This window comes from Tritonibacter scottomollicae (assembly GCF_003003215.1).
Lineage (GTDB): Bacteria > Pseudomonadota > Alphaproteobacteria > Rhodobacterales > Rhodobacteraceae > Epibacterium > Epibacterium scottomollicae.
The window spans coordinates 1-57,671 of the sequence record NZ_PVUF01000013.1 but is presented as its reverse complement, the minus strand read 5'-3'; the positions used below and the strand labels follow the sequence as shown (position 1 = coordinate 57,671).

Here is a 57,671-nt window from a genome sequence, read left to right as displayed (position 1 = left end):
TTCATCGCGCTTTGAAACACCATGGAAACTTCTGACCAACGCCAGGCCCGCAGCTGCGTATCGGTAAAGGACAGCACGTCGCGCCCCTCGAACCGGATATGCCCCTTGCGCACCAGCGCGGGCGGCTTGTGCAGGCGCATCAGCGCGTAGGCCACCGTGCTTTTGCCGCAGCCGGACTCGCCTGCAAGGCCCAGGATTTCGTTCTGGCGGATCTCGAAGGAGATATCGCGCACAGCGGTAAAGGGCTCACCAGCGGTCAGGTAATCCACCCGCAGCCCGTCGACGGTCAACAGATCGCTCATTGGTTTGCCTCCTGCATCCGCTGGCGCAACAGGCGCTTTTCGATCCGCAGCGCCTTGGCGACGTTGCCAAGGGTGCGCATGCGCGGGTTTGCGATCTCGTCCACGCCGAAGTTCATCAGCGACAGGCCGATGCCAATCAGAACGATGGCACCGCAGGGGGCCAGAACCTCCCACCAGGCGCCGACCATGATCGCCGAAGCGGTCTGCGCATTGTAGAGCATGGTGCCCCAGGACAGTGCCAAGGGGCTGCCAAGGCCGAGGAATTCGAGCGTCGCCTCGGTGATGATGGTGAAAATGACAGAGCCGATGAAGTTGAAGCCTATGATCGACAGAAGGTTTGGCAGCATCTCAACCAGGATCATCCGCCACGTCGGCTCGCCGATCATTGCAGCGGCCTGGATGAAGTCGCGGGTCTTCAGCGACATCGCCTGCGCGCGGGTGACCCGTGCGCCCCAAGCCCAGGAGGTGAGGCCGATGATGAGTGCAATCGCCCAGGGCCCGACCTGCCCGAGGAAGGCGGCAAGCACCAGCAAAAGTGGCAATTGCGGCAGCACCAGCACCACATTGGTGAAGAAGTTCAGCACGTCATCCACAAGACCACCGAAGTAGGCGGCGGTGATACCGATGAAGGTGCCGATGGCAGTCACGATCAGTCCAGCGACAATCCCCACCATGAGCGAGGTGCGCGTGCCCCAGATCAACTGGCTGAACACATCGCGGCCCATGCGGGTGGTGCCCAACCAATGCTCCGCCGAGGGCGCCTGATGCGGCCGCCCGACGCGAGCGATGGGATCAAAGGGCGCGATCAGCGGGGCAACCAGTGCGATCAGCACATAAGCCAGCACAATGGTCAGACCGATGGCCGCCTTGCGGTTGCGCAGAAAGGTACGAAGGAGATCTTGCATCAGGCCCTCTTCAGTCTGGGATCAAGGAAGACATAGGCCAGGTCCACCGCGAGGTTCGCGAGCAGCATGGCAAGTGTCATGATGAGGAGCTGGCCTTGGATCAGCGGGAAATCACGCCCGACGATGCCGAGGTACAGGAGGTTGCCGACGCCCGGGTAGTTGAACACCACCTCTGTGATCAGCGAACCGCCGAACAGCGCGCCAAAGCTCAGCGCCAGCGCAGTGACCGAGGGCAGCAGCGCGTTGCGCGCCGCATAGGCATAGCGCACGCGGGCGTCGCTCAGCCCCTTGGCTTCGGCCATGGCGAGGTAGTCTTCGCCCAGCTGGCCGATCATGTTGTTGCGCATGGTGATCAGGTAGCCCCCGACCAACACCACGCTCAGCGTCACCACCGGCAGGAAGCCATGATAGGCGACGGAGGAGAAGAACTCCCAGCTGAAGGCCGGGTCCAGTTTGGGGTCAAACGCATAGGAGGTCGGAAACACGCGGTTGCGGACCGACAGGAAGTAAAGCCCGCAGAGCGCCACCACCACCGAGGGCACCGATTGCAGCGCCAGCGCCGTGGGTGAGGCGATCGCATCCGTGAGCTGCCCACGCCGCCAAGCCGCCAGAATGCCCAGCAAGGTCCCGACAGAGAAGGAAATCGTCAGCGCGGCGCCGGTCAGGAACAGCGTCCAGGGCAGCGCCTGCATCAGCACGTCGGTGACGGGCATCGGATAGAACTTGATCGACAGACCAAAGTCCCAGGTGAAGATCGACCCGAGATAGGAAATGTATTGTTCGTGAAGCGGCGCGTCGATGAAGCCGAAGGTGGCCATCAGCGCTTCACGGGCCTCGGGTGCAATCATGCCGCCGGAGTTTGCCAGCATGATGTCCGCCGGATTGCCGGGCAGCATCCGGGGGATCATGAAGTTGAAGGTCGCGGCCACCAAAAAGGCAACGGCATAAAAGCCGAGCCGCTTCAAAAGAAAACGCATCAGGTCAAACCATCTGTCGAAAGGGGGAGATCGGCACAAAAAGGGGACCGCCCGCTCGGGGAGCGGTCCCAAGTTTGGGGAGGAATTATTCCACCGGACGCAGCGCCAGCAGGTGCATCAGTCGGGCCGGGTTGGTCTTGTGGGCCACCGGGTTTGCCACCGGGTTTTCGGCACTGAAGAAACCGGTAAAGCGCTTGGTGTTGTACTGATACCAACGCGGATTGTTGAAGACATAGGCCAGCGGCATCTCTTCACCGACGATCTTCTGTACGTCCGCCATGATCGCCATCTGCTTTTCGGTATCGCTGGTCTGGGTGAACGCGTCCAACAAACCGCTCAGCTCCTCGTTATAATAGCGCGAGGCCGCGAAGCGTGATTTTGCCTGGTTAATCTCGTGCAGGGAGTCGAGATACTGGTTGAACGGCGTCGCACCGACACGGACGGAATTGATCGCCATGTCATAGTCGCCCTTGATCAGCTTTTCGGTCCAGATCGCAGACTCGGGTGTCGAGACATTTGCCTTGATCCCTGCCGCATTCAGACCTTCGACCGCGATCTGGCTGCTGTTGACCCAGTCGGTCCAGCCATTGGGCACGATCACCTCGATGTCGATCTGCTCGCCCGCGGGGGTTTCGACGAACCCATCGCCGTCGGTGTCCTCAAAGCCAGCCTCGGCCAGAAGGGCGCGCGCGCCTTCAACGTCATATTGGGTGAAGCCACCGAACTTATCTTCGACCTCGGGATTGTTCCAGGAGTGGAAGGCCCGGCCAAGACCAGACGGGTATTGGTTGATCGTGGGGTAGCCGTACCCCGCAATTTCCACCATGGCCTCGCGATCAAAGGACATCGACACGGCACGGCGGAAATCGACGTTGTTGAACGCCGCACTGTCACCGGCATCAGGGGCTTCGAAGTTCATGTAGAAGGCCACCAGAGAGCCACCGGGCAACCAGTATCTATGATGCTCCGGATCCTTGGCGACAAAGGTGTTCTCGATATCCGGCAAGAAAGACCCCATCCAGTCCAGCTCGCCATTGGCCGCAGCGGCCAGCGCCTGATCGTTGTTGGCAATTTGCGGGAACCGCATGCAGTCGACTTTGAGGCTCTCGGCATCCCAGTAGTTGTCGTTGCGGCACTGGATATATTCCTGCGGCGTAAAGCGGCGGATTTCAGTCAGTGGGCCGGACCCGACAGGATCGGGGTTGGTGAAGGTCACCGGATCCGCGATGTCGCTCCAGATATGCTCGGGGACGATCGGCACGCGAACGATCTGATACATGGCCTGACTGGAGGGGGTGGACAGGTTGAACTGCACGGTTTGGTCGTCGATTTTCTCCACGCTGGAGAGCATATTCGACATCCCCACGCTATCGAGCGCAACATTGTTCAGCGCCAATTCAAACGAGTTGACCACATCATCTGCAGAGAAAGCCTCGCCATCGGACCATTCCACGCCTTCGCGCAGGGTCACGGTGATCGTGCTGAGGTCATCGGAATACTCAAATGCGGTCGCCAAACGATAGATCGGCTTGCCGCCATCCAGCGCGTTGAAGATGATCAGCGGCTCGTACATGAAATGCATGACGGACGGCGCGGCAGTCGTCTGGTTGAACGGGTTGAAGTTCTTCACCCAGGCGGTGACCTGTTCGGGCAGCGCGCTGACGACGGTTTCTTCCGCCTGAACGGCTGTTGTCCAAAGCGCAACCGAGGCCAGAAGCCCGGCGGTAGCTGTAAATTTCATTATCAATTTCTCCCTGTGGTGGCGGGTTTGCCCCGCCTCGTGTCATCCCGTCAACGTCCGCCCTCTGGCGACCGGAACACATCAAAGCGCCCAGTCTCCTCCCGAGCGCTTGGGACGTCCCACAATGAAGTCCGCGCTGCAGTCGCAATGGTACCCGAAAAATCGGAAATTTCGTCAAAAGAGGGCGGTCGGCCTCTACGAAATCTAAAATAGTTCATGCCTATCAATATGCTATGGGATACCAAGAACTGCGCCACTCTGCGCCACACTCACTCCGTGCCCTTGCTTCGAGCAGAAGCAAATCGCAGGATCGCCCGCAGACAAAACCAGAAAAACCGGAGTCATCGTGCCTCTTCAGGGAATCCGCGCCCGCCTGTTGTTGACGTTCCTGCTGGCTTCAGTCCTGCCGCTGACGCTTGGCGGGCTGGTGTTCTACCGCCTGGTGAACCAGACGATCGCCACCGAGACGTTTCAGAAGGTGGCCTTTGTACGCGACGCCAAGGCAAGCGAGATCACGCAGTACATGACATATGCGGTCAGGCAGGCAGAGAACCTCGCGCAATCGGCCAACGTGCGCTACTCGGTGGGGGAGTTCTATGGCTTCAGTCATGCGCTGCGACAGCTTGCAGACACGCCGGAGGATGCCGGGCGCCAACTGCGCAACATATTCGGAATTGATGGCCCCGACCCGCCGCCCTCTGGCGTCGGAAGCGAGGATCGGTTGCTGCGCGAGGCGCTGGAATATTCCAACACGCACCGCCGGTTTCATGCAGGGTTTCTGGATTTTCTGAACGAAGCGGAATTCGACAATCTCTACCTCGCAGATCGCAATGGCCAGGTGGTCTATTCCGTAGAGAAGGACCGGTATCTGGGACGCATCCTCGATCCGGAGATGGCAGGCCTGGGACAAGCCTACAGCCGCGCAGTGAGCCAGGCCGGTTTTGACCCGGTGTTTCAGGATTACGCGCGCGACGGAATGACCGGTGAGCTTTCGGCCTATCTGGCCGTTCCTGTGCGCCTGCATGGTCGCCATAAGGGGGCAATGATCCTGCGGATGCCGCCCAACAGCCTGCAAAGCCTGATGACCAAGAGCACAACCGCGCTGACAGTCATCTCTACCGGCGGAACTGTCATCGCCTCCAGCGGCACCCCGGCGCCGGGCGCGCCGATCGTGGTGCCCGAGGCGATGACGGGGGCCGATGGGGTCACGGTGCTGGACGCCGGCCTGTCAGGAACCCCCTCCCTGTCGGCTTGGCGCGTGCTGGAAGCGCCATTTCCGACCTGGACGTTGATCGCCGAAGCGGACAAGGATGCGGCGTTTGAAACCAGCAGCCGCCTGCGAAATGCACTGCTGCTCATCGGCACGGTGGCCGTTACGGGGCTGGGGATATTGTCGCTGTTGTTTTCCAACGCCCTGACCCGGCCCGTGCGGCGCATGTCCGAAGCTGCCAGCGCCGTGGCCACCGGCAGCCTGAACGAAGCGCTGCCGGAATATGATCACCCGGTTGAATACGCCCGCCTCTCCCGTGCCGTGAACCAGATGCGCCGCGCCCTGCGCGATCAGTTGGACATGATCCGCGACAAGAACGCAGAACTGCAGGAAAACCTGCGTCAGATCGGCGAAAAGAACGCCAAGCTGGAAGAGGCCGACCGGATGAAGGACCGGTTTCTGGCCAATACCTCGCATGAGCTGCGCACACCGCTGAACGGCATCATCGGCATACTGGAAACGCTCGAAGGCGGGGCCATGGGCGACATGCTGCCCGCGCAGGCAAGCCAGCTGCGCCTGATCACCTTCAGCGCGCGCAGGCTGTCGCGACTGGTGGACGATCTGTTGGACATCTACCGTATCCGCGAGGGTCGTATGCGGCTTGATATGCAGCCGGTGGACGTGTCGCACGCGCTGCGCAATGTGCTGCATCTGTTGCAACCCACCTTTCAGATAGACCCTGCAAAGTTTCATCTGGATCTGCCCTCAGATCTGCCCGCCGTCACCGCCGACCCGGTGCGATTTGAACAGATCCTGTTCAACCTGTTGTCCAACGCCGTAAAATATGGGGGTGGCAGCACTGTCGAGATTACCGCAACACCGCGCAACGATGGTCAGCTCGCCGTTGCAATTCGCGATCACGGCCCCGGCATCGCCTCCGACAGTATGGAGCGGATCTTTCACCCGCTCGAACAGCTCACCCCGGATGGATCCGGGCAGGCCACCGGAACCGGGCTGGGCCTGACGATCGCCCGCCACCTCGCGGCGCTGATGTCCGGCAGTATCGAGGTGGCCAGCACACCGGGCGAAGGGGCGGTGTTTCGGGCATTACTGCCGATTTCCGATCTACCCGCTGCCTCGCTGTCCGAGGATTGGGCGCCAACGGCGATTGCGCCGCCGCTAGAGTTCAGCTCCGATCCAGACAGAGCGGCCCCTGTCACGAACGAGGGCGCACCGGTGATCCTGGCTGTGGATGACGAACCGATCAATTTGCAGGTCTTGCAGAACGTCCTGCACCCACAGGGCTATCGCGTCACCACGGCCAGCAACGGGTCGGATGCCCTGCGGAGCGTTGCACAATCCCGCCCTGACCTCATCGTGCTGGATGTGATGATGGCAGGGTTGAGCGGCCTGGATGTGGCGCGCAACCTGCGGCGGCGGCATGGGCTGCACGAACTGCCGATCATCCTGCTGACCGCACGCGGGCGCACCAGCGACATGCTGGCCGGGTTCGAGGCGGGGGCGAACGATTATGTGGTGAAGCCTTTCGTCAAGGACGAGCTGCTGAGCCGGATCCGGACTTTATTAGAGGCAAGCCACGCGCGCAGCCGTGCCGTGGAAAACCGCGAACTTAAAGAAGAGATCGAACGCCGCATCCAGATCGAAGACGCCCTGCGCCTGTCCCAGCGCCGTATGACCCAGCTGCTCGATACGCTGGAGGACGGGCTGATGTGCATCAATGCGCGCGGCGTTGTGACCTATGCCAACGAGGCGGCACAGCAGGTCCTAGACCGGCGCGTGACTGTGAACCGCAGCCGCCTGCACGAGGTACTGCCACCGGAGATCCTTGCGCCGCTGGAACAAACCGAGGTGGAGGATGAGCCGATCCATATGACACTCAGCCTGCGTGGGGAGCCCCATCAGATCAGCCTGTTTGCGATGCTGCCCGAAGCCGGAGGCGGGCGGGCCGTCCTGTTCAGCCAGTCGGACAGTCCCCGAGCGCAATTCGTGCATTCGCTGCGGGATGTGGTCGATACATCGCTGCCCTCCCTGATTTCCAATGAGACCCAAGCGGATGCCGCCACTGCACCCGGTGATACCTACCGGGACATGATCGTGGAGTTGATGTCGGACTCGCTCGAAATCTGGAGTGCGGCAACCGGCAAGGGCAAGATCGACTTTGCCGAGACCAGTGGCATCTGGCGCGTCAACCTCGACAAGACCTCATTGCAGACGCGGACACTGGACAAATATCTGCTGATCGAAACCCTGCCCGACAATCCCCGCTGGCGCGACGTGTTGAAAACAGCGAGCTTCGTGCTCGCGCTGGACGCACGTGAGACGGCAGACGAGGATCTGACGACCCGCTTCGCCGAGCTGGAGACACGCCTCGATGAGTTCCGTGCCCTGATTGCCCAGCGGGGTTGAGCGAAGAATCCCGCTGGGCCTTTAGTCGCCCAGCGGCTGTGGTCCGGTACGCCCGTGATACGCGGTGAGCGAGGCGCGGATGCGGCGCAGGTTTTCCGTCGTGGCCTCGCTTCTGAGCTGCGCCACCGACATCGCCAGCGCATCGACAATAACCAAATGCGCATAACGCGAGGCGGTCGGTTTCAGGATGTCCGGATCCTCGGGCAGGTCGGCTTCGATCACGATCGTAGCCTCCTGCGCCAGACGGCTGTCGGGGCGGGTAATCGCGATGACAGTGGCGCCATAGCCGCCCGCGACACCAGCCGCACTGACGATCTCGCCGGCCTCGCCACTGGTGGACACAAGCAGCAACACATCGCCCTTGCCCAACGTTGCCGCACGCATCTGCAACAGATAGCTATCGGACACCGCGACAGCCGGGATACCCAACCGAAACAGACGGCTGGCCGCTTCCTGCGCCACCATTGTGGAGCCGCCACCCACGCCAGCCACAACGATCTGCCCGGCGGTCGCCACGGCCTGCACCGCCGCGTCGAGGCGCTCTGGGTCGAGCTGTTGGCGCATGACATTCACGGTCGCATAGAGAGCGCCCAGTACCTGATCGACGGCGTTGACGCTCCCCTCCTGCGCGTCCCTCTGGCTGGGCGCGAGATATTGCAGGCTGACCGCTAAGTTCTGCGCCAAGCGCAATTTGAAGTCGCGGAACCCGTCACAGCCCATCGTTCGGCAAAACCGCACAACGGTTGGGGTGCTGACACCGCAGGCCCCCGCCAGCTCCGCGATGGTCATACTCGATATATCCTCAAGATGCGCCGCGACAAAATCCGCGACCTTCTGCTCCCTGGCTGCAAATTGACCGTGCAATTGTCGCAGGTTGGAGATCAGGTCCACAGCGCCCTGCGCCGGGCTGGATTCGACTGTCGGCATCTGTAACTCCTGAAGACCTCTCCTTGATTCTGTACCTAAGATACATTTTGACGTCAAACATACGCCGGTTTTTTCCTGAAATCTTCGATATTTGTACTTTGGTAACAAAAATAACTTGACCGAGCGACGATGCAACCGTGAATATGTACCTTAATTACAAAATGCGGGGAGGCGCTCATGCTTGGGGATATCGCAGATCGGATCAGCCGACAGCTCAATCGGGGAACCGAAGTCATCCTTGCGGCGCTGATGGTGGCGCTGGTGCTCGACGTCTGGATCGGCGTCGTGGATCGCTACTTCTTTCACTGGCAACTGCCCTGGCCCGAGGTGCTGGCCCGTTACCTGATGATCTGGGCCGCGATGCTGGCGGTGTCCTCGGGCATCGCACGGCGCGAACACATCGGCCTGACGGCGGTGCTCTTGAACCTGCCTGCCCCCCTGCGCCGTGCCATGCTGATCGGAATCGACCTGATGACATTTGCGCTGTTCTTCTACGTACTCTGGTTCGGCATCGGCTTCGCCGAAAGCGGCGCCAAACGTCAGGCGATGATCCTCGGCGCGACGCTGCAACCTTTCTACGCGGCGATCCCGACCGCCGCAGCTTTGGCCTGCGTGCAAGTGGTGCTGGTGATGATCCGCGATATGGGCCGTCAGCTCGACCTGCCCGACACCCCCTCTGAAGAAGGAGCGGGCGCATGATCGTCGGCCTCTGTTTTGTCCTGCTCCTCGCCGTTGGCATGCCGATCGGCTTTGCCATTGGCCTGGCGGGCGTCATCGGTATCTTCACCATGGGCGGCGGCACCACGTTTCTCGCCATTGGCCCCAGCAAGATCTTCAACGGGCTCAATATTTTTCCCTTCCTCGCCATGCCGTTCTTCATTCTGGCGGGTGAGATCATGAACAGCACCGGCATCACCGGACGGTTGGTGAAACTGGCAGAGGTACTGGTGGGCCGCTTCCGGGGCGGGCTGGCGCACACAAACATGCTGGCCTCGGTGTTCTTTGCCGGGCTCACCGGATCTGCCACCGCCGATGCCGCCGCCTTTGGCCGCACGCTGGTGCCCGCAATGGTGAAGCAGGGCTACAAACGCGACTACGCCTGCGCGGTCACCGCGGCCGGGTCGATCATCGGGCCGACCATTCCTCCTTCGGGGCTGATGGTGGTCTACGGCTCGCTGATGGGGGTCTCGATCGGCGGATTGTTCGCGGCAGGGCTGCTGCCCGGCCTGGTGATTTGCGCCGTCTGCATGAGCGTAATCGCCATCGGCGGCAAACGCGAGAACCTGCCCAAAGCCGAACGCGGCGCCACATTGGGCGAAATCTGGCAGACCTTCCTCTCGTCGATCACCGCGCTTTTGATGCCAATCATCATCCTAGGCGGCATCCTTGGCGGCATCGTCACCCCGACCGAAGCGGCCTCCATCGCTGTGGCCTATGCGCTGTTCATCGGCTTCTTCGTCTACCGCACACTGACCTTCCGCGAACTCTATGCGATGCTGGTGCGCACTGCGCGGATCACCGGCGTGATCTTCGTCATCATCGCCTTTGCCGGCATCCTCGGCTGGTGGATGAGCTTTGAGCGTATTCCGCAGGCCATCGCCAGCACCGTGCTGGGGCTGTCGGACAACCCCTATGCCATCATCGCCATCATCATTTGCATTCTGTTGGTGGTCGGCATGGTGATGGATATCACCGCGATCCTGATCATCCTCGGGCCGGTCCTCGTGCCGCTCACCGAACAAATCGGACTGGAGCCCATCCACGCGGGCATCATCTTTGTACTGGCCCTCAACATCTCATTGATGACGCCCCCCGTAGGGGCCTGCCTCTTCGTTCTGTCCTCGGTGACCGGCGAGAAGCTGGAGCGCATTTCAGTGAAGCTCGCCCCCTTCCTGATCGCCGAAGTGATCATCCTTTTCCTATTCGCATTCTGGGAGAACGCGGCCCTGTTGCTGCCGCGTGCGCTCGGATTTGCCCCCTGATCGGGGGCCCAACCAACCACCAAAAAAAACCAACCCAACAGTGAGGAAAATCAAATGAACACAGCATTGAAAACGGCTGCCGTCGGCGCGTTGGCCGCCCTGACCGCAAGCTCCGCGATGGCCGGTGGCACCATCCGCTTTGGACATGACAACAAGACCGATCCGTTTGAAAACCCGGCCCATGCCTGCACGGCCGTGTTCCAAAACATCGTGACCGCCGACACCAATGGCAGCGTCACGGTCGAGGTTTTCGGCTCCAACCAGCTTGGCACCGCTGCCGAACATGTGCAGCAGGTGCGCGATGGCGTGATCCAGGCGACGCTGACCTCCACCGGCGCGCTGGCCAGCTATTACCCGCGCATCGACGTGCTGAACCTGCCGTTTGCCTTCGCCAACAACGCCTCCACCTATTCCGTCTTTGACGGCGAGTTCGGCGAAACATTGGCGGCCGACATCGAAGATGCGCTGGGTGACGTTGTGGTGCTGGGCTTTCCCGACACCGGCGGCTTCTTTGCCGTCACCAACTCTCAGCGCCAGATCGCAAACCTTGAGGATTTCGACGGCATCCGCATCCGCACCATGACCTTGCCGAGCCATCAGAAAATCGTGCAGGCGCTGGGGGCCGAGGCCTATCCGCTCAGCTGGGGTGAGGTGTATTCCGGTCTGCAGACCGGCGTGATCGACGGTCAGATGAACCCGGTGCCGATCATCTCCTTTGCGAATTTCGCCGAGGTGCAAAAGCACATGACGCTGACCAATCACCTGTTCTCGCCCTACACCTTCATGGTCAACAAGGCCTTCTACGAGGGTCTGACCGAAGCGGAGCAGAACACCCTGCACACCGCCGCCGAAAGCTGCGTCACCGCCAGCCGCGGTCTGTCGCGCATCATCGAGGCCTCTGATCGCGGTCTGGCAGGTCTGATGGACAAGATCGAAGTGACCGCCCTGTCCGCCGAGCAACGCGCCGCGATGGCCGGTGCCACTCAGCCCGCGTTTGAGGCCCATGTGGCGGAGAACCTCGACGCCAAGGCGGGCGAGTTGCTGACGCTCTTCAAATCCGAAGTCGGGAAGGCCAACGACGCCTCTTACCTCGACTAACGGTCCCCGTCCGGGGCGCGGGTTTTGACGCGCGCGCCCCGGAACCCAAATTTCAAGGATATGCCCCATGCGCGTTTTCTGCGCTTCTCTTGCCACCGAAACCAACACCTTCTCGCCGCTGCGCACCGATTTCTCTGATTTTGCGCAGAGCTTTTACGCGCCGCCGGGAGAACACCCGGACACCCCAACACTATGTTCGGCGGTATTTCCGGCCTTGCGGCGGCGGGCGAAGGACGAAGGTTTCACCCTGATCGAGGGCACCGCCACATGGGCGGAACCCGGCGGGCTGGTGAGCGCGGCAACCTGGGAGCATCTTCGCGATGAGGTCCTGAGCCAGTTGAAGGCCGCCCTGCCCGTCGATGCGGTGGTATTGGGCCTGCATGGCGCGATGATCGCGGACGGCTGCGTCGATTGCGAAGGCGAACTGATCGCGTCCGCCCGCGCATTGACGGGACCGGGTGCCAAGATCGGCGTGAGCTTTGATCCGCACAGCCACCTGAGCGCCAAACGCGTCGAGAACGCCGATATTATTACCGTATTCAAAGAATTCCCCCACACCGATTTTGTCGAGGCGGGCGAGGCCTGCGTCGACCTGACCCTGCGCGCTGCACGGGGTGAGATCGCGCCGCGGATCTCTGTTTTCGACGTGCGCATGATGGATGTTCTGCCCACCAGCATTCAGCCGATGCGCGGTTTTGTGGACAAGATCATGAGCTTGGAAGAGCAGGGCGACATCCTGTCGGGCTCTGTCATCCATGGCTTCATGGCCGGCGACAGTCCTGACCTGGGCGCAAAAGTTGTTGTCATTACTGATAATGACGCAGCACGCGGCGATCAGCTTGCACGTGTTCTGGGGATGGAGCTTTTTGGCTTTCGTGGGCGCACCAAACCGGACTTTCTGCCCCCCGCCGAGGCGCTTCGGCGTGCGGATGCGAGTGACAGGACGCCCGTGGTGGTGGCGGATGTCTGGGACAATCCCGGCGGCGGGGTCGCTGGCGACTCCACGATCCTGCTGCAGGAAGCCCTGAACCAGAACCTTGGCGGTGTGGCGTTGGGGACCATCTGGGATCCGATGGCGGTGCGCCTGTGTTTTGCCGCTGGTGAAGGCGCTGAATTGGACTTGCGGTTTGGCGGCAAGACCTCCGCCCACGCGGGCGCGCCGATTGATGCCAAGGTCACCGTCACGCGGCTGCAACGCGACGCGGTACAAAGCTTCGGCACCTCGGTGGTTCCCCTCGGTGACTGCGCGGTGATCCGTATCGGGGATCTGGACATCGTGCTGAACACCAATCGCAGCCAGACGTTTTCGCCGGATCTCTTCACCAATCTCGGCATCGACATTGCGAATAAGCGCATCGTGATCGTGAAATCCACCAACCACTTTCACGGGGCCTTTGCGCCGGTCGCCGGAGAGATCCTCTACGCTGCCGTTGATGGCCCTTATCCAAACAATCCGATCCATACGGACTACACGCACCTGACCCGTGCGCTCTGGCCGCGTGTCGATGCGCCACATGCAGAGGAGTGCGCCTGATGAACCTGCCCCTGGACACCCCCGCCGTTCTGGTCGATCTGGATATTGCCGAGGCCAATGTCCGCGCTTTCCAGAGCTATTGCGACAGCCACGGACTGCAACTTCGCCCCCATATCAAAACGCACAAACTGCCGCGTCTGGCAAAGTTTCAGGTGCAGCAAGGTGCGATCGGCATCACCTGCCAGAAAATCACCGAAGCAGAAGCCATGGTTGCAAATGGCGATATTCACGATGTCCTGCTGACGTACAACATCCTTGGTCGTGAAAAAGTCGCGCGACTGCGCGCCCTGTCAGATCGCGTCCGTCTGTCGGTCGTCGCGGACAACATAACCGTGGCGCAGGGACTGAGTGACGGTTTTGCCGATGCGGCAACGCCCCTGCCAGTGTTGGTGGAATGCAATACCGGCGCGGATCGGTGTGGTGTGGCCACCCCGGCGGCGGCGGCGGCATTGGCGCAAGCGATCGAGGATTTGCCAGGCCTGCAGTTTGCCGGGCTGATGACCTACCCGCCTGCGGGCGCCGCAACTGCCGTGACAACATGGCTCGCGGAAGCCAAGGACCTGATCGAGACCACGGACCTGACCGTGGATGTGATTTCCTCTGGCGGCTCCCCCGACATGTGGCGCGCGCATGAAATGCCGATGGCAACTGAATACCGGATCGGAACCTATATCTATAACGACCGCTCCTTGGTGACACGTGGCACATGCCAATGGTCCGATTGTGCGCTGACGGTGCTGGCCACGGTGGTGTCGACGCCGACTGAAACCCGCGCAGTGATCGACGCGGGGTCAAAGGTTCTGACCTCGGACCTCCTCGGGTTGGACGGTTTTGGTCATGTGCTTGGGCACCCAGATCTGACAATCGACCAGCTGAGCGAGGAGCATGGCCGCATCGTCAGCGATGCCCCCACCGGGCTTTCTGTCGGCGACCAGCTGCGGATCGTGCCAAACCATGCCTGCGTCGTCGCCAACATGCTCGAGCATGTCACGTTGCTGCGCGGAGACAAGATCTTGGGTCCAGAACCCGTTGCTGCAAGAGGGCAGGTCTGGTGAGCGCGGCGCAGATCCTCTGCCTCGGCGAACCGCTGGTCGAGTTCAATCAAACACCCGAGGGTCAGTTCGCCATGGGGTTTGGCGGCGATGTGTCCAACGTGGCGATCTCTGCGTCGCGACACGGGGTCAATGCAGGGCTGATCACACGTGTCGGCATTGATCCCTTCGGCGCGGCACTATGCGGCCTCTGGACCGATGAAGGCGTCTCAACCGCCAATGTTACCGAGGCGCAAGGCGAGGAAACCGGCGTCTATTTTGTGACCCATGACACGGATGGCCACCATTTCACCTACCGCCGCAAAGGTTCAGCCGCGAGCCGCCTTGCACCTGATGAGTTGCCTCTGGATGCCTTGCAGTCCTGCCCGATGTTTTACGCCTCCGGTATCAGTCTCGCAGTCTCTGACAGCATGCGGGCTGCGGTCGTTGCAGCCGCAGAGGCCACCCGGACTGCAGGTGGCGTGTTCGCCTTTGACCCCAACCTGCGCGTTGCGCTCTGGCCGCTTGAGGTTGCACGGGAGGTGACCCACAGCGTGATGGTCGCCTGTGACATCGCGCTGCCCGGTTTGGATGATGCGCGACAACTGACCGGGCTGCAGCCTCCGGAGGAGATTGTCAGGTTTTATCACGACCTCGGCCCCCGCATCGTGGCGCTGACACTGGGCGCAGACGGGGTGCTGATCTCTGTCGACGGCGACATGCGTACCCTTCCGGGGCATCGCGTCGACGCCAAGGACGCCACCGGAGCCGGCGACTGTTTCAACGGCGCATTCTTGGCAAGCCTGCTGGACACGCAAGACCCGTTTGCAGCCGCAGAACACGCGAATATGGCGGCGGCGATTTCGACAACTGGTTACGGCGCAGTAGCTCCCATTCCAACCCTTTCCCACACACGCAGCGCGCTGAACGCTGCGTGGCAAAGCTAACCTTTCCAACTATCAGGAGATATCCCATGACCATCGAACGTATCGGCGCAGAGCGCACCGGCGCAGGCGGACAGAACCTGCCGTTTTCCCCCGCAACCCGCGCAGGTGATTTCGTGTTCATTTCCGGCCAGGTTGCCATGAAAGAAAGCGGCGAAATCGAACCCGGCGGCATCGAGGCACAGACCAAACGCACCATGGAAAATGTAATCGCGGTATTGGCCAAAGCAGGTTGCACCTTGGACGACGTGGCCAAGGTCAACGTCTGGCTGGATGATCCGCGCGATTTCTGGACGTTCAACCGCGTCTATGCGAGCTATTTTCCGAATGGCGCCCCGTCTCGCTCGACTGTCCGTTCGCAACTGATGGTCGATGCGAAGATCGAAATCGACGTCACAGCCTACAAACCACTGGGCTGATCTGACCGATGGCAGAGGTGATCGGAACACGATCTCGAGTGCGACGGTCAAAACGAAAAACAGGGGCGCAAATTGCGCCCCTGTCTTGCGATATTCAGTAGGGTTCGGGCTGTTACTGGAACAGCTGCAACAGGGCCTGCGGCGCCTGGTTGGCGATGCCAAGCGACTGAACCGCCAGTTCCTGCTGGGTCTGTAGCGCCGAAAGTCTGGCCGAGGCTTCTTCCATGTTGGTGTCCGTCATCGTGGAAACACCAAGCGTCATCGAATCCACCAGGTCAGTTACGAAAAGCTGCTGATCGGCGATTCGTGCGGATGCCGCACCCAGTTCAGCCGCACCGGAAATTGCGGTTTGCAGGTAGTCTTCGATTTCGGTCAGCGCGGACGCCGCAGTGGCGGTATCGGTGATGGTTGTCAGGCTTGTGCCGAGGTTCAAGCTGGCCTCAAAGCCTTGCGCAGCAATCGTGATATCCACGGATGTCACGGTCCCGCCAGCACCCACACGGTCTAGCGATGCCAGAATACCCATTTCGGTTGCGGTGCCGTCAATGGTGTCAGCCAGCAGGTTTGCACCGTTGAACTGAGCTGCTGAAATAATCGACTCGATCTGGTCAACTTTGGAGTCAATGTCTGTCTGGATCTTGTCGTGGCTGACGTTTTCCGCCTGAGCCGACACGATCAGCTCTTTGATCTCGACCAGCTTCTCAACGATCTGTTCCGCACCGGCAGAGGCAACGGCAACCGTCGCATCACCCATCGCCAGACCTTCCTCGATCGCTTCGAAGCTGGCGATATCCGATTCCATGGTCTTGGAAATCGCCCAAACCGCAGCGTTATCTTTTGCGGTACCGATTTCCTTACCGGTGGAAATTCCGTTCTGAGTTTCGGTGAGGTTCATGTTCACAGACTGCAGCGTCTGCAGGGCGACCATAGCACCATTGTTTGTCAAAATGCTGGACATAGCATGAGTTCCTTTGAGCAAGGAGCACTTTGGCCCCGATATATTCCCTTGCCCCGTTATGGGGTTTCTCTCTCGTCTTTCTGAACGTGCGGGGCGCTTCGGCCACCACAACCAACTCAATAAGATGCAAGCCAACTTTTGCCGTGAGGATGCTAATGAAGAGCTAAAATGTCCGTGTATATTTATAAAATGCGAGTCAAATTGAGATATTCGCAGCCGCAAATCGTCGGGTTTCCGTGTTCGCCGTGACGCCTTCCACGGCCGGGGCCATGCCCCCTCAAGTTGATTAAAACTGACAAAGCACTCTTCGAATTACCAGAATCGCCTCGCGGCTGTTGAGCGCCTTCGGCATTGAGTTCACAGAGCGCCCCGCTGGATGCAGGCTGCCGACAGCTCTGATGCGGCTTGCCCTTCTGATCGCGAAGTCATTCGGCACAAATTGGCGCAAATGTTTCGCCTAGTTTTCAGAGAAATAGGCACATCAATTGGTTGACCGACACATCTTTATGAAGCGGCGACACGATACTGACGCAGGGGTTTTCCCGTTTCATCCGCGCAAATAGAATCGTCAGACCGAGACCTTTGGGAGTTCCGGTTCCCCGACGCACACCGCGCGCGAAATCTCCGCGCGGGCGAAACGGCAGCCTAAAAAGCGTTCACGACATATCTGTCAGATGTGTGGAACCCAACCTTCGTGCGTCCGTCAGAGGTCTTTCACCAAACGGAGGGCGTCATAGATCGCGGCATGTGTGTTGCGGGCAGAAACTGCGTCGCCGATGCGGAACAGCTGGAAGCTGCCATCCGGGTGACGCTCCAGCTGCTGTGGCCCCCCGGCGATCAGCGCGTCGTGGTCCACCGCGCCGCCATTGCGGCTGTGGGGGCGCAACGCGTGATACAGATCGTCATTGGGCAATGTGCCGTAGTTCACCACCACCTGATCGTAGCTCTGCTCCGTGCTGTGATCGCTGTAGTCCGTGCCGATGGTGGCCCGCAACTCATTGCCCTGACGCTGCACATCCAGCAGGCGGCGGGTGACAGTGAACGTCACATCCTTGTCCTGCAGCGCACGCATGTAAGGCACCAAATTCATCGCCATGATGTCAGGCGCAAAGGTCCGATCAGGGGTCATGACCTCAACCTGAGCCCCCGCCGCAGCCGCCACTTCTGCGGCCTGCAATCCGGGGTGGTCGCCGCTTTCGTCGTAGATCAGCACGCGGCCCGCCGGTTTCACGTCCCCCGCGATCAGATCCCAAGCGCTGACCACATGCGCGGCCTCCTGTCCTGTCTCAAACAGTTCCAGATTGGGCAGGCCTCCGGTGGCGATGATAATCACATCCGGTTTTTCCGCCAGCACATCCTCTTCCTCAGCCCAGGTATTAAAGTGGAATTGGACGTCCCGCGCCGCACATTGCGCCATGCGCCAGTCGATGATGGAGATCATCTCGCGGCGGCGCGGAGATTGCGCGGTCAGGCGAATTTGACCACCGGGGTCAGGCTGCGCCTCAAAGACCACGACCTTATGACCGCGCTCGGAGGCCACGCGCGCGGCCTCCAACCCCGCGGGGCCTGCACCCACGATCACCACTTTCTTTGATGTCTCGGCAGGTGTGATCTCGTGCGGCATCGTCAGCTCGCGTCCGGTTGCGGCGTTGTGAATGCACAGCGCATCGCCCGCCTGATAGATCCGGTCCAGACAATAGGTGGCCCCCACACAAGGGCGGATGTCGTCCTCGCGCCCCTCGCGGATTTTTTTCACCACATGCGGGTCGGCCATATGTGCCCGCGTCATCCCCACCATATCCAACAGCCCCGCCTGCACCGCATGGCGCGCGGTGGCGACATCCGGGATGCGCGCGGCGTGAAACACCGGCAGGTCGGTTTCCTGTTTGACGCGGCCGGCAAAATCCAGATGCGGCGCGGATTTCATCCCCTGCACCGGGATCACATCGGTCATCGCCGGATCGGTATGGATGCGCCCCCGGATCACATTGAGGAAATCCACCTGCCCCGTCGCGCTCAGGATACGGGTGATGTCCAGCCCCTCCTCTGCGGTAATGCCGCCTTTTTGCACCTCATCCGCTGTGAACCGCATACCAACAATGAACTCGTCCCCCACCCGCTTGCGAATGGCCGAGAGCACATCCATCGGAAACCGCAGACGGTTCTCCAAGGTATCCGCCCCATAGGGGCCGCTCAGATCATTGGTCAGCGGTGACCAGAACTGGTCGATCAGATGGCCATAGGCCTGCAACTCGATCCCATCCATACCCCCGGCTTTCATACGTTCGGCGGCATCGGCGAAATCCGTGATGATGCGCTCGATGTCCCAGTCCTCGACAAGCTTGGGAAAAGCCCGGTGCGCCGGTTCGCGGTGCCGTGACGAGGACACCGACGGCAGCCAATCCCCTTTGTTCCACCCCGTGCGTCGGCCCAGATGGGTCAGCTGGATCATCACTGCGCAGCCATGTTCATGGCAGCCTTCGGTCAGGTCGGTGATCCACGGCACCACCTCGTCCTTGTAGGCGAGGATGTTGTTGAACACCGGCGGGCTGTCCTTGGAAACCGCTGCAGAGCCCGCCGTCATCGCCAGTGCTACTCCGGCCTTTGCGCGCTCCGCATGATAGGCGCGGTAGCGTGCCTTGGGCATGCCATCCTCCGGGTAGGCCGGTTCATGACTGGTGGTCATGATACGGTTGCGAAGGGTCAGATGCTTCAGCTGAAAGGGCTGCAAAAGCGGATCGTGTGACATGGCGCTGCCTCGTGGACTCAGGTGACTTGACACAGGTGTAAAGACAGCCTGCATCCAGATTGACACATGTGTCAATTGTTTTAGAGTGCGCTCATGTCCAAACCCACCTCCCCTCGCCCGCGTGGCTCGCGCGACCTCTGGCTCGATGCCGCGCTTGATCTCTTGGTCTCTAGTGGGATCGACGCAGTGAAAATCATGCCGCTGGCCCGCGCCGTGGATCAAACGCGCACGGGGTTTTACTGGTATTTCAAGGATCTCGGCGCACTGCATGACGCCATGGTTGAGACATGGGAGGCCCGCAATACCGGCCAGATACAGGCCCGCTGCGAGGCCCCGGCGCAGACCGTCAACACAGCCCTGTTCAACCTGATGGATTGCTGGCTGGACCCGACCCTGTTTGATGCCCGCCTCGATCTGGCGATCCGCAACTGGGCGCGCAACGACGCCACACTGGCGGGGCGGCTTGATGCGGCGGATAATGCCCGCATCGCCGCCGTGCACGACATGTTCCTGCGCTTTGGCTACAGCAGGGAACAGGCCGATGTCAGAAGCCTTACGGTCATCTACACGCAGGTGGGCTATCTCTCGATGGAGGTCGAAGAGGACCCTGTCGCGCGCCTGAACCGCGTACCGCATTACGTGGAGATGTTTTCAGGCCAGCCCCCGACACAGGCGGAAATCGCTGAGTTCATGGCGCGCCATACGTCGGGCTAGCCAATGGTGCGGCAGCGGGCGACGGCGGCGTCCAGCCCTTTTTCTAGCTCTGCGCCAATGCCTGATCCACGCAGCACCTCCAGCCCCGCAGCAGTAGTGCCTGCGTAGTCGATCATCTCCTGCACATGATCGGTGGGGCGGGCATCGCCTGTCGCCATCATCTGCCCGGAACCGAGGAACAACTGCCGTACCGCCTTATCGGCGACCTCGGGCGGCAGGCCCTTGGCCTCGGCATAATCCGCCATCACTTCGGCAAAATAGGCGACAAAACCCGGCACCGGCCCGGTCATCGCGGTAAAGACGTCCAGATGCGCCTCCTGCGTGATCCGGTCCGTGCTGCCGCAGGCCTCAAACAGTGCCGTGGCAAAGGCGCGATCCGCATCCGACGTGGCCTCTGTCGCAACCCAAGGCGAATAGGCAAGCTGCTCCGCCGCCGCCGGGCTGCTCATGGCGCGAATGACCCGCGTCGCCCCGGTCAATTCGGAAATCCGGTTGATCGTGATCCCCGCCATGACGGAGATCACCAGTTTGTCTCTGAGGTCCAGCGACAGCGTGCCCATCGCCGCAGGCGGCACACACAACAGCACCACGTCCGAGGCCGCAATCAGGACTGCCGTATCCGTGGTGATGGTCAGCCCCGGATGATCGGAGAAGCCGTCAAGCTGCCCGGACCGCGACGCCACCCAAATTCGATCCCCAACGACCACCTGCGCCTGCACAGCCGCACGCAGGATCGCACTGCCCAGCATGCCCGTCCCTCCGATGATACCGAATGTCTGGTCTGCCATGGCACTGCGCTCCTGTTGTCTGTGTCAGCCCTCCGCCATGTGACAGGCGACCCGGGTTGTGCCGATCCTGCGCATCTCGGGGCGTTCTTGTCGACAGATGTCACCCGCCAGCGGGCAGCGCGGGTGAAAGGCGCAGCCGGGCGGTGGGTTGATCGGGTCGGGGATTTCACCTTCGGGCGGGGCCACCTCGCGGCCAAACCCATCCATACGCGGGGCGGCCTCCAGCAGCATCTGCGTATAGGGGTGTTTCGGGCGCTCAAACAGCTCGTCCGGTGCGCCCTCCTCAACCAGACGCCCGAGGTAGAGCACCCCGATTCGGTCCGCCATATGCTGCACCACCGTCAGATCGTGGGTGATCAGCACATAGGTCAGGCCAAAGTTGTCCTTGAGGTCGCTCATCAAGTTCAGAACCTGCGACTGCACCGACACATCCAGCGCCGAGGTGGGCTCGTCACAGACGATCAGCCGCGGCTCGGAGGCCAGCGCGCGGGCAATACAGATCCGCTGCCGCTGCCCGCCGGAGAACTCATGCGGGAACTTGCCCGCGTCCTTCACCGACAGACCCACCTGTTCCAGCAGGCGTTCGGCCAGCCCGTCGGTCTTGCCACCACGCGCCGCCACGGGTTCGACGATGATGTCACGCACCCGCCAGCGCGGGTTGAGCGAGGCATAGGGGTCCTGAAAGATCATCTGGATGTCAGAGCGGATCGCATCGACCTTGGCGGCGTCTTTCTCGTTCGCCAAATCAACGCCTTCGATCTCCACATTGCCCTCAGAAGGGTTGAGCAACCCGACCAGCATCCGGCCAATGGTGGATTTGCCAGACCCGGATTCGCCAACGAGCGCATAGGTGGTTTGCGGCTCGACCTCGAAATCCACCTCTGACACAGCGGTCAGAAAGGCCTTGGGTTCGCGTTCGATTACCCGATTCAGCCAGGGTTTGGAGACGTCGAAAACACGGCTCAGGTTCTTGACGGAGACAAGCGCCATCAGGAGGCCTCCTCATGTTGGAGCGGGAACCAGCAGGCGGCGGCATTGCCGTCCACCGTGGGGGCGGGGGCCTGGCGGCATCTGTCGGCCACGCGCGGGCAGCGCGGATTGAAAGCACAGCCATCGGGCACCGCATCGAGACGCGGCATGGCGCCGGGGATCTGGTGCAGGCGAGACTTCCCGCGCGACGCCAGCGGCGTCGAGGCCATCAACCCGTGCGTATAGGGGTGCTCCGGCGCGGTGATCACATCGCGCACCGGGCCAAGCTCGGCCAGCCGCCCGGCATACATCACCGCCACACGGTCGGCGGCCTCGGCAATCACGCCCATATCATGAGTAATCAGCATCACCGCCGTGCCACGCTCGCGGCAGAGCCGTTTCAGCAGCGCGATGATTTGCGCCTGTACGGACACATCAAGCGCGGTTGTCGGCTCATCGGCGATCACCAGCGACGGCTCTGCACAGAGCGCCAGCGCGATGACAACCCGTTGACGCATACCGCCCGAGAACTCATGCGGGTAGCTGTTCACACGTTTGGCGGCGCCGGGAATGCCGACTTCTTCGAGGGCGGCCACGGCGCGCTTCTCGGCCTCGGACTTGCTGATCGGCAGGTGGGTCAGCATGGTCTCCACCAGCTGGTCGCCAATCCGCAAAAGCGGATTGAGCGAGGTCAGCGGGTCCTGAAAGACCATGCCGATTTCCTTGCCGCGCAGACGCCGCATGGCGTCGCCCTTCAGGTTGTCGATGCGTTCGCCGTTGAGCCAGATTTCACCGGCCGACACATGCGCCGGCGGGCTGAGCAGGCCGATGACGGCATTGCCCGCCATCGACTTGCCGGCACCACTTTCGCCGACGATGCCGAGGATCTCGCCTGCGGCGATGTCATAGGTGACCCCATCGACCGGTTTCAGGATGCCGTGGCGGGTTGGGATTTCCACAGACAGGTTGCGGATGGACAGAACTGGTTCGGCCATTAGCGAAGCCTCGGATTCAGGGCGTCACGCAGCCAGTCGCCCAGCAGGTTGACGCTGAGCGCCAGCGCCAGAAGCGTGATCGCAGGGAAAAGAAGGATCCACCACTCGCCAGAGAACAGGAAGCCCTGCCCGATGCGAATGAGCGTACCAAGAGACGGCTGAGTCGGTGGTGCGCCCACCCCGAGGAACGACAGCGTCGCCTCGGCAATGATCGCCAGCGCCAGCGAGATCGTCGCGATGACCAAGACAGGCGACAGCACATTGGGCAGGATATGCCGCAGCATGATCGCGCCCGAGCGTCGTCCGATCAGGCGTGCGGCCTCGACGTATTCCTTGTTCTTCTCGACAAGGGTCGCGCCGCGTACCACGCGGGCAAACTGCACCCAGTCCGACAGGCCGATCGCAAGGATCAGCACCCAGATTGCCATCTGATCGCGGTACTCTACCGGGGTGATGCCTTTGGCGACGCCAAAGATCAGCATTGCCACCAGGATCGACGGAAAGGTCAGCTGCACGTCCGCGACGCGCATGATGATGGTTTCGACCCAGCCCCCAAGGTAGCCGGACAGCAGGCCCAGCGTGATGCCAAGCACCATGGCGAACAGGACAGCCGCCACGCCCACGAACAGCGAGATCCGCATGCCGTAGAGGATGGTGGAGAACACATCACGGCCCTGATCATCGGTGCCCAGCAAGAAGGTCTCGCCGGTGAAGTCATTGGGGGCCAGCGGCGGCGTGAACCCGTTCATCAGGTTCAGGGAGGCCGGATCAAACGGGTTGGTCGGCGCGATCAGCGGCGCGAAAAGCGATGCCAGCACCATGACCAGCACCACAACCGTGGAGACCACCGCCACGGGAGAATGGGTGAAGGTATAGAACAGGTCGCTGTCGAGCGCGGTGCGTAGACGCGACTTTTGCGGCGGGATGGATGTCTCGGACATTAGTGGCCTCCCTTGCGATCAACGCGCAGTCGCGGATCGATGAAGAAATAGAGGATATCGACGATCAGGTTGATGCCCACGAACATGACGGAGATCAGCATCAGATAGGCCGCCATGACAGGGATATCGACGAACTGGATCGCGTTGATGAACAGCAGGCCGACACCGGGCCACTGGAACACCGTCTCGGTGATGATGGCGAATGCGATGATCGCGCCGACCTGCAGGCCGATCACGGTGATCACCGGCACCATGGTATTCTTCAGTGCGTGACGAAAATGGACCGCCCGGTTGCGCAGGCCGCGCGCGCGGGCAAAGCGGATGTAATCCTGTCGCAGCACCTCCAGCATCTCGGAGCGCACCAGCCGCATGATCAGCGTCATCTGATAGAGCCCCAGCGTGATCGACGGCAGGATCAGCGCCTTGAGCCCGCTTGCGGTCAGAAAGCCGGTGGTCCATGCGCCGAGATCCACCACTTCGCCGCGTCCAAAACTGGGCAGCCAGCCCAACTCGACCGAGAACAGGTAGATCAGCAGGATGCCGATCAGGAAGGTCGGCAGCGAGACCCCGATCAGCGAGACCGACATGATGATATTTGCCGCAATGCCCTTTCGTCGGATCGCGGTGAAGACCCCCAACGCGATGCCGAACAATACCGCGAGAATGCCTGAGACCGCCGCCAGTTCCAGTGTTGCTGGCGCGCGTTCCATCAGGATGTCGATCACCGGGCGACCTTGACGGTAGCTGACGCCAAAATTGCCCTGAACTGCGTTCTCTAGGAAGCGGTAGTATTGCACCACGAAAGGCTGATCGAGGCCCAGCTGCTCGCGCAGCCGTTCGATATCATCTGCTGTGCGCTCCTGCCCCAGCATGTTGTCGATCGGATCCCCGACAAAGCGGAACATCGCAAAGGCCACAAGCCCGACGATAAGAAGGACCAGCGCGGATTGGGCCACGCGCCGGATGATGTAAGCGAGCATATCTGTGCTCTCCTGTGGGTGGATGATGGGGGCCGCGGCCCCCGTCTGCCTGATTGAGCGGCGTTAGTTAACGGAGACCCAGCGCAGGATAAAGAAGTTATCCGGCCTTTGGGTCAGGGTGACGTTGCTGCCGGTGCCCCAGACCAGCGGTTGCACATAGAGCGGCACATAAGCGGCCTCGTCCTGCAAGGTCTGTGCGACCTCATCGAGCATGCCCTGACGGGTCGGCTCGTCAATTTCGGACTGGATCTGCGGGAGCAGCTCATCGACGCGCGCATTGGAATAGCCACCGAAATTCCACGACCCCAGCTTCTTTTCCTCATTCGGAGTGGCGCCGAGGAAGCGGATCGGATGTTCCGCATCAAAGGTGCCCGGCGACCAGCCAAGAAGATACATGTCGTAATTATCGGCCCGCAGCTCCGGCCAGTAGTTCTGCACCGGCATCGCATCCAGCGTCGCGGTCAGCCCCACCTGCGCCAGCATTGCGGTAACGGCCTGACAGACGGCCTCGTCATTGAGGTAACGGTTGTTGGGGCATTTGAAACCGAAAGAAAAGCCATCGGGGTATCCTGCCTCGGACAGCAGAGCCTTGGCGGCCTCAGGATCATATGCGGGCGCATCCTCCAGTGCGTCGGAATAGCCCCGCATGGCGCCACTCACCAGTTGGTTCACCGGTTCGGCATTGCCACGCATGATGGTGCGCAGGATTGCCGGCACGTTGATGGCATGGGCCACGGCCTTGCGCACGCGGACATCTGCGAAAGGGTTGCCTTCGGTCTCGGCCGAGAACTTCAGCGCGTCAGCCTCATGCGGGAACCCCAGCATGATCACCCGCGCCTCGATGCCCTGCACCACCTTCACATCCGGGTTGCCCTGCAGGCGCTGAACGTCCTGAATGGGCACCGGGTTGATCATATCCACATCGCCGGACAACAGCGCCGCCAGCGCGGTGGCCGGGTTCTGGATCGGCGTCATCTCGGCGCGGGTAATGTTATGCTCTGCCTCGCCCCACCAGCCCTCGAACGGTTCCAGCACCGTGCGCAGGCCGGGTTCACGCGTGGTCATGCGAAACGCTCCGGTGCCATTGGTGTGAAGCGTGGCGTGGTTGCCGCTCTCCTTGTCGGGGCGGGCGGCGGCATTGGTCTCGGCCCAGCCGCTGTCCATGATCATCCAGTTGGCGATACTGTCGGGAAAGATCGGGTTGGGAGAATGCGTCAGGACATCAACGGTGTAGTCGTCCACCTGCAACATTTCCGAAACAGGCGCGAACCAACTGGCGGTATCCGCCTCGGGGCTTGATGCGCGCTGATAGGAGAAGATCACATCCTCAGCAGTGAAGGCGCTGCCATCCTGGAATGTCACACCTTCGCGCAGGTGAAACCGCCAGCCTTCGCCCGCGCCGATCGGCTCCCAGCTGGTGGCCAGCGCAGGTTCGATACTCATATCCTTGCCGCGCCGCACGAGGCCTTCGTAGACATTGTTTAGAAAGCCCAGAACTGGCGTGGAATTGACCGCATGCGGGTCCATTGTCTGTGGGTCGGTGGTCACCGCCCAAGAGAATTCCTCGGCCTGAGCGGCGGGCACGAGGGCGGCAGGAACAAGAGCCGCCGCACAGGCAGCCGCGGTGAAAAAGCGGAACATCGTGGATCCTTTCCCGTCAATGCGCGTGTCGCCGGAGTGCGTGCTGCGCCCCGGCGACCCTGGCAAGTCAGCAGCGCGCCACATTCCGGCGCGCTGCGATGAAGATCAGTTCATCTTGAAGTATTTGACCTTCGGCTGATCTTCGGGATCGACCGCGATATCGACCTTCTCGGACATGCCCCAGTTCAACACCTGGTGGTGGATCGGGATGTAGAGCTGCTCATCCTGAACCACCCGCCAGATATCGGCGATGTCCTGGTTGCGCGCGTCCAGATCGGTGTTGGAAGCCAGAGATTTGATCTTCGCGTCCAGCTCGTCATTGTCGTAGCCGGTGCCATTCCAGGTGCCGATGTCGCCTTCACGACCATGCACGAGGAAGTTGAAGACATACTCGGAGTCATAGGTCGGCACACCCCAACCGAGCATATAGAAGTCGGTCTTGCCGTCGGTGATCAGCGGGAAGTGCTGCGCCTTGGGCTTGGCATCGAGGTTCACCGTGATGCCAATCTGACCCAGCATGCCCACGGCGGCCTGACAGATCGGCTCGTCGTTGACATAGCGATCATTGGGGCAGTCCAGACGGATCGAGAACCCGTCGGCGTAACCGGCCTCTTCCATCAGCGCCTTGGCGCCTTCGATGTCGGTGGTGGATTCCGCGTCCATCTCTTCGGTCCAACCGTTCACGAACGGCGGTGCGATCATGCCGGCAGGCTGGGACTGGCCCCGCATCACGACCTTCTGGATCGCATCGCGGTTGATCGCCATCGACATCGCCTTGCGCACGCGCACGTCCGCCAGCGGGTTCTTACCGTCGATATTGTCGGCCTCGATGTCATCGGCGCCCATGTTGAGACCGAAGAAGATCACCCGGTTCTGCGGCGCTTGACGCACCATCAGGCCATCGGCGTTGCTGACGCGGTCCAGATCCTGAACCGGCATGTCCTGCAGGAAATCAACTTCGCCGGACAGCATTGCGGCAACGCGGGTCGCGGCGTTCTGAATCGGGGTATAGACGATCTCGGTCACTTCCAGCGGGAACTGGCCAATGCCCCAGTAGTCTTCGTTCAGCGTCATCACCGTTTTGACGTCCGGCTCGCGGCTTTCCAGCACATAGGGGCCGGTGCCGTTGGCGTTGGTGGTGGCATAGGTGATCTCGCCGCCCTCAAAGTCCTGCACGTTCACGGTGTTGTTGGCCTCGGTCCAGCCCTTGTCCATGATGAACAGGTTGGTGAGGTTGGACGGCAGGATCGGGTTCGGACCATCGGTGACGATCTCGACGGTCAAATCATCGACTGCACGCACTTCGGTGATGGAGCCGATCAGCTCCTTCATATCGGAGTTTTCCTGCTTGGCGCGATTGAAGGAGAACACCACATCCTCGGCGGTAAAATCAGCGCCGTCATGGAAGGTGACGCCTTCACGCAGCTTGAACACCCAGACGTTCGGATCGCCTTCCTTGGGCGCCCATTCGGTCGCCAGCGCCGGCTCAAACGCGCCGGTCACGTCGCGGATGATCAGCGGTTCGTACATCTGGTGGCGGATGGTGTGCGTCGGGCCTTCGTTCTGGGCGTGCGGGTCAAGCGTCAGCGCATCGCCGGAGCGCGCCCAGCGCAGGGTTTCGGCGCTCAGCGGCGCTGCCGTCGCCAAGAGAAGCGATGTGAGTGTCAGTACTGTTGTGGTCTTCATAAGACCTCCCCTAGTCTTTTTTTCATTTGCTTTTCGATCTGAACAGCTCGCAAACCGTCAGACCCATGCGGCGCAGTTTTGGCGAACACCTGAGCTTTGACAAGCCTGTGCAGGCGGATTGGATAAAATATATTCTCTCAATGCCGATCTGGGCGCCGTCAAGGCGGAAAGGCACGGCTTCGCCCTGTCGTCGGGTCATCCGCGCCCGCGATATCCCGGACCGACAGGGCAAGTTTGACAAGCGAAAGCCGCGCAGCCCATGCCCCGCAATTCGCGCGCCACTGAGTGGCACCTGAGGCAGAAATGACTTGGCAGATCGGAGAAAGCGCTCGCTGTCGCAGCGCCGCCGGGAGAGATTCGCGTCAGAGATTTCAGAGATATCTACTGGGTGCAGGTGGCGTCAGTCTGTTGGGCAGGGCTGACCCGCAGCGCCCCAAAGCGCCATATCCTCGACATGTTCTTCCAGCGTGCGGGGCGCGGGGTCCCGGTCTCCACCGGGCGACCAGCCCCAAGCCACGGGCCCATTCAAACTAGCGTCATGTTCCAGATGCTCCACCAACCCGCGCCAGTCACGTCCGCCGTTGCGCTCAGGGTCCTTGAGCTGCGCACAGATCTCGGCGCGCGACTTGCCGAACCACTCGAACTCCACCGGTGCCAGCTGCCACGCAATACCAAAGCGCGGCGCGGCGTGCGGCGCGGTGTCGAAATCATCCGAGGTCACATGGCAGGTTTGACAGGGCAGGAACTCCGCCCCGATACGGCTTTCACCGGCGTTGATATGCATCCCATGCGGGCGCGCCTCACCGTAGCTTGGCCCAGACCACATCGGGATATTGTCCTCGCCCACGTGGCAATTGGCGCATCTGGGATGGGTCACCACCTCATAGATGCGTTCAAACGCCGCCTGCCCGTCTGCGCGACTGATGCTGCCCTCTTCCGGCAGGGTCAGCGCACCTTCGGCAAGGGCTGCGCCCGCGATAGAAACCGCGGCAAGGATGACAACGCTCTTTTGCATGTCTCGGCCCTCCTCAGACGAAATCGATATGTTTGTTCAGCGGCAATTCGCGGATGCGTTGCCCGGTGGCGGCAAAGATCGCATTGGCCAGCGCCGGGGCCGCAGGCGGCACACCCGGCTCGCCCACACCCCGGATGCGGCTGCCGTTGCTCAGCGCGCGCACCTCGATTTGAGGGGCCTGATAGAGCCGCATCCCCTCATAGGCGTGATAGTTGGTCTCAAGCGGGGCGTGATTCTCATAGGTCAGCGCGCAGTTCATCGCGTGTCCCAGCCCAAAGATCACCCCGCCAAAGACCTGCGCCTCTAGGTTCGTGGGATCAAGCACCTCGCCCACATCCACCGCCACATAGACCTGATCGATGCGAATGCCCTCATCCGTCTGCGTGACCTCGATGACTTGTGCGCAGGGCACCCCAAAGGACATGCAGAATCCAACGCCACGTCCGCGCCCCTCAGCGATTGAGGGACCATCCCAGCCCGACATCTCGCCCACGGCCTCCAGCACCTTGCGCGCAGGCTCATGCAGACACAGGCGGATGCGCTCAGCCAGCGGATCAGCCCCGGCGGCATGGATCAACTCATCAAGGAAGCTATCGTGGTAAAACCCGTTGCCCGACGCCCCGACCGAACGCCAGGACGACACCGGCACCATGCTCGGCGCGCGATAGCCGGTGACCCGGTAGTCGGGAATATCAAACGGCTGATCCCACGACCCGGTGGTGATGGTCGCATCGGGGCCCGGCAAGCTCATCCCGCTCAGGCGGCCAAACCACTCCGGGGCCATGGCCGATTGGCTGACCGAAAGATCAAAGGCCATCACCTTGCCATCTGCGACCTTACCGCGCCCTGCGGCAACCGAGGCCGGGCGCGGGTAGTCGTGGCTCATATCCTCTTCGCGGCTCCATGTGAGTTTCAGATGCCGCCCCGGCACCGCCAGTGCCAGTTCCACCGCCTGCTCCACATGGGTCATCTCCAGCCGATGACCAAAGCTGCCCCCCATGGGCAGCACATAGACTTTCACGGCCTCAGGCTCGACGCCCGCAATGGTGGCGGCGCGGTCGCGGATGAACAGCGGGATCTGGGTTCCGGTCCAGATTTCCACCTGCGCGTCCAGCACCCGAACCACCGCGTTCATCGGCTCCATCGGCGCATGGGCGAGATAGGGAATGCGATAGCGCGCCTCGATGACTTCGCCCGCCTCCAGTGCGGCGTCCACATCGCCCTCATTGCGCTGGCGGTGGTCATAGCTGTCGGGATCGCCCAGCGCCTGTTCAAGCGTGGCAAATATCCCCTCCGAGGTGCCGGGATAGTCCGGCGCGCTCCACTCGATCTCTAGCGCCTCTGCCGCCTGAAACGCACGCCAGGTGTTGTTGGCAATCACACCGACACCGTTGCTGACCGGCAGGATCTTCTCCACCCCGCGCATCCCCTCTGCCGCCGAGGCATCGACACGCGCGCCCGCGGTGCCAACGGCAGGGTTGGCACGCACGGTGGCATGCAACATGTCCTGAAATTCCATGTCGATGCCGTAGACCTCAGTGCCGGTGCATTTGCGCAGCATATCCAGACGCGGCAGATCGGGCTTGCCCAGATAGCGCCACGCAGAGGCAGGGCGCAGGGTCACATCCGTGACCGGGTCAATCTCTGCCGCCTCTGCCGCCAAATCCGTATAGGCGATGGAAGTGCCATCCGGCAGGATCACCGCGCCATTCTCGGTCCGCAGATCCCCACGCGCCACGCCAACCCGACGGGCCGCCGCCTCTTTCAGGGTTTCGCGGGCCGTCGCCCCCGCTAGGCGCATCCGGTCAAACCCATCCGGCACAGTGGACGACCCGCCGGTCATCTGGATGGAGAACAGCTTGGCCGGGACCGACATGAAATCGCGCAGGGTCTCGGCCACAAACCCATCCTGATAGGCTGGAAACGGCACGCCCTCGCTCAGTACAGAGGCGTTGTAATAGGCCTGCCCCGGCATCCCCGGCGTAATCATCGCGGTGGCCGGGTCGATGTCCAGCTCCTCGGCGATCAGATAGGCTTGGATGGAATAGGCCCCCTGCCCTTTGTCCGCGCGCGGCGTGATCAGGGTGATGCCTTCTGCGTCGATCTTCACAAAGGGCGTGATCGCCGCCTCACCGTCCTTCAGATCATCAAGCAGTGGATTGGGGATCGGCTTTTTTGCCATATAAACGCCAAAGGCCACGCCCCCGGCAATCGCAGCGGACCCAATCAGGAATGTACGGCGGGCAATTTTTCCAGCACGGCTCATGGCTCAGGCCTCGCTCAATTTCTGCGCAGCGTCATGGATCGCGGCCCGGATACGGGGATAGGTGCCACAGCGGCAGAGGTTCCCCGACATCACCGCATCAATCTCTGCATCGGAGGGTTCCGGGTTCAGATCGAGCAAAGCTGCCGCCTGCATGATCTGGCCCGATTGGCAGTAACCGCACTGCGCCACCTGATGCGCCACCCATGCGGCCTGTACCGCATGCAGCCTCTCGGGCGTGCCCAGCCCTTCAATGGTCGTGACGCCGCCCTCAAGATCGCCAACCGGCAATTGACAGGAGCGCACCGCCATCCCGTCCACATGCACCGTGCAGGCCCCGCATTGAGCGATGCCGCAGCCATATTTTGGACCTTTGATGTTCAACTCATCCCGCAGTACCCACAACAGGGGCATCTCGGGTTCGACATCGACCTCATGTTCGGTCCCGTTCACGGTCAGCTTCATGATGGATCTCCGTGGCAGCCGTTCGCCTCTACATTAGCGCAAACGCGACGCAGAAACACGCCCGACAGGCGACAGATACCATGACCTTAGGTCAGCCTATGACGCATATGGCGCCATGAGTGACACCCACCCCGGCGCCGAAGACTTCCAATTCCATATTTTCTTCAAGATCTTAGTCAAAACCGTACGCCGCCGATCAAGATCAGGGCACGAGCAAAACGCATGCCTTAACCTTGTGCCTAGACACCGCATTGCTCCACTGCGTCAGACAGTCTGCCGTGCTCAGCAGCTACGCCAGGACAGGGGAAGCCGAGCCGAGATCTGAGGTGATCCGGATCATGTCCTTCAGAAAATACGCGGGCGCAGATTCGGCGGAGGTGCCCACACCTTGCCCGATCAACGCCGCCGGGATGGTCGTCGCGGCGGCAAGCGCCTCCGCAAGCGGGACATCACATTGCGTTGTCAGGATGCGCAACGCGGTCGTCAGATCAAGGTCCGCACCCGCAAGCGTGCCGTCCGGGAGACACAACCGCCCATCGCGGCGGGTAATCCTGCGCCCTTCCAAGTGGAACTCTGTCGCGTCGGTTCCCGCAACCGCCATTGCATCAGACACCAGAAAAATGCGCCCCGATCCGCGGCGCTTGGCGATCCAGGCAGCACGCAGGCTGGCGGGATGGACATGTATGCCATCCGCAATCACGCCCGCTGACAGCTCAGCGGTATCGAGCACGGCGCCCACGAGCCCCGGCGCGCGATTGCCGAGCTGACTCATGGCGTTGAACAGATGCGTGGCACACCGCGCGCCCGCATGCACATACCGCACACAGGTCTCGAACGCCGCGTCTGTATGACCGAGCGAGACCAGCACGCCAGCCCCTACCATACGCTCGACCTGCTCCGGTTTTACATTCTCAGCAGCGATCGTGACCTTCAGCTTTGGCAATTGCTCCGCAGCTTCGCAGATCACGGCAAGATCCGCGTCCTCCATGGGCCGGATGAACCCCGGATCATGAGCGCCCTTTCGGGCAACGGAAAGATGCGGCCCCTCCAGATGCAGGCCACCAAACCCACGTATGCCAGCGTCATGCGCGGCGATACCCGCCTGCAGGGTCTTGCGCGTTTTCTCAGCCGAATCCGTGATCAACGTGGGCAGAATCGTGGTGGCTCCGAGGCTGCGATGTGCAGCGCAGATCCGGTTGATCGTGTCCACGCTGGGCGCATCGTTCAACATCACGCCACCGCCACCATTCACCTGCAAATCGACGTATCCCGGCGACAAGATATCCCCGCCGAGGGCAACCTCCTCGCCCCGCTCAGTCAATTCCGCAACCGGAACCAGAGCGGACAGATGGCCGTCGCGAAACTGGGCAGCATACCCGTCTCGAAGAGCTTCGCCGTCGAAAATGGGTCCGCCCAGAAAGGTGATCAGCGGCTGCATCATACGGTTTCCGTGACCTTGTTCAGGTGGCGCGGCGCATCTGGGTTCACACCCCGGCGCGTGGCCACGGTTTCCACCATTCCATAGAACGATACGATGGAGGAGATCGGATCGGTGATCCAGTGGTCCGTCCGCACATGCGGCAGCACTTCGGCCCCCTTCGCCTTATCGGTGGTCGCAAAAACCCGCGCGCCCTTTTCAACCAGGGCCTGCACCATGTCGCCAACACTGTCCTCGGCTGCGTCTGCTGCGGCAAAGGCAATCACCGGGAAATTCTCGCCCACGATCGACACTGGCCCATGCAGTACCTCAGCCGCTGAATAGCTCTCGGCATGGATCTGACAGGTTTCCTTGAACTTCAGCGCCGCCTCGTTCGAAACCGCCCAGCTGGGCCCGCGCCCCAGTGTATACAGCGACTGGCCATCAATGGCCTCGACCGCGGCACTCCAGTCGCAATCCTTTGCCTTCGCCAGATGCCCCGGCAGCTTGCGGATCGCATCGAGCAACGCCGCGTCCTGCTTGACCTCTGCCAGCAACCAAAGACCGGCGACCAGCGAGGTCACAAATGTCTTGGTCGCCGCGACGCTCAGCTCCGGGCCCGCGTGGATCGGCAACACAGCGGCAGAGGCTTTCGCCAGAGGGGAGGCACCGTCATTGGTAATTGCCACCGTATAGGCGCCCTTGTCGCGGAACGCCGAGGTCAGCTGCACGATGTCCGGGCTTTTCCCCGACTGCGACACAGAGATGCTAAGCGCGCCCTTGCAGTTGAGGTCCACGCCGTAAATCGACTTCACCGACGGCCCGACCGAGGCCATTGGCAAGCCCAGCAGCAACTCACTGGCGTATTTCAGATAGGTGCTGGCGTGGTCAGAGGAGCCGCGGGCCACTGACAGCAGGTAGCTTGGTGCCAAATCTCGCACTTCGGCAGCCGCGGCGGTGACCGCCTGGGCGCCGTCGGTCAGCAGCCGCTCGACAGCATCGGGAATTTCATTGATTTCGCGTCGCATCTGCGTTTGAGGAGCGTTCATGGTATAAAACCTTTCACTTGGGCAGATCATTTAGAAGGGGCAGCTGGTCCATTTGGCACTCAGCTCAGCCGGAAAGCTGCAGTTCCGCAACGAAGTCGTAGGCGTCGCCACGGTAGAGGGATCGGGTCAATTCCGCGACACGCCCGTCTTCGAGAAACGACAGACGCTGGATGCGCAGCCCCGCAGTGCCTTCGGCAACATTGAGCAACTCCGCCTCGGTTGATTCGAGGTTGATGGCAGAGATCTTCTGGATCGCGCGCACCGGACGATGCCCGATCTGATCCAACGTCGCATAGAGCGAGGTCGTGACCTCCAGCGGGTTCGGCAGAATACTGAGGGGCAGTGCCGCACGCTCCAACGCCATCGGCTGACCGCCGGCCTCGCGCAGACGATAGATGCGCGCCACGGATTCATCATCGCCGAGGCTCAACACCGAGATCTCCTCCTCGGTCGGCAAGAACACTCCGCGCTCCAGCCATTTAGACGTGGTCTCAAGCCCGCGCTGCTGCATGTCCTCGGTAAAGGAGGTCAAATGCGAAAGCGATTGCTCAACGCGCGCCGTGCTTTCCCGCACGAAAGAACCGGAGCCCTGTCGCTGCTCGATCGCGCCTTGCTGCACCAATTCGTGCATCGCCTTTCGCACAGTGACCCGAGACAGATCTGTGATGTCGGCAATCTCACGCTCTGGCGGCAGCGAGCTGTTGGGCGGCAACACGCCAGAATGGATGGCTTCCTCAAGACGGCGGCGCAACTGCACATAGCGCGGACCAGCCCCCTGATCGAACCAGCTATCCGGCTTCAGAAATTCAGTGATCGTCATCCCGCACCTCCTGTGCGAACTCATGCGCCAGAATGATCGCCCCATCGAGTGGCGTGCCCTTCGGGCTGATGCAGGCCTCCTGCATGGCCGGGGGCAGATAGGGCAGGAACTGCGGTGCAATCCCGCCTGTCAGACAAAGCGGAAGCCCGGCGACCCAGCCCATCTTGTGCAGCGTACTGGAAAGCTCACGGCCCGCTGCATTCAGGATGTCCACCGCAAGCGGATCCCCCGTGGCGGCGAATTCGGTCACATCCGGCGCGACCCGGCCAAAGTCAGCGGGTGTCGCAGAGGCCGCAAAGGCCACGATTTCAGCCGAGCCCCCGAAGCGGTTCAGCAAATGCGCCCCAAGACCGGAGGCCTCGCGCAGCAGATCAACTTCTTCCAACGTACAGGACAGCGCGCGCCGACCGACCCATTGGGCCGACGCCGGATCTCCGAGGATCGCCCCCCAACCTCCTGCGAATCGGCTTTGTCCCTCAAGCTGCGCCGCAAAAAACGACCCGGTGCCACAATGCGCGATCAGGCCGTCGCTACCGCCCAGCGCCCCATTGAGGGCAGTGGGGCGGTCATCCGTCACCCGTGCGCGATGAAACGGCAAAGCCGCCGCGAACCGATCTGCGATCACCGGCCCGGTAACCCCCGCAATCCCGATGTAAATTGGGCAGGTCACCAACCCCTCAACAGCATGGCCGGTCACCTCAGAGAGCCGCGCCAGACCATCAGTCACTTGCTGCACCGCCCCATCCAAGTCGGTCGAGATATTCGCCGACCCGGTCTCAACAGCGGTCACGCCCGCAACACCGGAAAGCGCCAAACGACATCGCGTGCCGCCGCCATCCAGAGCCAATACAGAGGTTTTCAATGCATCCGTCATGAAGATACCATTACGATACCAACCGGGATTTTGAAAGACAAAAACAGGACCAACCCCGTGAGAAATTCCGCAAATATCGGCAAAATCGGTAATTTCGCCGAGGAAACGCCAGCCACATCACACAATGGTAGACAAAAGGTATCAAATGGGTATTGTTGATTCAAACTTGGAGGGAATCACGTGTCGACCGCTGCCACGGAACAACTGCACGACAAAGCCGGGGGGCTGGACGCTCGCCCACTGAGCGAGGTCGCCGAAATATTGGCGCAAACTCAGCACGACGCCGCGCGCCCTCCGCGCCACGCGACGGCTGCGCTCTGCGGCGGCGCCCTTGCCATGGCCGAGACCATCCGAACCGGCGGTACCTTGCATTATGCTGCTGCAGGCTCTTCCGGCCTTATGGCTGCTGCAGACGCACTCGAACTGGGCGGAACCTTCTCGATCCCCGCATCACAGCTGCGCATTCACATGGCCGGCGGCATGCCGACCGGAGTGGAGATGCCTGGCGGCACCGAGGATGAAACAGCCGAGCTGGAGCGCGCCCTGGATGGGCTTAGCTCAAACGATGTCTACATCGGAGTCTCGGCAAGCGGCACCACGCCTTACACGGTTGCAGGAGCGAAACTGGCCAGACGTTGCGGCGCAACGGTGATCGGGATCGCGAACAACCCCGATACAGACCTGCTGAAACTCGCGGATCACGCTGTGCTTTTGCCGACCCCTGCTGAAGTGGTGTCCGGATCGACCCGAATGGGGGCCGGGACCGCACAGAAGATCGCGCTCAACACGCTCTCGACGCTGATGGCCATTGAACTGGGTCATGTTCACGATGGCATGATGGTCAACCTGCGGGCCGACAACATCAAACTGCGGGCCCGTGCCCGACAGATCGTCATGCAGATCTCAGATGTTACCGAAGATATCGCCACCGCCGCCATTGAGGCCGCCGGAGGCAACGTCAAATGCGCCATCCTGATCGCGGCGGGCGCAACTGACCTCGCGGACGCCACTGCGCGTCTGGAGACCACAAGTGGCAAGCTGCGCCCCGCGCTGCTGTCGCTCAACACATAAGAAAAACAATAAAATCATTCCAATAGGAGGAAGACTCATGAAAAGTAAGTTTATGTTGGCCGCATTGGCGGGCACCGCCCTCGTCGCCACATCCGCACTGGCCGAAGACGTCACTCTGACCGTCGAGAGCTGGCGGAATGATGACCTGACCCTGTGGCAGGACAAGATCATCCCCGCGTTTGAGGCCGCACACCCGGGCATCAAGATCAACTTCACGCCCAGCGCGCCGACAGAGTACAACGCCGTTCTGAACTCCAAACTGGATGCAGGCTCCGCTGGCGATCTGATCACCTGCCGCCCGTTTGATGCCTCGCTGGCGCTCTATGAGGCCGACCATCTCGCAGCGCTGGATGACATGGACGCCATGGACAACTTCTCCGACGTGGCGAAATCCGCATGGCAGACCGACGATGGCTCCGCGAGCTTCTGCGTGCCGATGGCCTCCGTGATCCACGGCTTCATCTACAACAAAGAAGCCTTTGAAGAGCTTGGTCTTGAGGTTCCGACCACCGAGGAAGAATTCTTTGCCGCTCTTGAGACGATCAAAGAAGACGGGACCTATATTCCGATGGCGATGGGCACCAACGACCAGTGGGAAGCCGCCACCATGGGCTACAACAACATCGGCCCGAACTACTGGAACGGTGAAGAAGGCCGCAAGGCGCTGATCGAGGGCGAGCAGAAACTGACCGACGAGCAGTGGGTTGCCCCCTTCGAAACGCTGGCCAAATGGGCGGATTACCTGGGCGACGGGTTCGAGGCACAGACCTACCCCGACAGCCAGAACCTGTTCACCCTCGGTCGCGCCGCGATCTATCCGGCAGGCAGCTGGGAAATCTCGGGCTTCAACGCGCAGGCTGATTTCGAAATGGGCGCCTTCAAGGCTCCGGTCAAAGCCGCTGGCGACAGCTGCTACATCTCGGATCACACCGACATCGGCATCGGCATGAACGCCTCCACCGAGCACCCCGAAGCCGCCAAAACCTTCCTGACATGGGTCGCGTCACCGGAATTTGCCGATATCTTCGGCAACGCTCTGCCCGGCTTCTTCCCGCTTTCGAACGCACCAGTCGATCTGGAAGATCCGCTGGCCAAGGAATTCGTCAGCTGGCGCGATGACTGCGACAGCACCATTCGCTCGACCTACCAGATCCTGTCGCGCGGCACCCCGAACCTCGAAAACGAGACTTGGGGCGCATCTGCGGCCGCGATCAAAGGCACCAAGACGCCTGAAGCACTGGGCGAAGAGCTGCAGTCCGGTCTCGAGAGCTGGTACGCACCGCAACAGTAAGCCTTAGAAACAACAGTGAAACCGCTGTTGCAACACCCCCGGACGCGCCGTCCCGCGCGTCCGGGAACTGGACCGGAGTTTCCCATGCAAAAGCCCCGCATCCGCTGGCATATCGCCGTCTTTCTGGCCCCTGCCGTGCTGATCTACACCTCGGTAATGATCTTCCCCCTGTTCAATACGCTGCGCCTCGCCCTGTTCCAAAAGGTCGATCAGGAGCGCGTGTATGTCGGGCTGGAGAATTTCCGCACCCTGTTCTTTGATCCGACCTGGTCAGAGCAATTCTGGAACGCATTGGCGAACAACTTCTGGTTCTTCCTGATCCACATGCTGGTACAGAATCCGATCGGGATCGCGCTCGCTGCCCTGCTGAGCCACCCGCGCCTACGCTTTGCCGCGCTCTACCGCTCGGCGATCTTCATTCCGACGATCCTCAGCTTTGTGATCGTGGGCTTTGCCTGGAAACTGATCCTGTCGCCGATCTGGGGCATCGCGCCGTCGATGATGGATGCAGTGGGGCTGAAGTCGCTGTTTGCGCCGTGGCTGGGCAAGGAAGAATATGCGCTGACAACATTGGCAATGGTCTCCGTCTGGCAGTTCGTCGGCATCCCGATGATGCTGATCTACGCCGCGCTTCTGTCGATCCCGGAGGAAATGCTGGAGGCTGGCGAGATTGACGGCGTCACCGGCATCGCTGCCTTCTGGAAGATCAAACTGCCGCTGATCCTGCCCTCGATCGGGATCATCTCGATCCTGACTTTTGTAGCCAACTTCAACGCCTTCGACCTGATCTACGCCGCGCAAGGTGCGCTGGCTGGGCCGGATTTCTCAACCGATATCCTCGGCACCTTCATGTATCGGACGTTCTTTGGTTTCCAGCTGCAATTGGGCGACCCGCATATGGGGTCCGCCATCGCCGGCGCCATGTTCGCGATCATCCTCGTGGGCGTCTGTCTGTATCTTTTCGGCATCCAGAGCCGGATGCGCCGCTACCAGCTCTAACGGGAGACGACGATGAACTCTGCACGTTCCAACCCGATCAGCACAGTGGCCATGCATGGCGTGCTGATCCTCTATACGCTGATTGCGTTGTTTCCGGTCTTCGTAATCCTGATCAACAGCTTCAAAACCCGCAAAAAGATCTTTCGCGAGCCACTGGCGCTGCCGGATGCGGAAAGCTTCTCGCTGGTGGGCTATCAGACGGTGCTGAAGCAGGGGGATTTTTTCCTCTACTTTCAGAACTCCTTCATCGTCACCGTCGGCTCGCTGACGCTGATCCTGCTGTTTGGCGCAATGGCGGCCTTCGCGCTCAGTGAGTATCGCTTTCGTGGCAATATGATCATGGGGCTCTATCTGGCGCTCGGGATCATGATCCCGATCCGCATCGGCACCGTGGCTATCCTGGACATGATGGTGTCCACCGGCCTTGTGAACACGCTCTGGGCGCTGATCCTTGTTTATACTGCGCAAGGTCTCCCGCTGGCGGTCTTCATTCTGTCGGAGTTCATGCGGCAGGTCAGCGATGACCTGAAGAGCGCCGGTCGCATCGACGGGCTCAGCGAATACACGATCTTCTTCAAGCTGGTGCTGCCGCTGGTGCGCCCTGCGATGGCCACCGTGGCGGTGTTCAACATGATCCCGATCTGGAACGATCTCTGGTTCCCCCTGATCCTCGCGCCCGCTGAGGAAACCAAGACCCTGACTCTGGGCAGCCAGGTCTTCATCGGCCAGTTCGTGACTGACTGGAACGCGGTTCTGTCGGCGCTGTCGATGGCAATCCTGCCGGTGCTGGTGCTCTATGTGATCTTCTCGCGCCAGCTCATTCGCGGCATCACGTCGGGGGCAGTGAAATGATTGGATTTGTTCACAAAAACACAGGGCAATCTCCGGCCTTAGGTGGGGGCATAGCCCCCGCCCAAGGGGGCGATCGGGGGCTACCCGATCCGCAAGCGGACCTGGCGGTTCTTCTACATAGCTCGGGAGCCGTATCATGACCCGCGTTCTAATCGCTGGCCTTGGCAACATGGGGCTCTCCCATGCCCTCGCCCATCACAAGCAGGACGGCGCCGAGATTGTCGGCCTTGTCAATCGCTCAGGTCAGGTGGATCACCCCGACCTTCAAGGTTACCCGGTCTTCACCGACTTCCACGTGGCACTTGAGGAAACCAAGCCGGATCTCGTGGTCGTCGCCACCTACTCCGACAGCCACGCCGACTATGCCGTGGCCGCGATGGAGGCAGGCGCGCATGTGTTTGTCGAAAAACCTCTCGCCACGACGGTGGAGGACGCCCGCCGTGTGGTCACCACCGCCGAGACGACGGGGCGCAAACTGGTCGTGGGCTATATCCTGCGCCACCACCCCTCCTGGGTGCGCCTGATCCAGGAGGCCCGCGCGCTTGGTGGCCCATACGTGTTCCGCATGAACCTCAACCAGCAAAGCAGCGGCGCGGAGTGGGAAACCCACAAAGCGCTGATGCAGACCACATCACCCATCGTGGATTGCGGCGTGCACTACGTGGATGTCTGGTGCCAGATCACTGATGCCAAGCCCGTTCAGGTGAACGCCATGGGCCTGCGCCTGTCGGAGGAAATCGCCCCGGACATGTATAACTACGGCCAGTTTCAGGTCACCTTCGACGACGGCTCTGTCGGCTGGTACGAGGCAGGCTGGGGCCCGATGATGTCGGAAACCGCTTTCTTCGTCAAAGACGTGATTTCCCCCAAGGGCTCAGTCTCCATCACGGGTGCAGACAAATCCAAATCCGCCGATGTGGACGGCCACACCAAGGTTGGTGGCCTATTGGTTCACCGACCCGAGGGCGACCAACTGATCGATCTGCCGGATGAACCGGGCCATCAGGAGCTCTGTGACGCAGAACAGGCCCATATCCTGCGCGCCATCCGTGAAGACCTAGACCTTTCCCGCCATGCGCGGGACGCCGTTCAGTCGTTGGCGATCTGCCTCGCGGCTGATGAAAGCGTCCGCAGTGGGACCCCTGTCAAACTGAAAGAGGTAACGCCATGACCGCGCTGACCCTGACCAATGTAAACAAATCCTTTGGCAACGTGCATGTCCTCAAGGACATCAATATCGAAGTCGAAGAAGGCGAATTCGTCGTTTTTGTCGGACCCTCAGGCTGTGGCAAGTCCACGCTCCTGCGCACCATCGCCGGGCTGGAGGACGTCACCTCCGGCGAGGTCTGCATCGCGGGCGATGTGGTCAACCAGACGCCACCGTCGAAACGCGGCATCGCGATGGTGTTCCAGTCCTACGCCCTCTATCCGCATCTCAATGTGCGCAACAACATGGCGTTGGCCCTAAAACAGGCCAAGGAAAGCAAGGAAACCATCGAAGAGCGCGTCGCAGAGGCCAGCCGCATGCTGAGCCTCGGGGATTACCTTAACCGTTTCCCCTCCGAACTCTCCGGCGGTCAGCGCCAGCGGGTGGCCATCGGTCGCGCCATTGTTCGTCACCCGAAACTGTTCCTGTTTGACGAACCTCTTTCCAACCTTGACGCCGCCCTGCGCATGAACACGCGTCTGGAGATCGCCAACCTGCACGACCAGCTTGGTGCCACCATGGTCTATGTGACCCACGACCAGACCGAAGCGATGACCCTGGCTGACAAGATCGTGGTGCTGCGCGACGGGCGGGTTGAGCAGATCGGTTCACCGATGGAGCTTTACAATAACCCGACAAACCAGTTCGTCGCAGGGTTTCTCGGCTCTCCGGCAATGAACTTCCTGCCCGCGAACCTGCTGGAGGATGGCAGCCCCAACACGCTTGGTGTGCGTCCCGAAGATCTGGCTCTGGACGACGCCGGCCCGCTGGAGGTCACGACCAAACATGTCGAGCAGCTTGGGGGTGATACCAATGTGATCGCGGATTGCCACGGCCACCAGATCACCGTGCGCCTGTTCGGCCAGCATGCCATCAATGCAGGACAGCACCTGCGTCTTGGGATCGCCGACGGGAAATCCTACTTCTTCGACGCACAGGGCAACCGCCTGTCCTGAGTTCAGCGCCCCGCGCCTCCAGCCGCGCGGGGCAGCCCCTCCTGATCGCCCCAGTGCGCAAGGCGAGGCACCCGAAACATATTGACCTCTGCCCCTCCGCTTGCCATTGCCTGCACAACGCATGACAGGAGAGTGCTATGCCCAAAGTGGGGATGGAGCCCAAGCGCCGCGCCGCGCTGGTGTCTGCCGTGATCGACGAGATCGGCGAAACAAGATCTCTTGACGTGACCGTGGCGCAGATCGCGCGCCGGGCAGGCATGAGCAGCGGACTCGCGCATCACTATTTTGGCAGCAAGGAGCAGATGCTTATTGCCGCTATGCGTCACATCCTGTCCGAATTCTCGACCAAGGTCCGGGCCGAACTGCGCGACGCCAGCACGCCGCGCGACCGGCTTGAGGGGGTCATTCGTGCCAATTTTGCCCCGCATGTCTTTGATCCCCGCAAAACCTCTGCCTGGCTGAGCTTTTATGCGCTGGCGCAATCAAAGCCTGACGCCGCGCACCTGATGCAGGTCTACCAGCGCCGGTTGCGCAGCAACTTGTTGTTCGACCTGCGCAAACTGAGTCCACAAGCAGACGACATCGCCGATACTCTCGCCGCCCTGATCGACGGCGTTTATCTGCGGGCGGCCCTGCGCGAAGGCGCGCGCAGCGATGCCGCCCACCTGCAGGTATCAACCGCTCTCGATACGTTCTTGAAGCAGAGCAATACCCGCTGAGGCAGAAATGTTGATGCGGACACCGTATTGACAGTCGGTTTCATGGCGCGCGCCGCGTGCAGTCGCTATGGCGCACTCCTGACCAATGGTGCGCGACAGCCCATGCGAATGCGCGTGCTCGACCCTCGCTACAGCTCTCCAAGTCTGCTTCAAAACCTTTGCAACAGATCCAAGCGCGCGCCGCGCTGGTCGCAATCAACGATGAATGTTTGGTCATGCAGGTCCCGTCTGGCCAGATCCGCACAAACCGTGATTGACATGCATATGTACACACATATTAATGTAAAGCGCCTACAAAACATAATTGAGGCCACGCCATCGAGGTCATGGCCGACACAACTGCACCGACAGACGGAGGATGAACGACATGCAACGACGTAAGTTTCTGAAAGCGGGTGCCCTCGGCACCGCGGCTACGGCGCTGGCAAGCCCGGCACTCGCACAGGGCAAGATGCAATGGAAATTGGTCACCGCCTGGCCGAAGAACCTGCCCGGCCCCGGTGTTGCCGCGCAGATGCTGGCAGACCGGATCACAACTCTCTCCGGTGGCCGCCTTGAGGTGAAGCTGTTCGCCGCAGGTGAACTGGTCCCAGGTCGCGGTGTGTTTGATGCCGTCTCCGAAGGCACCGCCGAGCTGTATCATGCGGTACCGGCCTATTGGGGATCCAAATCCAAGGGCATCCTGCTGTTTGGCTCGCAGCCCTTCGGCCTGCGTGCAGACGAGCAATTCGGCTGGCTCTATCATGGCGGCGGTCAGGCCCTGTACGATGAGATGTATGGTCGTTTCGGGATCAAACCCTTCCTGTGTGGCAACTCCGGTCCGCAGTGGGGCGGCTGGTTCAAGAACGAGATCAACTCTGCCGAAGACCTGAAGGGTCTCAAGTTCCGCACCACCGGTCTTGCCTCCGAAGTGGCCTCCAAACTGGGCATGGCCGCCGAAGCCACCAGTGGCCCGGCGATGTTTCAGGGGCTGCAGACGGGTGCTCTGGACGCGGGCGAATTCATTGGTCCTTGGACCGATAGCGCGCTGGGATACTACCAGGTGGCCAAGAACTACTACTGGCCCGGCGTGGGCGAGCCGTCCTCTGCCGAGGAATGCGGCGTCAACGCCGACGCATATGCCGCCCTGCCCGAAGATCTGCAGCAGGTGGTCGCGCTGGCGTGCGAGAGCCTCTACAATCCGGTCTGGACCGAATACACCACCAAACACGCCATGGCGCTGAAGAAGATGGTGGATGAAGAAGGCGTGCAGGTAAAAATGTTCCCCGAGGACGTGATCACAGCCATGGGCACCGCCGCCGCCGAGGTCATCACCGAGCTGCGCGAAGACGACGACGAGCTGGTGCGCCGGATCACCGAGAGCTTTGTCTCCTATCGCGATCTCGTGGGCGGCTACATGAGCTATGCAGACAACGGTCAGATGAACGCACGCGCCGCCGTGATGGGCTATTGATCGTTTGAAATGACAGCCGGCGCCCTGAGATACGGGCGCCGGTATTCTATTGGGGGAGAGGCAGGATGCTAGGGATTGCGGATACGCTGGACGGTATCAACCGCGCGATAGCGGCGGTGATACGGTGGTTGGCGTTGGTGATGGTGCTTGTCCAGTTTGGCATCGTCGTCGGGCGGTATGTTTTTGGCGTAAACTCCATCGCCGCGCAGGAAAGCGTGCTCTATATGCACGCAACCCTGTTCATGCTTGCAGCTGGCTACACGCTTCTGGTGGACAAACACGTCCGCGTCGATGTGTTCTACGCCGCCGCCACCGAACGCGTCAAAAGGCGGATCGACATCTTCGGTCATCTCTTCCTGCTGCTGCCGTCAATGGCGGCGCTGCTTTTCTGGTCCTGGCCGTCTGTTCGGAATTCCTGGGCCATTCTCGAAGGCCCGATCGCGGTCGGCGGAATTGAGGCCGTGTTCCTTCTGAAATCCCTGATCCCGGCGTTCTGCATCCTTGTGATGCTGCAATCCATCGCCCTTTTGATCCGCCTGTTTGCCGAGGAACAGCCCCAATGACCGCCTATCTCGACCTGATCATGTTCGCCGCCTTGATGGCGACAATCCTGCTGGGTTTCCCGGTCGCCTTCTCCATCGCAGGGGTGGCGGTGCTCTTTGCCTATCTGGGCTGGATGCTGGACGTGATGGACATCTCCCTGATGGGCGCGCTCAGTCAACGCGCCTTTGGGGTTCTCAGCAACGAAGTCCTGATTGCCATTCCACTGTTCGTCCTGATGGGCGCCATACTTGAAAAAAGCCGCATCGCCGAGGAACTCCTCGACACTATGGGGCGTCTCTTTGGCCGACTGAACGGAGGTCTGGGGATCTCGGTGGTTCTGGTCGGCGCGCTGCTGGCAGCCTCGACCGGGATCGTCGGAGCAACTGTGGTGGCGATGGGCATGATCGCCCTGCCGACCATGTTGCGCTCGGGGTATGATCCACGTGTTGCGGCCGGTATCGTCTGTACGGCGGGCACCTTGGGGCAGATCATTCCGCCATCGACGCTTCTGATCATTCTGGCGGACGTGATGTCAAACGCCTACCAGCAAGCCCAATACGAACAGGGCAAGTTCTCGGTCGAGGCGTTGTCCGTCGGCCAGTTCTTTGCTGCCGCACTGGTGCCAGGGCTTGTTCTGGTGGTTCTGTATCTCGTGTATATCGTGGTACGCGGCCTGCTGCGACCGCAGGACATGCCCGCCGCGCTGTCCGGCATGACACGCCCGACTCGCCAGGAAGTGATCGGCGCAGTTGTGCCGCCGGTGCTGCTGATCGTCGCTGTGCTGGGTGCCATTCTCGGCGGCATCGCAACCCCGACAGAGGCTGCGTCTGTGGGGGCAATCGGTGCGCTTCTTATGGCGGGACTGCGGGCCGGAGCCCCTGCTCGCGTCATTGCCATCGGCGCCTTCGCACTGATCCTGCTCGGCATTCTGTCAGGTCTGCACCCCGTCCGTTTGCAACGCAATGACCTGGATGGCTTCGATCTTGCCGCTGGCGCGTTCTATGCGCTCCTCACCGTAGGCGGGGCCGCGGCGGTACTTTTTGCCCTGCGCAGCGGCCTGCGCAAACGCATCCTGCACGAGGCCGTCACCTCGACCACGACGATGACCGCGATGATCTTTGCCACGATGCTTGCAGCGGGCGTGTTCTCGCTGGTGTTCATCGGGCTGGGGGGCGAGGAACGCGTGGCACATATTCTGGAGAACATGCCTGGCGGACCAACTGGCGCACTGATCTTCAGCATGCTGTTCATCTTTGTGCTGGGGTTCTTCCTGGACTTTGTCGAAATCTCGGTGATCGTCCTGCCGCTGGTCACGCCCTCGCTTATCGTCATGGGCCATGATCCGATCTGGCTCGGGATATTGATTGCGATCAACCTGCAGACCAGCTTTCTGACGCCGCCATTCGGCTTCTCGCTGTTCTATCTGCGCGGTGCCGCTCCGGCAGAGGTCACCACGCGGCACATTTATCAGGGTGTCATACCGTTCATCTTCTTGCAGGCGGTGGGGGTCATCTTGGTCTGGATGCTGCCCGGTCTCGCCACCTGGCTGCCGTCGGCCATTTTCTAAACGACGCTGACCTGTCGCAGGGTGCGGGCGCGCCCATGCGACAGGTAAGCCAAACTGATCCAGCACGGCCAAAACATTGACCCGGAACCGCCCCTTGGAGCGGTTCCGGCTTTAGTGATCAGGCGCTGGCTGCAGCGGGCTGCTCTGCCAGATATCCGATGATGTCCCGCAGAAAATCGACACATAGGCCCAGCTGATCCAGCTCGACATACTCATTGGGCCTATGTGCCTGTGCAATGGATCCCGGCCCGACGATCACTGACGGAATACCCCCAATCTGCTCAAACACACCGCCTTCGGACCCGTAGGAAACCTTGCCGCCCCACTCTGGCAGCAGATGCGCGTAGCGGGTGAAGCCGGCCGTGTTTCGGGCCTCCCCCATCGCGGGATAGGCGAAGATCCGTTCGAAGGTGATGCCGGTGCCTGCAACTTTCTCGGCCATCGGAGCGCTGACGTCGGCCTCGATCTCCGCCAGCAGCTCGGCCATATCCGCGTCAGGATCCATCTCGGAAATCGACCGAAGCTCGAAGGTGAAACCGCAGCTCTCAGGGGTGACATTTGTCGCCACGCCGCCTTTGATCATGGTCGCCAGCATCGTCGCATGCGGCACTGTGAAATCTGCGTCAAACGGCCCCTCGACCTCGTAGCGCTGCCCCCGCTCCGAAATCTTTGCAATCGCCTGCGCGGCGTATTCGATGGCGTTCACATGCTCTGGCGCAAAGGACGAATGCCCCGAGGTGCCCGTCACCTGCGCCCGCATGGCGATCTTGCCCTTCTGCCCCGTCACCAGCTTCATCATTGAGGGTTCGCCGATAATGGCGAACTCCGGTGGCACTGGCAGCGCCGCCAGATGCTGTGCGATCGCAGGCGCACCGAGGCAGCCCACTTCCTCATCGTAGGAAAAACACAAGTAGACGGGGCGGCTCAGTTTTGCCGCCGCCAGATCGGGCGCAACCGCCATCGCACAGGCGGCAAAGCCCTTCATGTCGCAGGCCCCACGGCCATAAAGCTTGCCGTCACGCACTTCGGCCACGAAGGGGTTGCTGATCCACTCTGGCTCATCCGCGGGCACCACATCCGTGTGGCCAGACCACACAACACCTGCAACAGCCTCGGGCCCGAAGGCCGCAATGAGGTTCGCCTTGGCGCCGGTCTCATCTGGAAGAATGGTGATGCGGGCACCCAGCTCACCGAGATACGCGGCCATATGATCAATCAAGGGCCGGTTGCCGTTGCGGGATACCGTGTCAAAGGCGATCAGGTCGGAGAGATGTTGGGCCGCGCGGTCCTTCAGGCCCTCGGCGAAGGTGCGCTCGCTCTGGTGTGTCATTGTGGAACTTGTCTTTCTGTCTTTGATTTCCGGATCTCACGGCGCAGCGTGAAGCTGAGTGCGAACACGATCAGCACGGCAAAGATCCAGGTGATGGGGGAGGACAGCAGCACCGCCGGGTCCCCGCGTGAGATTGCCAATGCGCGGCGCAGGTTCTCTTCCAGCATCGGGCCGAGAATGAAGGCGATCAGGAAGGGCGCGGCCGGAATGTTCAACAGGAACATTCCAAATCCAACCAGCCCCATGACCAGCAGCACAGCCACATCGAAGGTACTCGACGCGATCGAGTAGATGCCGAAGATACACAGCAGCAGCACCAGCGGTGTCAGCAGCGTCTGCGGGATATACGAGACCTTGGCGAACATGCGCATGGTCGCCTTGCCTGCAAAGAACAGCAACACCGACGACACCAGCATTCCGATCAGCAGCATGTAAACTTCGTGGATATTGGTCTGGAACAACAGCGGCCCAGGCGTCAGGCCCTGGATCATGAAGGCTCCCAGCATGACCCCGGTGATCACATCGCCCGGAACACCAAGCGCCAGCAGCGGGATCATCGTGGCACCACAGGCACCGTTATTGGCAGATTCCGACGCCGCGATCCCCTCAAGCTCTCCTTTGCCGAAGTTGGCGCCATTCTTTGAACTGCGCTGCGCCTCGCCGTAGGAAAAGAATGCCGCAGACGACGGGCCGATGCCGGGAATAGCGCCCAGGAATGAGCCGATCACCGACCCCTTGAGGATACTGCGCAACGAGCCCATGAATTCTTCGCGCGTCACATGCTGCGCACCCAGTGTTGCCGCCTCCTCTTTTTTGGCCGCCCGCATCACGACGAGCTTTATCAGCTCCGGCAGCGCAAAGAGACCGATCAGAACCGGCGCGATCGACAGGCCTGCCTGCATGTCCGGAGTGAAGGCAAAACGGAACGACCCGTACATGTCCTCTCCGACCGTCGCCAACAACAGGCCCAGCGCCGCCGAAACCAGCCCGAGCAGAAGTGAATTGCCGGAAACGCCCGCAACCGTTGTCAGGGCAAACAGCATCAGCATGAAGAACTCAGGCGGGCCGATGCGCAGGGCGAGGACCGCCAGCGGTGCCGCAAAGAAGATCAATGATAGGTTCGAAATGAAATCGCCTGTCACCGAGGAATAAAGCGCCATATTCAGCGCTTTGCCTGCCTTGCCCTGTTGTGCCAGCGGATACCCGTCCAGCGCGGTACAGGCGGCAGAGGCCGTGCCCGGTGTCTTGATCAGGATCGCGGAGACCGAGCCGCCATAGGTCGAGCCCTTGTAGAGAGCGACGAGCAGCAGGATCGAGGGCACCGGATCCATGTAGAAGGTGAAGGGCAACGCCAATGTCACCGCCATGGTGCCGGTCATGCCGGGGATCGCGCCGACAATCACGCCGCCCCAGATGCCGGCAATCATGATCAGAAGGTTCTGGACGGTGGCGACCGCATAGAGCGCCAAGAGGATATCGTTGAGCATGAGGATCTCCGATCAGAAGCCGAAGGGCTTCGTCAGTACGCCCTTGGGGAACTGCGTGCCGAGCGAATAGTTGAAGAACAGAAGCAGCAGGACCGGTGCAACAAAGGACAGCAGCACGATCCACAACCGATGTTGTCGCTCCCCCGTCAGCAGAACCACGGTCAGGGTCAACAGCATGGTTGCGAGGAGAAAGCCGAGGTGCGGAAGCAGCCCCAGAAAGAGACCGAAGACCACGACCAGCTCGAGAAACCGAAGGACCATCTGCAATTGACTGCTGCCATCGGTCTCGATCCGCTCCTCGGCTGTGGTTGGCCGAGTGAAGGCAAGGAACAGCGCCAGCAGGCCAAGTCCGATTCCGATCGTTGATACGGTACGCGGCCACATGTCCGGCGGTGGCGCAAAGCCCGGAATGAACGCGGGACGGGGGACGAATACGGGAACCAGAACGAAGGCGGTAAGCGCGAAGAAAGCTGCAATTATCAGCCCCCGCAGAACGGGCTTAGTCATAGCGATGCTCCTGGAGAAGAAGTCCTCTTGCGAGGAAAGCGGCGCGACCCCATCGGGACCGCGCCTGCGTGTCGTCGAGCGGCCCAGAGGGCGTGCCCTTAGTTCGGCAGGTAGCCGAAATCCTGCGCGAGCCCGTTGAACAGCTCGTATTGCGTCTTGGCATAATCGGTCATGTCGACATCACCGACTGTCGAGATGGAGCCACGACGTTTGGCCAGCTCGAGCCATTGTTCGTTCGTGGCCACATCACCGAGAACCGCGTCCCATTTTGCAATGACGTCTTCCGGCAGATCCTTGGGACCATAAAGCGCGCTCCAGCCCGTGATCTGGCCCGCCTTCTCGTAGCCCAGCTCCTGTGCGGTTGCGACGTCGGGCAGCTTGTCCATGCGCTTGGGCGCAAAAACCATAAGCGCCTTCAGGTCGCCGCTTTCGATATGCGGCATCAGTGAACCCGCCGCCATCGCGACGAAATCAACGTGACCGCCCAGCAGTGCCGTCGCCAGTGCGCCGCCCCCTTTGTAGGGCACCAGTGTCGCCGCCGTCAGCGGGTCGAGATCATTGTCGGCCAGCAGCGCCTGCGTGGTAAAGCCATCGATCGCTGTTGCGCCCGACGCCGCATAGGTCATGCCGCCCTGGCTTTCCTTGATTGCTGCGACCAGCCCCTCAACATCCTCGTAGGGAGCATCCGCACGCACGGCGAGGATCATGGGTGTTGCTTCCAGCATGCCGAGGAACGTGTAGGCGTCCCAAGCCACGGCAGACTGCGGTGTCACAGCAGGCGAGAGCGCCATGCCGACACGCGCCAGCAACAGCGTGTAGCCATCTGCATCGGCCTGTGCGACAGACCGCGCGCCATTCATGCCGCCTGCGCCGGGCCGGTTCATAACTGTCACGGGTTGACCGAGCGCGGACGGTGCCGTCTCTGCCAATGCGCGACCGGCGAGGTCTGAGGCACCACCGGGACCGTAAGGCACCACCAGCGTCACGGCCTGTTCGGGGTAGGTCTGGGCCGCTGCGGGGCCAGTTGCTGCGATCACGGCTAGGGCGATCGAACCGATTAGTTTCTTCATTGTAACCTCACGTCTGGTCCGGGAAGCCCGGAACTGTTGGATCATCGGCACCATCCACAGTATGCGTGTATTGACAATGGGCAGTCATAAATTGCACAAAATGCATACTGAGGAGTTGCCATGTACAAGACACGCGAGTTGGAGGCCTTCGACGCCTATATGCGCCTTGGCGGCGTGAAGCTTGCGGCTGAGCATATGGACACAAGCCAGCCGATGATCAGCCGGCTGCTTTCAGGCCTTGAAGACAAAACGGGTTTTGCGCTTTTCTTGCGTAAACGGAACCGGTTGACCCCTACTCCGGAGGCGTTCCGTTTCCACCAATCCGTGATGCGCCATCTGGCGGGATTGCGCGACCTGGAACAAGAAGCGGTTGCCATCGCCAACGGACAAGTTGGTCACCTGGTGATCGCCGCTCAACCGGTCTTCTGCGATACATTCCTGCTTGATGCGTTGCGGAGATTCCGTGCAACGCATCCACATGCAACAGTGCAGATCGTTGATGTCGGCATGGCGGAACTGTTGCGGATGATCTCTGAACAGCGCTGTGATCTTGCCTTTGGCATCACCCTGAATGCCGACGCCTTTGGCGGCGACGCAAGACCGCTGGGCCGGTGCACCGCGCGCTGCATCATGCCGAAGGGCCACCCTTTGGGACAGGAAGACGAAATTCCCCTGCCGCGCCTGCGCAAGGAATGGTTTATCGATCTTTCCCCCGACAGCCCGTTGCGGCAACGCGTAGACAACATGATGGACACCATCGACGTCCGCCGCACGATTGCTGCCGAACTGCGCACACTGCACGGCGTCGTGCGGCTCGTTGAGCGTGGCGTCGGAGTCGCCATTGTCGATCCTGTCGCCATAAGGTTGATTGATCCCGACAAGGTTACTGCCCATCGGCTCATTCCCGAAATCACTTGGGACATTGCGCAATTCGTACCGCGCGACCGCCCCCTAAGTGCGGTCGGTGAAGCCTTCGCCCACGCGATTTCCGAGGAACTTGAAAACCTCAAGCGCCAAGGGCTGGTGGTCTGACTTTCGCTGGGCCAATGCTCAGCAGGTCTGCAATTCGTCGCTTCGGTCAGAACCAGAAGTCAGGCGACTCAAGAACCAGCTACCTTGCGGTAGGTTTCGCGCTCATCAAATGAGTCCATGCATCAAATTGTGAGAGAAACACGTCACCGTTCAACTCATCAATAAAATGGGTTCTTTGCAGGCGGTCCATCACCGGCCCCTTAACCTCTGACAAGTGTAGACCGACCCCCATGTCGATCAGCCGCAAGTTGATGGCTTCGAGGCTCTCCAGCGCGGAAAAGTCCACTTCATTGACTGCGGAAAACATCAGGACAACATCCCTAATGTCGCATCCGGTTGTGACGCGAGACTGCACGAGTGTTTCCAAAAAGCGCGCGTTCACGAAGTAGAGGCTTTCATCCACCCGCAAGCTCAATACATGGGGGCTGGTTTCAACGGCATGCCGTTTCACGTTGCGGAAATGTTGGGTGCCGGGGACAAGCCCGACCTCGGCCACATGAGGTCGTGACGTCTTGTAGAGATGCAGCAGGATCGAAATCGCCACGCCGCTGGCGACGCCCACTTCCACACCCATGCCAAGAGTCAGCAAAATGGTGGAGACAACGGCCGTGAAGTCAGCCCGCGCATAGCCCCATGTCTTTTTCAGGATCGAAAAGTCCACGAGCGACAGCACCGCGACGATGATTGTCGCCGCAAGGGTCGCTTGCGGCAGATAGAAGACCAACGGTGTCAACGCGAAGGATGCGATTGCAAGACCGATGGCGGTGTAGATACCCGCGGCTGGGGTCTCGGCCCCTGCATCAAAATTCACGATGGAACGTGAAAAACCTCCCGTGACCGGAAAGCCCCCCGTGAAGGCCGCACCCAGATTAGCCGCGCCCAGCCCGATCAGCTCCTGATCCGGATCGACCCGCTGACGCTTCTTGGCGGCCAGTGTTTGTGCAACGGAAATACTCTCGACGAAACCGATTACAGAAATCAGGATTGCAGGCACCAATAGCGCGCTTATCAGATCCGGGGACAGGCCGGGCAACGTCAGGGGAGGCAGGCTTTGCGGCACGCTACCCACAACGCTCACCCCTGCCTGATCCAGCCCGAATGCCCAGACCGCAAGAGTTGTCGCCACCACTGCTGCAACCGGGCCCGACTTGGCCACGAGGTCCGTCAGCAACGGTCCGGCCCCCAGCCCTTTCAGCAAAGGTTTCAAATTGCCCCGGACCCAGAACAAGAACCCCGTCGCGCTTGTCCCGATAACGACTGTGATCCAGTTGATTTGATCGAGATGAGCCAAGAGTGATCCAAGCATTTCCGGCAATGTATGCCCATGGGCGCTGACACCAAGGATGTGTTTCAGCTGGCTGGTCGCGATCAGGATACCCGAGGCGGTGATAAAGCCCGCGATCACCGGATGGCTCAGAAAATTTGCCAGAAACCCCAAGCGGAAGACACCCAAGAGTAAAAGAAACACCCCCGACACCCCCGCGAGTGTAAGCGCCGCAATGGCGTAGCCCGCTGTCCCTGCCTCTGCCACTTGCCCAATTGCAGACGCCGTCAGCAAGGACACCACCGCGACGGGCCCCACGGCCAATGCGCGTGAGGTCCCAAAGATGGCATAGAGCATGATCGGCGCAATTGATGCGTAGATCCCTGCCTCGGGCGGGAGGCCAGCCAGCAGCGCATAGGCCAAAGATTGTGGGATCAGCATGATCGTGACGATCACTGCGGCGACCATGTCGTTGGACAACGCACTGCGGTCATAGTGCCGCCCCCAGGAGAGGATCGGCAGATAGTGTGAAAAGGAGATCATCAGAGAGTCAATTCAATAAGGGGCATAACCTACACCAAATGCGCAGTTTGCCGATCCATCCATTCTTGCGGTAAAAGGCTGAGACGAAACCGCCGCGACCCAGATGCCAGCCGCATCGCCCATCAGATTTTCCAAGGGAAACTGGGAACAGTTCTGTCGGTGAGTGTCTTGTTATCAGTCGGAATACGTCGGGCGGCATCCGGCACGTCATCGCCAACCGCGCTGATAGCGTTCATGCCTGCGCGCCTGAAAGGCGCACTGGCGGTCCTTCCTGCTGAGGCAGTGCTGACGTCCATGACCTGTCTTGCACTTACAGACCATTCACCGGCACTTTGAGCATCGGGTTCCCGTCCTTGTCCGTCGGCACCTCCCCCGCGCGCATGTTCACCTGCAGGGACGGAATGATCAGTTTGGGCATCGCCAGCTGCGCGTCACGTTCGGTGCGGAACTTCACGAAGTCGTCCTTCGTCTTGTCGCCGCCGACATGGATATTGTGAGCCTTTTCTTCGGCCACCGTGGTTTCCCACTGAATATCGCGTCCGTTGGGACCGTAGTCATGGCACATGAACAGGCGCATATCATCCGGCAGAGCAAGCACTTTCATAATGCTCTCATAGAGTTCTTCAGCGGAACCGCCGGGGAAATCACAACGGGCCGAGCCTCCGTCGGGCATGAACAAAGTATCTCCCACGAATGTGGCGTTGCCCATGACATGCACCATACAGGCGGGTGTGTGACCCGGCGTGTACATGGCGAAGGCCTGCATGTGGCCGATCATGTAGGTGTCGCCATCCTTAAACAGGGCATCAAATTGGCTACCATCACGCTGGAATGCAGTGTCTTCATTGAACACTTTTCCAAACACATCCTGCACGACAGTAATTTTTTCGCCAACTCCGATCTTCCCTCCCAGTTTGTCCTGGATGTAGGGCGCCGCGCTCAAATGGTCTGCGTGTACATGCGTCTCGATAATCCATTCGAGCTTGAGGCCTCGGGCTTCAATTTGACGGATCAATTCATCCGCGTGATCAAAGGTGATCCGGCCCGCAGCATAATCGATATCCATGACACTATCGACAATCGCGCAGGAATTGGATGCCGGATCTTTGACGATATAGCTGATTGTATTTGTTGCTGCATCGAAGAAGGCCTGAACGTCAGGTTTGACTTCCATGTTCACAGGATAGGTCATATTGGGTCTCCTTGCTTGCAAACGCGGTCATTGATTGCGCCCTAAGTGCATCATCGCACTGTCGACCGCTCGGATATAGATACGACATCTCATTGCGGGACACGAGCAGGCCACAGGTTGTCCAAAACACGCCTGAGGACAAGCCCCACGATCACTGCAACGACAAACAACACCACTTCCCAACGCCCCGTTCCCAGTGCAGGCAGCGCCGCACCCGGACAAAAGCCAGCGATCCCCCATCCGATGCCGAACAAAGCAGAACCGCCGAGAAGCTTACGATCAATCCGAGTACTGCCCGGTATCTGAAATTGGTCGTCGAACACTGGCTTTGAGCGCCGCCAAACCAGACGATAGCCCAATGCGGTCACAATCAAAGCGCCCCCCATCACGAAGGCAAGACTTGCGTCCCATTGCCCGGCGACATCAAAGAAATTCAGAACTTTGGCCGGATTCATCATGCCCGAAAGTGCGATTCCGATGCCGAAGACAAGGCCCGTCAGGCCAGCAAATATCACTTTCACGGGTCAACCTCCAAACACGTGGCGAATGATGAAAACGGTGATGGCCGCCGTAGCCATAAAGGTCGGGACCGCAACAAGCGACCTAATGGACAGCCGCGAAAGCCCACAGACGCCATGGCCAGACGTACATCCCGACCCGAGACTTGCCCCAAGTCCGACAATGACGCCGCCGATGGCGATCATGGCCGGGCTGACGGGCACATTGACCTGAGGCATGCTGCCGCTCACAAGGAAGATCACTCCGGGAGCCGCGATCATGCCGACGACCAGAGCGCCCCGCCACGCAGCCTCGCTGCGGTTTTGCGGTAGAACCAGACCGGACATGATCCCGGTTGCCCCAAGGATCCGCCCCAACCCAAGCATCAGGAGTACCGCGCCAAGACCAATCACGAGGCCACCGCCAAATGAAGTGAAAGGTGTGAATGCCGTCTCCATTAGCACACCCGGCAGGTTCTAAGACCGAAGATGCTATAAAGCGGACACATGCGTAGCGCTGCGACAATCAGCATGACACCGCCAACACCGGCGGTCGCTATTTTCGACAGGCCAGCGTCGAAGGCGGGCAAACCGCTAAAGAAGGCGAGATATAGGAGCGCGACGCCAAGTATGGCGCGTAGAATGCGGTCAAAGGTGCCGACGTTGGTGGACATGATCGTCTCCTCAGGTGAAAAACTGATAAACACATATGACTTTATCAGCGCCCCTTCAGTGACATTGTCACGCAAGTCGACGGCCCCGAAACCGCATCATGCACTTTGCGCGATCGTGGCGAGACCCATCTTATCTGATAAGCTTATCACGCCGCGCGATTGCGCGATCAGGTCACGTTTTTGAAAATCATTCAACACGCGTGAAATCACTTCACGCGCGGTTCCAAGCTCGCTCGCCAAATCCTGATGAGTCGCACGAACCTCTTTCCGGCCCTGGCCAAGTGTCAAAAGCCGCTCTGCCAGACGCACGTCGATCCGGCCAAAGGCCACGTCATCCACCACGCGCAACAGGTCGATCAAACGGCGCGAATAGGCCGCGAACACAAAGTTGCGAAACGCGTCTTCTTCCGCCGCAAGGCGATCAAAGGCAGTCTTGGGCAACAGGATGGCGGTTACATCAGTTTCAGCAACGCCTTCGGCATTATACGCCTCTTCAGCCAGCATACAGGCGGTCGTCAGAACGCAGCTCTCGCCTGCATCCACACGGTACAATACGATCTCCCGCCCGTTCTCCGAACTCTGTGATACGCGGATACGACCTTCGTACAGAAAGAACAAACCGTCGGGCACGCTCATGGGCCCAAAGACTTGATCGCCGCGTGAGAACTTGAGAATGCGTGCTGTTGCATTCAATCGCCTTCGCACATCAACAGGTAGAGCGGCCGTCCCCTCGAAGCGTTCTGTCCAATCAAAATCTGTCATTCGACACTGCCCATCTTAGGGAATTATGTGACAGATGGCAGCCTGAGCTAAGAGCGGATCTGGCTCATCTGGTTGGTGTGATTATGCGGCGGTTTTTCGGTGAAGCAAGCTCTGGCTTTCTATGGTCTTCCGTTGGACCGTTTCTGGTTTCTTCGGGATGATCTGCTTGCGCCCAAAGGGACGATCTTGCGGAGGCATGTCTTGCAGTGACCTACCTCCTGCCGCTCAGTCAGTCATAACGAAGGTCTGCAGGTTGGGTTTGGGAATTCGGGTTCTCGTCCGGCGCAAGCGGGCCGGGCGCGACGCCCTCAAGTTCCTCAAGCATCCGGCGCGCTTGCTGCAATGTCTGGTTGGCCATCGGGGTCTTTGTGCGACGTGCTCACTTGCGAGCGCCTCGCCTTTTCACGGACAGCCCTTCCTCGTGGTAGATCCGGTAGAGCTTCTTGTGGTCCATGCTCATGCCCTTGCTCAATGAAGTGCTCCCCTGAAATGTCCGCGTTTTGAAGTTAGCCTGTTCTCCAAACGAGGAGACAGACGATGCGGAAATGATGTGCCCCCATCGAGTGGTCCAATTTGAATGTTAATGCATCGTCGGCCTTTGGTCTATCAGGACGATGCTTTTGGGCGCTGGGGGCCGGTATCCTAAGGCGCTGTGGGGCCTAACCGTGTTGTAGTGGCGACGCCAGCGTTCGATGAGGATCTGTGCTTCACGCAGCGTGGTGAAGACCTCGCCGTTTAGTAACTCATCCCGGAAGCGGGCGTTGAAGCTCTCGCAGTAGCCGTTCTCCCAAGGTGATCCCGGGGCAATGAATGCGGTCTTCGCGCCCACGGCAC

At 60.8% G+C, this 57,671-nt stretch carries 52 protein-coding genes (1 of these 52 running past the window's edge); 20 read left to right on the top strand and 32 right to left on the bottom strand.

From position 1 onward, the window contains the following. From CLV89_RS17230 to CLV89_RS17215, 4 genes are all read right to left on the bottom strand, one after another. Positions 1-302: the start of an ABC transporter ATP-binding protein gene (locus CLV89_RS17230; protein WP_106164914.1), read on the bottom strand. It extends 511 nt beyond the left edge of the window; 302 of the gene's 813 nt are visible here — the first part of the coding sequence; the start codon lies at positions 300-302; the stop codon falls past the left edge of the window. Next, positions 299-1,207, bottom strand: a complete 909-nt coding sequence (locus CLV89_RS17225) for an ABC transporter permease (protein ID WP_106164913.1) — start codon at positions 1,205-1,207, stop codon at positions 299-301. Before CLV89_RS17225 ends, CLV89_RS17230 begins: the two co-directional genes overlap by 4 nt. Next, entirely contained in the window at positions 1,207-2,184 is a 978-nt protein-coding gene (locus tag CLV89_RS17220) for an ABC transporter permease (RefSeq protein WP_106164912.1), read from the bottom strand. The genes CLV89_RS17225 and CLV89_RS17220 overlap by 1 nt, the downstream gene beginning before the upstream one ends. Before the next feature lie 85 nt (positions 2,185-2,269). Continuing rightward, positions 2,270-3,925 (bottom strand): ABC transporter substrate-binding protein, encoded by a 1,656-nt coding sequence (locus tag CLV89_RS17215; RefSeq protein ID WP_106164911.1) that lies wholly within the window; start codon positions 3,923-3,925, stop codon positions 2,270-2,272. A 346-nt stretch (positions 3,926-4,271) separates the two neighbouring features. Between CLV89_RS17215 and CLV89_RS17210 the strand changes: the two genes are divergently transcribed. Next, complete coding sequence (locus CLV89_RS17210; RefSeq protein WP_106164910.1) at positions 4,272-7,562, top strand: hybrid sensor histidine kinase/response regulator; 3,291 nt, start codon at positions 4,272-4,274, stop codon at positions 7,560-7,562. 21 nt (positions 7,563-7,583) lie between these two features. Here CLV89_RS17210 and CLV89_RS17205 read toward each other — a convergent pair whose 3' ends face one another. Beyond that, positions 7,584-8,489, bottom strand: a complete 906-nt coding sequence (locus CLV89_RS17205; RefSeq protein WP_106164909.1) for a MurR/RpiR family transcriptional regulator — start codon at positions 8,487-8,489, stop codon at positions 7,584-7,586. 177 nt (positions 8,490-8,666) lie between these two features. Here CLV89_RS17205 and CLV89_RS17200 point away from each other — a divergent pair, with 177 nt between their 5' ends. The 7 genes from CLV89_RS17200 (at position 8,667) to CLV89_RS17170 (ending at position 15,497) form a co-directional block, all read left to right on the top strand. After that, entirely contained in the window at positions 8,667-9,188 is a 522-nt protein-coding gene (locus CLV89_RS17200) for a TRAP transporter small permease (protein WP_106164908.1), read from the top strand. Then, on the top strand, positions 9,185-10,471 hold the full coding sequence (locus tag CLV89_RS17195; protein WP_106164907.1) for a TRAP transporter large permease: 1,287 nt from the start codon (positions 9,185-9,187) through the stop codon (positions 10,469-10,471). The genes CLV89_RS17200 and CLV89_RS17195 overlap by 4 nt, the downstream gene beginning before the upstream one ends. A gap of 54 nt (positions 10,472-10,525) precedes the next feature. Further along, entirely contained in the window at positions 10,526-11,569 is a 1,044-nt protein-coding gene (locus tag CLV89_RS17190) for a TRAP transporter substrate-binding protein (RefSeq protein ID WP_106164906.1), read from the top strand. Between the two features lie 67 nt (positions 11,570-11,636). Beyond that, positions 11,637-13,103: a M81 family metallopeptidase gene (locus tag CLV89_RS17185; protein ID WP_106164905.1), complete on the top strand. Its 1,467-nt coding sequence runs from the start codon at positions 11,637-11,639 to the stop codon at positions 13,101-13,103. Next, positions 13,103-14,158, top strand: a complete 1,056-nt coding sequence (locus tag CLV89_RS17180; RefSeq protein ID WP_106164904.1) for a D-TA family PLP-dependent enzyme — start codon at positions 13,103-13,105, stop codon at positions 14,156-14,158. Before CLV89_RS17185 ends, CLV89_RS17180 begins: the two co-directional genes overlap by 1 nt. After that, on the top strand, positions 14,155-15,081 hold the full coding sequence (locus tag CLV89_RS17175; RefSeq protein WP_106164903.1) for a sugar kinase: 927 nt from the start codon (positions 14,155-14,157) through the stop codon (positions 15,079-15,081). The genes CLV89_RS17180 and CLV89_RS17175 overlap by 4 nt, the downstream gene beginning before the upstream one ends. Positions 15,082-15,107: 26 nt before the next feature. Then, a complete protein-coding gene (locus tag CLV89_RS17170) occupies positions 15,108-15,497 on the top strand; it encodes a RidA family protein (RefSeq protein WP_106164902.1) in 390 nt (129 codons plus the stop codon). Positions 15,498-15,609: 112 nt separating this feature from the next. Here CLV89_RS17170 and CLV89_RS17165 read toward each other — a convergent pair whose 3' ends face one another. Together CLV89_RS17165 and CLV89_RS17160 are read right to left on the bottom strand one after the other, a co-directional pair. Continuing rightward, positions 15,610-16,455 carry a flagellin N-terminal helical domain-containing protein gene (locus CLV89_RS17165; RefSeq protein WP_106164901.1) on the bottom strand — a complete coding sequence of 282 codons (846 nt, stop codon included), beginning with the start codon at positions 16,453-16,455 and terminating at the stop codon, positions 15,610-15,612. A gap of 703 nt (positions 16,456-17,158) precedes the next feature. Beyond that, the gene (locus tag CLV89_RS17160) at positions 17,159-19,204 is read right to left on the bottom strand and encodes an NADH:flavin oxidoreductase (RefSeq protein WP_106164900.1); all 2,046 of its coding nucleotides are present in this window, start codon (positions 19,202-19,204) and stop codon (positions 17,159-17,161) included. A 93-nt stretch (positions 19,205-19,297) separates the two neighbouring features. Here CLV89_RS17160 and CLV89_RS17155 point away from each other — a divergent pair, with 93 nt between their 5' ends. Then, positions 19,298-19,918 carry a TetR/AcrR family transcriptional regulator gene (locus tag CLV89_RS17155; protein WP_106164899.1) on the top strand — a complete coding sequence of 207 codons (621 nt, stop codon included), beginning with the start codon at positions 19,298-19,300 and terminating at the stop codon, positions 19,916-19,918. Here CLV89_RS17155 and CLV89_RS17150 read toward each other — a convergent pair. From CLV89_RS17150 to CLV89_RS17085, 14 genes are all read right to left on the bottom strand, one after another. After that, positions 19,915-20,706, bottom strand: a complete 792-nt coding sequence (locus CLV89_RS17150; RefSeq protein WP_106164898.1) for a pyrroline-5-carboxylate reductase family protein — start codon at positions 20,704-20,706, stop codon at positions 19,915-19,917. The genes CLV89_RS17155 and CLV89_RS17150 overlap by 4 nt on opposite strands. A 24-nt stretch (positions 20,707-20,730) precedes the next feature. Continuing rightward, positions 20,731-21,696 carry an ABC transporter ATP-binding protein gene (locus CLV89_RS17145; RefSeq protein ID WP_106164897.1) on the bottom strand — a complete coding sequence of 322 codons (966 nt, stop codon included), beginning with the start codon at positions 21,694-21,696 and terminating at the stop codon, positions 20,731-20,733. Next, positions 21,696-22,670, bottom strand: coding sequence for an ABC transporter ATP-binding protein (locus CLV89_RS17140; protein ID WP_106164896.1), 975 nt, complete (start codon positions 22,668-22,670; stop codon positions 21,696-21,698). The genes CLV89_RS17145 and CLV89_RS17140 overlap by 1 nt, the downstream gene beginning before the upstream one ends. Then, positions 22,670-23,611, bottom strand: coding sequence for an ABC transporter permease (locus CLV89_RS17135; protein WP_106164895.1), 942 nt, complete (start codon positions 23,609-23,611; stop codon positions 22,670-22,672). Before CLV89_RS17135 ends, CLV89_RS17140 begins: the two co-directional genes overlap by 1 nt. Then, positions 23,611-24,591 (bottom strand): ABC transporter permease, encoded by a 981-nt coding sequence (locus CLV89_RS17130; RefSeq protein WP_106164894.1) that lies wholly within the window; start codon positions 24,589-24,591, stop codon positions 23,611-23,613. Before CLV89_RS17130 ends, CLV89_RS17135 begins: the two co-directional genes overlap by 1 nt. A gap of 63 nt (positions 24,592-24,654) precedes the next feature. Beyond that, positions 24,655-26,232 carry an ABC transporter substrate-binding protein gene (locus CLV89_RS17125; protein ID WP_106164973.1) on the bottom strand — a complete coding sequence of 526 codons (1,578 nt, stop codon included), beginning with the start codon at positions 26,230-26,232 and terminating at the stop codon, positions 24,655-24,657. Positions 26,233-26,337: 105 nt separating this feature from the next. Beyond that, a complete protein-coding gene (locus CLV89_RS17120) occupies positions 26,338-27,918 on the bottom strand; it encodes an ABC transporter substrate-binding protein (RefSeq protein WP_106164893.1) in 1,581 nt (526 codons plus the stop codon). 400 nt (positions 27,919-28,318) lie between these two features. Then, positions 28,319-28,933 (bottom strand): hypothetical protein, encoded by a 615-nt coding sequence (locus tag CLV89_RS17115; protein ID WP_106164892.1) that lies wholly within the window; start codon positions 28,931-28,933, stop codon positions 28,319-28,321. 13 nt (positions 28,934-28,946) lie between these two features. Next, complete coding sequence (locus CLV89_RS17110) at positions 28,947-31,199, bottom strand: xanthine dehydrogenase family protein molybdopterin-binding subunit (protein ID WP_106164891.1); 2,253 nt, start codon at positions 31,197-31,199, stop codon at positions 28,947-28,949. 3 nt (positions 31,200-31,202) lie between these two features. After that, a complete protein-coding gene (locus CLV89_RS17105) occupies positions 31,203-31,661 on the bottom strand; it encodes a (2Fe-2S)-binding protein (protein ID WP_106164890.1) in 459 nt (152 codons plus the stop codon). A gap of 289 nt (positions 31,662-31,950) precedes the next feature. Beyond that, positions 31,951-33,102 (bottom strand): N-acetylglucosamine-6-phosphate deacetylase, encoded by a 1,152-nt coding sequence (gene nagA / locus CLV89_RS17100; protein WP_106164889.1) that lies wholly within the window; start codon positions 33,100-33,102, stop codon positions 31,951-31,953. Continuing rightward, entirely contained in the window at positions 33,099-34,127 is a 1,029-nt protein-coding gene (locus CLV89_RS17095) for an SIS domain-containing protein (protein WP_106164888.1), read from the bottom strand. Before CLV89_RS17095 ends, nagA begins: the two co-directional genes overlap by 4 nt. Positions 34,128-34,191: 64 nt before the next feature. After that, positions 34,192-34,947: a GntR family transcriptional regulator gene (locus CLV89_RS17090; protein WP_106164887.1), complete on the bottom strand. Its 756-nt coding sequence runs from the start codon at positions 34,945-34,947 to the stop codon at positions 34,192-34,194. After that, positions 34,934-35,821, bottom strand: coding sequence for a glucosamine kinase nucleotide-binding domain-containing protein (locus CLV89_RS17085; RefSeq protein ID WP_106164886.1), 888 nt, complete (start codon positions 35,819-35,821; stop codon positions 34,934-34,936). The genes CLV89_RS17090 and CLV89_RS17085 overlap by 14 nt, the downstream gene beginning before the upstream one ends. A gap of 180 nt (positions 35,822-36,001) precedes the next feature. On the opposite strand from CLV89_RS17085, the gene CLV89_RS17080 reads away from it, so the two are divergent. From CLV89_RS17080 to CLV89_RS17035, 10 genes are all read left to right on the top strand, one after another. After that, positions 36,002-36,892, top strand: coding sequence for an N-acetylmuramic acid 6-phosphate etherase (locus tag CLV89_RS17080; protein ID WP_106164885.1), 891 nt, complete (start codon positions 36,002-36,004; stop codon positions 36,890-36,892). A gap of 37 nt (positions 36,893-36,929) precedes the next feature. Next, positions 36,930-38,183 carry an ABC transporter substrate-binding protein gene (locus CLV89_RS17075; protein WP_106164884.1) on the top strand — a complete coding sequence of 418 codons (1,254 nt, stop codon included), beginning with the start codon at positions 36,930-36,932 and terminating at the stop codon, positions 38,181-38,183. Between the two features lie 84 nt (positions 38,184-38,267). Continuing rightward, positions 38,268-39,182: a carbohydrate ABC transporter permease gene (locus CLV89_RS17070; protein WP_106164883.1), complete on the top strand. Its 915-nt coding sequence runs from the start codon at positions 38,268-38,270 to the stop codon at positions 39,180-39,182. Between the two features lie 12 nt (positions 39,183-39,194). Further along, positions 39,195-40,034 carry a carbohydrate ABC transporter permease gene (locus CLV89_RS17065; protein WP_106164882.1) on the top strand — a complete coding sequence of 280 codons (840 nt, stop codon included), beginning with the start codon at positions 39,195-39,197 and terminating at the stop codon, positions 40,032-40,034. A gap of 136 nt (positions 40,035-40,170) precedes the next feature. Next, entirely contained in the window at positions 40,171-41,205 is a 1,035-nt protein-coding gene (locus tag CLV89_RS17060; protein WP_106164881.1) for a Gfo/Idh/MocA family protein, read from the top strand. Continuing rightward, positions 41,202-42,197, top strand: coding sequence for an ABC transporter ATP-binding protein (locus CLV89_RS17055; RefSeq protein ID WP_106164880.1), 996 nt, complete (start codon positions 41,202-41,204; stop codon positions 42,195-42,197). The genes CLV89_RS17060 and CLV89_RS17055 overlap by 4 nt, the downstream gene beginning before the upstream one ends. A gap of 137 nt (positions 42,198-42,334) precedes the next feature. Continuing rightward, positions 42,335-42,916 carry a choline-binding transcriptional repressor BetI gene (gene betI, locus CLV89_RS17050; protein ID WP_106164879.1) on the top strand — a complete coding sequence of 194 codons (582 nt, stop codon included), beginning with the start codon at positions 42,335-42,337 and terminating at the stop codon, positions 42,914-42,916. Positions 42,917-43,283: 367 nt separating this feature from the next. Further along, positions 43,284-44,369 carry a TRAP transporter substrate-binding protein gene (locus tag CLV89_RS17045; RefSeq protein ID WP_106164972.1) on the top strand — a complete coding sequence of 362 codons (1,086 nt, stop codon included), beginning with the start codon at positions 43,284-43,286 and terminating at the stop codon, positions 44,367-44,369. A 65-nt stretch (positions 44,370-44,434) separates the two neighbouring features. Continuing rightward, a complete protein-coding gene (locus CLV89_RS17040; RefSeq protein WP_106164878.1) occupies positions 44,435-44,932 on the top strand; it encodes a TRAP transporter small permease subunit in 498 nt (165 codons plus the stop codon). After that, positions 44,929-46,479 carry a TRAP transporter large permease gene (locus tag CLV89_RS17035; protein WP_106164877.1) on the top strand — a complete coding sequence of 517 codons (1,551 nt, stop codon included), beginning with the start codon at positions 44,929-44,931 and terminating at the stop codon, positions 46,477-46,479. The genes CLV89_RS17040 and CLV89_RS17035 overlap by 4 nt, the downstream gene beginning before the upstream one ends. A gap of 118 nt (positions 46,480-46,597) precedes the next feature. On the opposite strand, the gene argE is transcribed toward CLV89_RS17035, so the two are convergent. From argE to CLV89_RS17015, 4 genes are all read right to left on the bottom strand, one after another. Beyond that, on the bottom strand, positions 46,598-47,809 hold the full coding sequence (gene argE, locus CLV89_RS17030; RefSeq protein ID WP_106164876.1) for an acetylornithine deacetylase: 1,212 nt from the start codon (positions 47,807-47,809) through the stop codon (positions 46,598-46,600). Continuing rightward, positions 47,806-49,296 (bottom strand): tripartite tricarboxylate transporter permease, encoded by a 1,491-nt coding sequence (locus tag CLV89_RS17025; protein ID WP_106164875.1) that lies wholly within the window; start codon positions 49,294-49,296, stop codon positions 47,806-47,808. Before CLV89_RS17025 ends, argE begins: the two co-directional genes overlap by 4 nt. 12 nt (positions 49,297-49,308) lie before the next feature. Further along, positions 49,309-49,803 carry a tripartite tricarboxylate transporter TctB family protein gene (locus CLV89_RS17020; protein ID WP_106164874.1) on the bottom strand — a complete coding sequence of 165 codons (495 nt, stop codon included), beginning with the start codon at positions 49,801-49,803 and terminating at the stop codon, positions 49,309-49,311. A gap of 98 nt (positions 49,804-49,901) precedes the next feature. Next, entirely contained in the window at positions 49,902-50,873 is a 972-nt protein-coding gene (locus CLV89_RS17015) for a Bug family tripartite tricarboxylate transporter substrate binding protein (RefSeq protein WP_106164873.1), read from the bottom strand. Positions 50,874-51,011: 138 nt separating this feature from the next. On the opposite strand from CLV89_RS17015, the gene CLV89_RS17010 reads away from it, so the two are divergent. Continuing rightward, positions 51,012-51,905 (top strand): LysR family transcriptional regulator, encoded by an 894-nt coding sequence (locus tag CLV89_RS17010; protein ID WP_243395048.1) that lies wholly within the window; start codon positions 51,012-51,014, stop codon positions 51,903-51,905. A gap of 79 nt (positions 51,906-51,984) precedes the next feature. On the opposite strand, the gene CLV89_RS17005 is transcribed toward CLV89_RS17010, so the two are convergent. The 7 genes from CLV89_RS17005 to CLV89_RS16975 all read right to left on the bottom strand — a co-directional run. Continuing rightward, a complete protein-coding gene (locus tag CLV89_RS17005) occupies positions 51,985-53,712 on the bottom strand; it encodes a SulP family inorganic anion transporter (RefSeq protein WP_106164871.1) in 1,728 nt (575 codons plus the stop codon). 310 nt (positions 53,713-54,022) lie between these two features. Continuing rightward, positions 54,023-54,904: an MBL fold metallo-hydrolase gene (locus tag CLV89_RS17000; protein ID WP_106164870.1), complete on the bottom strand. Its 882-nt coding sequence runs from the start codon at positions 54,902-54,904 to the stop codon at positions 54,023-54,025. 89 nt (positions 54,905-54,993) lie between these two features. After that, a complete protein-coding gene (locus CLV89_RS16995) occupies positions 54,994-55,425 on the bottom strand; it encodes a DUF6691 family protein (protein WP_106164869.1) in 432 nt (143 codons plus the stop codon). A gap of 3 nt (positions 55,426-55,428) precedes the next feature. Beyond that, entirely contained in the window at positions 55,429-55,860 is a 432-nt protein-coding gene (locus CLV89_RS16990) for a YeeE/YedE family protein (protein WP_106164868.1), read from the bottom strand. Beyond that, a complete protein-coding gene (locus tag CLV89_RS16985) occupies positions 55,860-56,075 on the bottom strand; it encodes a YgaP family membrane protein (RefSeq protein ID WP_106164867.1) in 216 nt (71 codons plus the stop codon). Before CLV89_RS16985 ends, CLV89_RS16990 begins: the two co-directional genes overlap by 1 nt. Before the next feature lie 96 nt (positions 56,076-56,171). Continuing rightward, entirely contained in the window at positions 56,172-56,837 is a 666-nt protein-coding gene (locus CLV89_RS16980; RefSeq protein ID WP_106164866.1) for a Crp/Fnr family transcriptional regulator, read from the bottom strand. A 580-nt stretch (positions 56,838-57,417) separates the two neighbouring features. After that, on the bottom strand, positions 57,418-57,671 hold a 254-nt coding region (locus tag CLV89_RS16975; RefSeq protein WP_133166708.1), incomplete at its 5' end, for an integrase core domain-containing protein.

What these genes read in the sequence shown, in the direction of transcription:
- CLV89_RS17200 (WP_106164908.1), top strand. Translation starts at nt 8,667, where the DNA reads ATGCTTGGGGATATCGCAGATCGGATCAGCCGACAGCTCAATCGGGGA.
- CLV89_RS17025 (WP_106164875.1), bottom strand. Translation starts at nt 49,296, where the DNA reads ATGCTCAACGATATCCTCTTGGCGCTCTATGCGGTCGCCACCGTCCAG.
- CLV89_RS17215 (WP_106164911.1), bottom strand. Translation starts at nt 3,925, where the DNA reads ATGAAATTTACAGCTACCGCCGGGCTTCTGGCCTCGGTTGCGCTTTGG.
- CLV89_RS17060 (WP_106164881.1), top strand. Translation starts at nt 40,171, where the DNA reads ATGACCCGCGTTCTAATCGCTGGCCTTGGCAACATGGGGCTCTCCCAT.
- CLV89_RS17205 (WP_106164909.1), bottom strand. Translation starts at nt 8,489, where the DNA reads ATGCCGACAGTCGAATCCAGCCCGGCGCAGGGCGCTGTGGACCTGATC.
- CLV89_RS17015 (WP_106164873.1), bottom strand. Translation starts at nt 50,873, where the DNA reads ATGAAGAAACTAATCGGTTCGATCGCCCTAGCCGTGATCGCAGCAACT.
- nagA (WP_106164889.1), bottom strand. Translation starts at nt 33,102, where the DNA reads ATGATGCAGCCGCTGATCACCTTTCTGGGCGGACCCATTTTCGACGGC.
- CLV89_RS17220 (WP_106164912.1), bottom strand. Translation starts at nt 2,184, where the DNA reads ATGCGTTTTCTTTTGAAGCGGCTCGGCTTTTATGCCGTTGCCTTTTTG.
- CLV89_RS17090 (WP_106164887.1), bottom strand. Translation starts at nt 34,947, where the DNA reads ATGACGATCACTGAATTTCTGAAGCCGGATAGCTGGTTCGATCAGGGG.
- CLV89_RS17040 (WP_106164878.1), top strand. Translation starts at nt 44,435, where the DNA reads ATGCTAGGGATTGCGGATACGCTGGACGGTATCAACCGCGCGATAGCG.
- CLV89_RS17125 (WP_106164973.1), bottom strand. Translation starts at nt 26,232, where the DNA reads ATGTTCCGCTTTTTCACCGCGGCTGCCTGTGCGGCGGCTCTTGTTCCT.
- CLV89_RS17045 (WP_106164972.1), top strand. Translation starts at nt 43,284, where the DNA reads ATGCAACGACGTAAGTTTCTGAAAGCGGGTGCCCTCGGCACCGCGGCT.
- betI (WP_106164879.1), top strand. Translation starts at nt 42,335, where the DNA reads ATGCCCAAAGTGGGGATGGAGCCCAAGCGCCGCGCCGCGCTGGTGTCT.
- argE (WP_106164876.1), bottom strand. Translation starts at nt 47,809, where the DNA reads ATGACACACCAGAGCGAGCGCACCTTCGCCGAGGGCCTGAAGGACCGC.
- CLV89_RS17130 (WP_106164894.1), bottom strand. Translation starts at nt 24,591, where the DNA reads ATGCTCGCTTACATCATCCGGCGCGTGGCCCAATCCGCGCTGGTCCTT.
- CLV89_RS17180 (WP_106164904.1), top strand. Translation starts at nt 13,103, where the DNA reads ATGAACCTGCCCCTGGACACCCCCGCCGTTCTGGTCGATCTGGATATT.
- CLV89_RS17145 (WP_106164897.1), bottom strand. Translation starts at nt 21,696, where the DNA reads ATGGCGCTTGTCTCCGTCAAGAACCTGAGCCGTGTTTTCGACGTCTCC.
- CLV89_RS17140 (WP_106164896.1), bottom strand. Translation starts at nt 22,670, where the DNA reads ATGGCCGAACCAGTTCTGTCCATCCGCAACCTGTCTGTGGAAATCCCA.
- CLV89_RS17065 (WP_106164882.1), top strand. Translation starts at nt 39,195, where the DNA reads ATGAACTCTGCACGTTCCAACCCGATCAGCACAGTGGCCATGCATGGC.
- CLV89_RS17085 (WP_106164886.1), bottom strand. Translation starts at nt 35,821, where the DNA reads ATGACGGATGCATTGAAAACCTCTGTATTGGCTCTGGATGGCGGCGGC.
- CLV89_RS17070 (WP_106164883.1), top strand. Translation starts at nt 38,268, where the DNA reads ATGCAAAAGCCCCGCATCCGCTGGCATATCGCCGTCTTTCTGGCCCCT.
- CLV89_RS17120 (WP_106164893.1), bottom strand. Translation starts at nt 27,918, where the DNA reads ATGAAGACCACAACAGTACTGACACTCACATCGCTTCTCTTGGCGACG.
- CLV89_RS17035 (WP_106164877.1), top strand. Translation starts at nt 44,929, where the DNA reads ATGACCGCCTATCTCGACCTGATCATGTTCGCCGCCTTGATGGCGACA.
- CLV89_RS17075 (WP_106164884.1), top strand. Translation starts at nt 36,930, where the DNA reads ATGAAAAGTAAGTTTATGTTGGCCGCATTGGCGGGCACCGCCCTCGTC.
- CLV89_RS17165 (WP_106164901.1), bottom strand. Translation starts at nt 16,455, where the DNA reads ATGTCCAGCATTTTGACAAACAATGGTGCTATGGTCGCCCTGCAGACG.
- CLV89_RS17150 (WP_106164898.1), bottom strand. Translation starts at nt 20,706, where the DNA reads ATGGCAGACCAGACATTCGGTATCATCGGAGGGACGGGCATGCTGGGC.
- CLV89_RS17055 (WP_106164880.1), top strand. Translation starts at nt 41,202, where the DNA reads ATGACCGCGCTGACCCTGACCAATGTAAACAAATCCTTTGGCAACGTG.
- CLV89_RS17170 (WP_106164902.1), top strand. Translation starts at nt 15,108, where the DNA reads ATGACCATCGAACGTATCGGCGCAGAGCGCACCGGCGCAGGCGGACAG.
- CLV89_RS17155 (WP_106164899.1), top strand. Translation starts at nt 19,298, where the DNA reads ATGTCCAAACCCACCTCCCCTCGCCCGCGTGGCTCGCGCGACCTCTGG.
- CLV89_RS17110 (WP_106164891.1), bottom strand. Translation starts at nt 31,199, where the DNA reads ATGAGCCGTGCTGGAAAAATTGCCCGCCGTACATTCCTGATTGGGTCC.
- CLV89_RS16985 (WP_106164867.1), bottom strand. Translation starts at nt 56,075, where the DNA reads ATGTCCACCAACGTCGGCACCTTTGACCGCATTCTACGCGCCATACTT.
- CLV89_RS17115 (WP_106164892.1), bottom strand. Translation starts at nt 28,933, where the DNA reads ATGCAAAAGAGCGTTGTCATCCTTGCCGCGGTTTCTATCGCGGGCGCA.
- CLV89_RS17185 (WP_106164905.1), top strand. Translation starts at nt 11,637, where the DNA reads ATGCGCGTTTTCTGCGCTTCTCTTGCCACCGAAACCAACACCTTCTCG.
- CLV89_RS17105 (WP_106164890.1), bottom strand. Translation starts at nt 31,661, where the DNA reads ATGAAGCTGACCGTGAACGGGACCGAACATGAGGTCGATGTCGAACCC.
- CLV89_RS17005 (WP_106164871.1), bottom strand. Translation starts at nt 53,712, where the DNA reads ATGATCTCCTTTTCACACTATCTGCCGATCCTCTCCTGGGGGCGGCAC.
- CLV89_RS16980 (WP_106164866.1), bottom strand. Translation starts at nt 56,837, where the DNA reads ATGACAGATTTTGATTGGACAGAACGCTTCGAGGGGACGGCCGCTCTA.
- CLV89_RS17095 (WP_106164888.1), bottom strand. Translation starts at nt 34,127, where the DNA reads ATGAACGCTCCTCAAACGCAGATGCGACGCGAAATCAATGAAATTCCC.
- CLV89_RS17000 (WP_106164870.1), bottom strand. Translation starts at nt 54,904, where the DNA reads ATGACCTATCCTGTGAACATGGAAGTCAAACCTGACGTTCAGGCCTTC.
- CLV89_RS17190 (WP_106164906.1), top strand. Translation starts at nt 10,526, where the DNA reads ATGAACACAGCATTGAAAACGGCTGCCGTCGGCGCGTTGGCCGCCCTG.
- CLV89_RS17160 (WP_106164900.1), bottom strand. Translation starts at nt 19,204, where the DNA reads ATGTCACACGATCCGCTTTTGCAGCCCTTTCAGCTGAAGCATCTGACC.
- CLV89_RS17195 (WP_106164907.1), top strand. Translation starts at nt 9,185, where the DNA reads ATGATCGTCGGCCTCTGTTTTGTCCTGCTCCTCGCCGTTGGCATGCCG.
- CLV89_RS17020 (WP_106164874.1), bottom strand. Translation starts at nt 49,803, where the DNA reads ATGACTAAGCCCGTTCTGCGGGGGCTGATAATTGCAGCTTTCTTCGCG.
- CLV89_RS17225 (WP_106164913.1), bottom strand. Translation starts at nt 1,207, where the DNA reads ATGCAAGATCTCCTTCGTACCTTTCTGCGCAACCGCAAGGCGGCCATC.
- CLV89_RS17135 (WP_106164895.1), bottom strand. Translation starts at nt 23,611, where the DNA reads ATGTCCGAGACATCCATCCCGCCGCAAAAGTCGCGTCTACGCACCGCG.
- CLV89_RS16990 (WP_106164868.1), bottom strand. Translation starts at nt 55,860, where the DNA reads ATGGAGACGGCATTCACACCTTTCACTTCATTTGGCGGTGGCCTCGTG.